57 protein-coding genes (1 of these 57 only partly in view) are annotated in these 57,234 nt (G+C 67.8%); 10 read left to right on the plus strand and 47 right to left on the minus strand.

The window, feature by feature from the left end; translation table 11 throughout:
* The 7 genes from A5707_RS08105 to A5707_RS08135 form a co-directional block, all read right to left on the minus strand.
* Positions 1–385, minus strand: a 385-nt coding sequence (locus A5707_RS08105) for a deaminase (protein WP_197495287.1), incomplete at its 3' end; no start/stop codon positions are given.
* Positions 382–1,071 carry a ribulose-phosphate 3-epimerase gene (gene rpe, locus A5707_RS08110; protein ID WP_065013990.1) on the minus strand — a complete coding sequence of 230 codons (690 nt, stop codon included), beginning with the start codon at positions 1,069–1,071 and terminating at the stop codon, positions 382–384. The genes A5707_RS08105 and rpe, both read right to left, overlap by 4 nt.
* 10 nt (positions 1,072–1,081) lie before the next feature.
* Positions 1,082–2,494 carry an RsmB/NOP family class I SAM-dependent RNA methyltransferase gene (locus A5707_RS08115; RefSeq protein ID WP_065013991.1) on the minus strand — a complete coding sequence of 471 codons (1,413 nt, stop codon included), beginning with the start codon at positions 2,492–2,494 and terminating at the stop codon, positions 1,082–1,084.
* Positions 2,491–3,423 carry a methionyl-tRNA formyltransferase gene (gene fmt / locus A5707_RS08120; RefSeq protein ID WP_065013992.1) on the minus strand — a complete coding sequence of 311 codons (933 nt, stop codon included), beginning with the start codon at positions 3,421–3,423 and terminating at the stop codon, positions 2,491–2,493. The genes A5707_RS08115 and fmt overlap by 4 nt, the downstream gene beginning before the upstream one ends.
* 96 nt (positions 3,424–3,519) lie before the next feature.
* Positions 3,520–5,475 (minus strand): aconitate hydratase, encoded by a 1,956-nt coding sequence (locus tag A5707_RS08125; protein WP_065013993.1) that lies wholly within the window; start codon positions 5,473–5,475, stop codon positions 3,520–3,522.
* Positions 5,476–5,548: 73 nt separating this feature from the next.
* Positions 5,549–7,567: a primosomal protein N' gene (locus tag A5707_RS08130; protein ID WP_197495288.1), complete on the minus strand. Its 2,019-nt coding sequence runs from the start codon at positions 7,565–7,567 to the stop codon at positions 5,549–5,551.
* Positions 7,568–7,573: 6 nt separating this feature from the next.
* Positions 7,574–8,296: a lysoplasmalogenase gene (locus A5707_RS08135; RefSeq protein ID WP_065013994.1), complete on the minus strand. Its 723-nt coding sequence runs from the start codon at positions 8,294–8,296 to the stop codon at positions 7,574–7,576.
* On the opposite strand from A5707_RS08135, the gene A5707_RS08140 reads away from it, so the two are divergent.
* The 4 genes from A5707_RS08140 to A5707_RS08155 all read left to right on the plus strand — a co-directional run bounded on the left by A5707_RS08140 (position 8,295) and on the right by A5707_RS08155 (position 12,134).
* The gene (locus A5707_RS08140; protein WP_065013995.1) at positions 8,295–9,233 is read left to right on the plus strand and encodes an alpha/beta hydrolase; all 939 of its coding nucleotides are present in this window, start codon (positions 8,295–8,297) and stop codon (positions 9,231–9,233) included. The two genes, A5707_RS08135 and A5707_RS08140, sit on opposite strands and share 2 nt — an antisense overlap.
* A complete protein-coding gene (locus A5707_RS08145; RefSeq protein WP_082969341.1) occupies positions 9,230–10,171 on the plus strand; it encodes an alpha/beta hydrolase in 942 nt (313 codons plus the stop codon). The genes A5707_RS08140 and A5707_RS08145 overlap by 4 nt, the downstream gene beginning before the upstream one ends.
* Before the next feature lie 96 nt (positions 10,172–10,267).
* Positions 10,268–10,549 carry a hypothetical protein gene (locus A5707_RS08150; protein WP_065013996.1) on the plus strand — a complete coding sequence of 94 codons (282 nt, stop codon included), beginning with the start codon at positions 10,268–10,270 and terminating at the stop codon, positions 10,547–10,549.
* A gap of 94 nt (positions 10,550–10,643) precedes the next feature.
* A complete protein-coding gene (locus tag A5707_RS08155) occupies positions 10,644–12,134 on the plus strand; it encodes a flavin-containing monooxygenase (RefSeq protein ID WP_065013997.1) in 1,491 nt (496 codons plus the stop codon).
* A 117-nt stretch (positions 12,135–12,251) separates the two neighbouring features.
* Here the strand turns inward: A5707_RS08155 and metK are convergent, their stop codons facing one another.
* From metK to mihF, 5 genes are all read right to left on the minus strand, one after another.
* Positions 12,252–13,463, minus strand: coding sequence for a methionine adenosyltransferase (metK, locus tag A5707_RS08160; protein WP_065013998.1), 1,212 nt, complete (start codon positions 13,461–13,463; stop codon positions 12,252–12,254).
* A 100-nt stretch (positions 13,464–13,563) separates the two neighbouring features.
* On the minus strand, positions 13,564–14,805 hold the full coding sequence (gene coaBC / locus A5707_RS08165; protein WP_065013999.1) for a bifunctional phosphopantothenoylcysteine decarboxylase/phosphopantothenate--cysteine ligase CoaBC: 1,242 nt from the start codon (positions 14,803–14,805) through the stop codon (positions 13,564–13,566).
* A 39-nt stretch (positions 14,806–14,844) separates the two neighbouring features.
* The gene (gene rpoZ / locus A5707_RS08170; RefSeq protein ID WP_065014000.1) at positions 14,845–15,174 is read right to left on the minus strand and encodes a DNA-directed RNA polymerase subunit omega; all 330 of its coding nucleotides are present in this window, start codon (positions 15,172–15,174) and stop codon (positions 14,845–14,847) included.
* A 68-nt stretch (positions 15,175–15,242) separates the two neighbouring features.
* Positions 15,243–15,869, minus strand: a complete 627-nt coding sequence (gene gmk, locus A5707_RS08175; protein ID WP_082969342.1) for a guanylate kinase — start codon at positions 15,867–15,869, stop codon at positions 15,243–15,245.
* Between the two features lie 63 nt (positions 15,870–15,932).
* Complete coding sequence (gene mihF / locus A5707_RS08180; RefSeq protein ID WP_003932123.1) at positions 15,933–16,250, minus strand: integration host factor, actinobacterial type; 318 nt, start codon at positions 16,248–16,250, stop codon at positions 15,933–15,935.
* Between the two features lie 605 nt (positions 16,251–16,855).
* On the opposite strand from mihF, the gene A5707_RS08185 reads away from it, so the two are divergent.
* Both A5707_RS08185 and A5707_RS08190 read left to right on the plus strand, forming a co-directional pair.
* Entirely contained in the window at positions 16,856–17,263 is a 408-nt protein-coding gene (locus A5707_RS08185; protein ID WP_156657689.1) for a TOBE domain-containing protein, read from the plus strand.
* Between the two features lie 205 nt (positions 17,264–17,468).
* Positions 17,469–17,732, plus strand: a complete 264-nt coding sequence (locus tag A5707_RS08190; RefSeq protein ID WP_065014002.1) for a hypothetical protein — start codon at positions 17,469–17,471, stop codon at positions 17,730–17,732.
* 68 nt (positions 17,733–17,800) lie between these two features.
* Here A5707_RS08190 and pyrF read toward each other — a convergent pair whose 3' ends face one another.
* From pyrF to pyrR, 7 genes are all read right to left on the minus strand, one after another.
* Positions 17,801–18,619, minus strand: coding sequence for an orotidine-5'-phosphate decarboxylase (gene pyrF / locus A5707_RS08195; RefSeq protein WP_065014003.1), 819 nt, complete (start codon positions 18,617–18,619; stop codon positions 17,801–17,803).
* Positions 18,616–21,963 carry a carbamoyl-phosphate synthase large subunit gene (gene carB, locus A5707_RS08200; protein ID WP_065014004.1) on the minus strand — a complete coding sequence of 1,116 codons (3,348 nt, stop codon included), beginning with the start codon at positions 21,961–21,963 and terminating at the stop codon, positions 18,616–18,618. The genes pyrF and carB overlap by 4 nt, the downstream gene beginning before the upstream one ends.
* Before the next feature lie 97 nt (positions 21,964–22,060).
* Positions 22,061–23,179 (minus strand): glutamine-hydrolyzing carbamoyl-phosphate synthase small subunit, encoded by a 1,119-nt coding sequence (gene carA, locus A5707_RS08205; protein WP_065014005.1) that lies wholly within the window; start codon positions 23,177–23,179, stop codon positions 22,061–22,063.
* Positions 23,172–23,684 carry a transporter gene (locus A5707_RS08210; RefSeq protein ID WP_065014006.1) on the minus strand — a complete coding sequence of 171 codons (513 nt, stop codon included), beginning with the start codon at positions 23,682–23,684 and terminating at the stop codon, positions 23,172–23,174. The genes carA and A5707_RS08210 overlap by 8 nt, the downstream gene beginning before the upstream one ends.
* Entirely contained in the window at positions 23,681–24,973 is a 1,293-nt protein-coding gene (locus A5707_RS08215) for a dihydroorotase (protein WP_065014007.1), read from the minus strand. The genes A5707_RS08210 and A5707_RS08215 overlap by 4 nt, the downstream gene beginning before the upstream one ends.
* Positions 24,970–25,917 (minus strand): aspartate carbamoyltransferase catalytic subunit, encoded by a 948-nt coding sequence (locus tag A5707_RS08220; protein WP_065014008.1) that lies wholly within the window; start codon positions 25,915–25,917, stop codon positions 24,970–24,972. The genes A5707_RS08215 and A5707_RS08220 overlap by 4 nt, the downstream gene beginning before the upstream one ends.
* Complete coding sequence (gene pyrR, locus A5707_RS08225; RefSeq protein WP_065014009.1) at positions 25,914–26,477, minus strand: bifunctional pyr operon transcriptional regulator/uracil phosphoribosyltransferase PyrR; 564 nt, start codon at positions 26,475–26,477, stop codon at positions 25,914–25,916. The genes A5707_RS08220 and pyrR overlap by 4 nt, the downstream gene beginning before the upstream one ends.
* Positions 26,478–26,649: 172 nt before the next feature.
* Here pyrR and A5707_RS08230 point away from each other — a divergent pair, with 172 nt between their 5' ends.
* Positions 26,650–27,306 (plus strand): class I SAM-dependent methyltransferase, encoded by a 657-nt coding sequence (locus A5707_RS08230; RefSeq protein ID WP_065014010.1) that lies wholly within the window; start codon positions 26,650–26,652, stop codon positions 27,304–27,306.
* Entirely contained in the window at positions 27,303–28,508 is a 1,206-nt protein-coding gene (locus A5707_RS08235; protein WP_065014011.1) for a serine hydrolase domain-containing protein, read from the plus strand. The genes A5707_RS08230 and A5707_RS08235 overlap by 4 nt, the downstream gene beginning before the upstream one ends.
* A 79-nt stretch (positions 28,509–28,587) precedes the next feature.
* Here A5707_RS08235 and A5707_RS08240 read toward each other — a convergent pair whose 3' ends face one another.
* The 19 genes from A5707_RS08240 to A5707_RS08325 form a co-directional block, all read right to left on the minus strand.
* Positions 28,588–29,739 (minus strand): acyl-CoA dehydrogenase, encoded by a 1,152-nt coding sequence (locus A5707_RS08240; RefSeq protein WP_065014012.1) that lies wholly within the window; start codon positions 29,737–29,739, stop codon positions 28,588–28,590.
* Positions 29,740–29,820: 81 nt separating this feature from the next.
* Positions 29,821–30,387 carry a TetR/AcrR family transcriptional regulator gene (locus A5707_RS08245; protein ID WP_065014013.1) on the minus strand — a complete coding sequence of 189 codons (567 nt, stop codon included), beginning with the start codon at positions 30,385–30,387 and terminating at the stop codon, positions 29,821–29,823.
* A 99-nt stretch (positions 30,388–30,486) separates the two neighbouring features.
* Positions 30,487–33,174, minus strand: coding sequence for a fumarate reductase/succinate dehydrogenase flavoprotein subunit (locus A5707_RS08250; RefSeq protein ID WP_065014014.1), 2,688 nt, complete (start codon positions 33,172–33,174; stop codon positions 30,487–30,489).
* Positions 33,171–33,911: an ABC transporter ATP-binding protein gene (locus A5707_RS08255; protein ID WP_065014015.1), complete on the minus strand. Its 741-nt coding sequence runs from the start codon at positions 33,909–33,911 to the stop codon at positions 33,171–33,173. Before A5707_RS08255 ends, A5707_RS08250 begins: the two co-directional genes overlap by 4 nt.
* Entirely contained in the window at positions 33,908–34,756 is an 849-nt protein-coding gene (locus A5707_RS08260) for an ABC transporter permease (protein ID WP_065014016.1), read from the minus strand. The genes A5707_RS08255 and A5707_RS08260 overlap by 4 nt, the downstream gene beginning before the upstream one ends.
* Positions 34,753–36,093: an ABC transporter substrate-binding protein gene (locus tag A5707_RS08265; protein ID WP_065014017.1), complete on the minus strand. Its 1,341-nt coding sequence runs from the start codon at positions 36,091–36,093 to the stop codon at positions 34,753–34,755. Before A5707_RS08265 ends, A5707_RS08260 begins: the two co-directional genes overlap by 4 nt.
* 23 nt (positions 36,094–36,116) lie before the next feature.
* Complete coding sequence (locus A5707_RS08270; RefSeq protein WP_065014018.1) at positions 36,117–36,344, minus strand: 4Fe-4S dicluster domain-containing protein; 228 nt, start codon at positions 36,342–36,344, stop codon at positions 36,117–36,119.
* Positions 36,341–37,078, minus strand: a complete 738-nt coding sequence (locus A5707_RS08275) for a GntR family transcriptional regulator (protein ID WP_065014019.1) — start codon at positions 37,076–37,078, stop codon at positions 36,341–36,343. Before A5707_RS08275 ends, A5707_RS08270 begins: the two co-directional genes overlap by 4 nt.
* A 397-nt stretch (positions 37,079–37,475) precedes the next feature.
* Positions 37,476–38,516 carry a site-2 protease family protein gene (locus A5707_RS08280; RefSeq protein WP_232000670.1) on the minus strand — a complete coding sequence of 347 codons (1,041 nt, stop codon included), beginning with the start codon at positions 38,514–38,516 and terminating at the stop codon, positions 37,476–37,478.
* A complete protein-coding gene (locus tag A5707_RS24410) occupies positions 38,513–39,274 on the minus strand; it encodes a DUF5994 family protein (RefSeq protein ID WP_331713127.1) in 762 nt (253 codons plus the stop codon). The genes A5707_RS08280 and A5707_RS24410 overlap by 4 nt, the downstream gene beginning before the upstream one ends.
* A 105-nt stretch (positions 39,275–39,379) precedes the next feature.
* A complete protein-coding gene (locus A5707_RS08285) occupies positions 39,380–40,552 on the minus strand; it encodes a hypothetical protein (RefSeq protein ID WP_065014020.1) in 1,173 nt (390 codons plus the stop codon).
* A 75-nt stretch (positions 40,553–40,627) separates the two neighbouring features.
* Positions 40,628–41,098, minus strand: coding sequence for an STAS domain-containing protein (locus A5707_RS08290; protein ID WP_156657692.1), 471 nt, complete (start codon positions 41,096–41,098; stop codon positions 40,628–40,630).
* A 402-nt stretch (positions 41,099–41,500) separates the two neighbouring features.
* Positions 41,501–44,302 carry an aminotransferase class I/II-fold pyridoxal phosphate-dependent enzyme gene (locus tag A5707_RS08295; protein ID WP_065014022.1) on the minus strand — a complete coding sequence of 934 codons (2,802 nt, stop codon included), beginning with the start codon at positions 44,300–44,302 and terminating at the stop codon, positions 41,501–41,503.
* A gap of 59 nt (positions 44,303–44,361) precedes the next feature.
* Entirely contained in the window at positions 44,362–44,721 is a 360-nt protein-coding gene (locus A5707_RS08300) for an antitermination protein NusB (RefSeq protein WP_065014023.1), read from the minus strand.
* Positions 44,718–45,206 (minus strand): transcription antitermination factor NusB, encoded by a 489-nt coding sequence (gene nusB, locus A5707_RS08305; protein WP_065014024.1) that lies wholly within the window; start codon positions 45,204–45,206, stop codon positions 44,718–44,720. Before nusB ends, A5707_RS08300 begins: the two co-directional genes overlap by 4 nt.
* A gap of 2 nt (positions 45,207–45,208) precedes the next feature.
* Positions 45,209–45,766 (minus strand): elongation factor P, encoded by a 558-nt coding sequence (efp, locus tag A5707_RS08310; RefSeq protein WP_065014025.1) that lies wholly within the window; start codon positions 45,764–45,766, stop codon positions 45,209–45,211.
* Between the two features lie 143 nt (positions 45,767–45,909).
* Positions 45,910–46,182 carry a hypothetical protein gene (locus tag A5707_RS08315; RefSeq protein ID WP_065014026.1) on the minus strand — a complete coding sequence of 91 codons (273 nt, stop codon included), beginning with the start codon at positions 46,180–46,182 and terminating at the stop codon, positions 45,910–45,912.
* Positions 46,167–46,868 (minus strand): hypothetical protein, encoded by a 702-nt coding sequence (locus A5707_RS08320; protein WP_065014027.1) that lies wholly within the window; start codon positions 46,866–46,868, stop codon positions 46,167–46,169. The genes A5707_RS08315 and A5707_RS08320 overlap by 16 nt, the downstream gene beginning before the upstream one ends.
* A 162-nt stretch (positions 46,869–47,030) precedes the next feature.
* On the minus strand, positions 47,031–48,116 hold the full coding sequence (locus tag A5707_RS08325) for a M24 family metallopeptidase (protein ID WP_065014028.1): 1,086 nt from the start codon (positions 48,114–48,116) through the stop codon (positions 47,031–47,033).
* A 34-nt stretch (positions 48,117–48,150) separates the two neighbouring features.
* Between A5707_RS08325 and A5707_RS08330 the strand changes: the two genes are divergently transcribed.
* Positions 48,151–48,858: a B-4DMT family transporter gene (locus A5707_RS08330; protein WP_065014029.1), complete on the plus strand. Its 708-nt coding sequence runs from the start codon at positions 48,151–48,153 to the stop codon at positions 48,856–48,858.
* Here A5707_RS08330 and aroQ read toward each other — a convergent pair.
* From aroQ to aroC, 4 genes are all read right to left on the minus strand, one after another.
* Positions 48,855–49,283, minus strand: a complete 429-nt coding sequence (gene aroQ / locus A5707_RS08335; RefSeq protein WP_065014030.1) for a type II 3-dehydroquinate dehydratase — start codon at positions 49,281–49,283, stop codon at positions 48,855–48,857. The two genes, A5707_RS08330 and aroQ, sit on opposite strands and share 4 nt — an antisense overlap.
* 67 nt (positions 49,284–49,350) lie before the next feature.
* Positions 49,351–50,439, minus strand: coding sequence for a 3-dehydroquinate synthase (aroB, locus tag A5707_RS08340; protein WP_065014031.1), 1,089 nt, complete (start codon positions 50,437–50,439; stop codon positions 49,351–49,353).
* The gene (locus A5707_RS08345) at positions 50,436–51,101 is read right to left on the minus strand and encodes a shikimate kinase (RefSeq protein WP_065014032.1); all 666 of its coding nucleotides are present in this window, start codon (positions 51,099–51,101) and stop codon (positions 50,436–50,438) included. The genes aroB and A5707_RS08345 overlap by 4 nt, the downstream gene beginning before the upstream one ends.
* Entirely contained in the window at positions 51,101–52,306 is a 1,206-nt protein-coding gene (gene aroC, locus A5707_RS08350) for a chorismate synthase (RefSeq protein ID WP_065014073.1), read from the minus strand. Before aroC ends, A5707_RS08345 begins: the two co-directional genes overlap by 1 nt.
* A 220-nt stretch (positions 52,307–52,526) precedes the next feature.
* Here aroC and A5707_RS08355 point away from each other — a divergent pair, with 220 nt between their 5' ends.
* On the plus strand, positions 52,527–53,594 hold the full coding sequence (locus A5707_RS08355) for a hypothetical protein (RefSeq protein WP_065014033.1): 1,068 nt from the start codon (positions 52,527–52,529) through the stop codon (positions 53,592–53,594).
* Between the two features lie 92 nt (positions 53,595–53,686).
* Here A5707_RS08355 and A5707_RS08360 read toward each other — a convergent pair whose 3' ends face one another.
* The 5 genes from A5707_RS08360 to ruvX form a co-directional block, all read right to left on the minus strand.
* Positions 53,687–54,403: an Abi family protein gene (locus tag A5707_RS08360; protein ID WP_065014034.1), complete on the minus strand. Its 717-nt coding sequence runs from the start codon at positions 54,401–54,403 to the stop codon at positions 53,687–53,689.
* Positions 54,404–54,651: 248 nt separating this feature from the next.
* On the minus strand, positions 54,652–55,041 hold the full coding sequence (locus A5707_RS08365; protein WP_065014074.1) for a prepilin peptidase: 390 nt from the start codon (positions 55,039–55,041) through the stop codon (positions 54,652–54,654).
* 33 nt (positions 55,042–55,074) lie between these two features.
* Entirely contained in the window at positions 55,075–55,869 is a 795-nt protein-coding gene (locus A5707_RS08370; RefSeq protein ID WP_065014035.1) for a shikimate dehydrogenase, read from the minus strand.
* The gene (locus A5707_RS08375) at positions 55,866–57,044 is read right to left on the minus strand and encodes an endolytic transglycosylase MltG (RefSeq protein ID WP_419866401.1); all 1,179 of its coding nucleotides are present in this window, start codon (positions 57,042–57,044) and stop codon (positions 55,866–55,868) included. The genes A5707_RS08370 and A5707_RS08375 overlap by 4 nt, the downstream gene beginning before the upstream one ends.
* 61 nt (positions 57,045–57,105) lie before the next feature.
* Positions 57,106–57,234, minus strand: the final stretch of a protein-coding gene (ruvX, locus tag A5707_RS08380) for a Holliday junction resolvase RuvX (protein ID WP_065014037.1). It continues 372 nt past the right edge of the window; only the last 129 of its 501 coding nucleotides appear in the window; its start codon lies off the right edge, out of view — the gene reads right to left on this strand; it ends in the stop codon at positions 57,106–57,108.

The raw sequence follows: 57,234 nt of genomic DNA on the forward strand, positions 1-57,234 counted from the left end.
CGACGTGCACGCCGGCCGCCGACAGCCGCGCCGCACCGCCGGCCGCGATCGGATTCGGGTCCGCGACCGCATACACCACCGACGCGATACCGGCGTCGAGCAGTGCGTCCACACACGGCGGCGTTTTGCCGTGGTGATTGCACGGCTCCAGGGTGACCACCGCCGTACCGCCGGCAGCCAGACTGCCGGCCCGCCGCAGCGCCACGACCTCGGCGTGCGCGCTGCCCGTCGGGCCGGTGCCGCCCACTCCGACGACCCGGCCCTCACGGTCCAGGATCACCGCGCCGACCGGCGGGTTCGGATAGGTGGCGCCCTTGACCAGGTCAGCATGGTCGACCGCGAGGCGCATGGCGGCTTCGTGGTCGATGGCCGCCGCGGTACTCATCGGCGCAGATGCGGTGACGCGGCGCCGGCCCGTCGCCGCAGCGCCTCGACCGCCTCACCCGGGTCGTCGGCGTTGTAGACGGCTGATCCGGCGACGAAGCAGTCGACGCCGGCCTCGGCGGCCTGCTCGATGGTGTCGGCATTGATGCCGCCGTCGATCTCCACCAGGATGGTCAGTTCACCGGAGTCGACCATTTTGCGCACGGTGCGCACTTTGCTCAACACCTCGGGGATGAACTCCTGGCCACCGAAGCCAGGTTCAACCGACATCACCAGGAAGGTGTCGAAGTCTTTGAGGATCTCCAGATACGGCTCCAACGGGGTGCCGGGTTTGATGCTCAACCCTGCCTTGGCGCCGGCGGCCCGGATGTCGCGGGCCACGCCGACGGGGTTGTCGGTGGCCTCCGCATGGAAGGTGACGTTGTGGGCGCCGGCCTCGGCGTAGGGCGGTGCCCACCGGTCGGGGTTCTCGATCATCAAATGGCAATCCATCGGGATGTCGCTGGCTTGCAGGAGGCTTTCCACCACCGGCAGGCCGATGGTCAGGTTCGGCACGAAATGCGCGTCCATCACGTCGACATGCAGCCAGTCGGCGCCGGCGACCACAGCGGCTTCGTCGGCAAGGCGGGCGAAATCGGCGGCCAGGATCGACGGCGCGATCAGGGGTCGATCGGTGTTGGCGGACATGGGGATGAGCCTACTGGGGGTCTACTTGCAGGGCGGCGGCGAACATGGCGTCGGTGCCGTGTCGGTGCGGCCACAGCTGAACATAGGGCCCCTCCCCCAGCTCGTCGACCGGCTCGAACAACGGCCTGGTGTCCAGCGCGTGCACCGGCTGACGGCGCAGCGCATCGGCGACGACACCGACGGTCTCGGACAGGTGCGGAGAGCAGGTGGCATACAGCACCACCCCGCCGGGCCGGGTCAATCCGATTGCCGCCGTGAGCAATTCACGTTGCAGCCGCGTCAGCGCCGGAATGTCGCTGGGCTGACGCCGCCAGCGGGACTCGGGTCGGCGGCGCAGCGCGCCCAGCCCGGTACAGGGCACGTCGACCAGCACCCGGTCGAAGCCCGGGTCCAGGCCGGTTTCGCGCCCGTCAGCCTGCAGCACGTCGACTGGTAGACCGCGGGTGTTCGCCGCTACCAGGTCGGCACGGTGCGCCGCGGGCTCGACCGCAGTGACCCGGGCCCCGCGGCCGGCGCCCACCGCGGCCAGCAGCGCGGTCTTGCCGCCGGGCCCCGCGCACAGGTCCAACCAGCGGCCGGTGTCGTCGGCCACCGGTGCCAACGTCAACGCGCGGGCCACCAACTGGCTGCCTTCGTCTTGCACCAGCGCTTGGCCGTCACGCACCGCGGGCAACTCCCCTGGGTCACCGGCCGGCAGGTACACCGCATACGGCGAATACCGGCCGACGGTGCCGTCCACCGCGTCGGCCAGCTCGGCGGCCGTCAGACTCCCAGGCCGCGCCGCCAAATGCACCTGCGGGCGCTCGTCGTCGCTGGCCAACACGGCGTCGAGCTCGCCGGCGGCCGCGCCCAACGCGTCGGCAAACGCCTGGGCGATCCAGCGCGGGTGGGCATGGACCAAGGCGGCATGCCCGACGGGATCGGTCGCCGGGTCGGGCGCCAGCTCCTCGACCCAGGACCGCTCGTCGCGGGTGCTGACGGTTCTCAGCACACCGTTGACGAAACCCGCACGCGCCGAGTCGAATTCGATCGCCGCCTGCTCGACGGTGGTGGACACCGCGGCGTGCGCTTCGACCCTGGTGCGCAGCAGCTGGTACGTGCCGAGCCGCAGCAGGTCGAGCAGCACCGGGTCGATCGCGTCGGGTGACCGTCCGGCCGCCGCGCCGATGATCGCGTCGAGCAGACCGCGGGTGCGGCTGGTGCCGTAGGTGAGTTCGGTGGCGAAAGCGGCGTCACGCCCAGTGATCTGACGTTCACGCAGCAGCGCTGGCAACGCCAGGTTGGGGTAGGCGTCGCGCTCGGTGACGGCGCGCAGCACGTCGAACGCGGCCCGCCGGGCGGGGTCCAGCGGCCGGCGCCGGGGTGGCCGGGGCCGGGACGGTCGCCGGCCTGGTTGGCTGCGGCGCGGCTTGTCCGGCGTCATGAGGCGTGCGCCGCGGAGTCCAGCCGGGCGCCGCGTGCCCAGTCGACGGCATTCATGAACTTCTTTCCCGGCGGCTGGATTTCACCGAGCTGCACCGGCTGCGAGCCGGTGCCGACCTGCACCATGTGGCGACTGACTTGAATCTTCCCGGGCTGCAGGGTATTTGATGCCGCGGCGTCGACGCGGACCGGTCCGAGCTTGACCCGCACGTCGCCGATCAGCGTCCACGCGCCGGGATGGGGTGTGACGGCGCGGATGCGACGCTCGACGACCTGGGCCGGCAGATCCCAGCGCACCCGCGCGTCGTCGACAGTGATCTTGGGTGCGACGCTGACCCCGTCTTGTGATTGCGGCACCGGTGTCAGCGCCCCGTCGGCGATGCCGTCCAGCGTCGTCTCCAGCAGAGCGGCTCCCGAAACGGCCAACCGGTCAAGCAGATCTCCGGCGGTGTCGCCCGGCTGGATCGTCTCGGTGACAACGCCGTAGACCGGTCCGGAATCCAGGCTGGGCTCGATCTGGAACGTGGTCGCGCCGGTGATCGGGTCGCCCGCCGCCAGGGCGGCCTGCACCGGGGCGGCGCCGCGCCAGGCGGGCAGCAGCGAAAAGTGCAGATTGACCCAGCCGTGTGGCGGCACCGCCAGCAACTCGTCACGCAGCAGCGCGCCGTAGGCCACCACCGGGCAGCAGTCCGGCGCCAACTGCGCCAACTCCGCGACGAACTCGGGGCTGTTCGGCCGCGCCGGCCGCAGTACCGGAATGCTGCGCTCGAGCGCCAGCCGGGCCACCGGTGACGGTTGCAGATGGCCCCGCCGGCCCGACGCGGCATCGGGCCGGGTGAGCACCGCGACCACCTCGTGGTGGGGCGAGTCGATGAGCCGGCACAGTGCGGGCAAGGCGGGTTCGGGGGTGCCGGCGAAAACGAGGCGCATTGGCCCATCCTATTGGCGTTGACTCTGCGGCTACCGGGCAGAAGTGCGAGTAGCCCACTTGGTCAGCGCAGACTCAACGCAGTGGCGGGGCCAGCGTCATTGTTCTTCTTCCGCCAAGCGTGGAATCAGCCCGCCCGCCAACACATCTTTGACCTGCCGCGGCGAAAGTCGATGCCGCACAGTGAAAGACTTGTCCTTGGTGACGTTGTTCACCTCGATGGTGTCGCCGTCGGCCAGGGCGTCGCGGACATCTTTGAGGCGCAAGGTGTCGTCCTGGTCGATCGCGTCGTAGTCGTCGGCGTTGTCGAACTCGAGTGCCAGCACACCGTAGTTGGCGAGGTTTTGCCAATGGATGCGTGCGAACGACTTCGCGATGACGGCCCGCAGACCCAGATAACGCGGGGCGATCGCGGCGTGCTCCCGGGACGAACCCTGACCGTAATTCTCGCCGCCGACCACGATATGCCCGTCCTCGCCGGCCTCCTGGGCCCGCTCCGGATAGGACTCGTCGATCTGGGTGAAACTGAACATCGCCAGTTTGGGGATATTGGAGCGAAACGGCAGTGCCCGCGCGCCAGCCGGGGAGATTTCGTCGGTGGAGATGTTGTCGTCGACCTTGAGCAGAACCGGGGCCTCGATTTCGTCAGGTAGCGGCGACAGTTCCGGGAGGCTGGAAATATTGGGCCCTTTCACCGGTTCGACCTTTTGGGCTTCGTCCTCGGGCAATGGTTCCACCAACATCGCGGTGTTGACCGAACTCTGCTCGGGCAGATCGAGTTTGGGGTAGTCCATCTTCACCTCGCGCGCCCAGTCCCGCGGGTCGGTGATGACACCGGTCAACGCGGACGCAGCGGCGGTCTCCGGCGAGCACAGCCAGACCGAATCCTCCTTCGTCCCCGAACGACCGGGGAAGTTGCGCGGCATCGTGCGCAGCGAGTTACGGCCGACGGCCGGCGCTTGACCCATGCCGATGCACCCCATGCATCCGCTCTGGTGGATACGCGCCCCGCCGATCACCAGCTCGGCCGTCGCGCCCATTTTCGTCAAATCGGCCAGGATCTGCCGCGACGTCGGGTTGACGTCGAAGCTGACTTGCGGCGCTGTTTGGCGTCCGGCCACCATTGCGGCGGCGATCGCGAAATCGCGCAGCCCGGGGTTGGCGCTCGAGCCGATGACCACCTGCGCAATCTCCTCGCCGGCGACCTCGCGCACCGGCACCACGTTGCCCGGTGACGAGGGTTTGGCGATCAGCGGTTCGATCTTTGACAAGTCGATGCTGTCCTCGACGTCGTAGCCGGCGTCGTCGTCGGCGAGCAGCTCTACCCAGTCATCCTCGCGCTCTTCTGCGCGCAAGAACTCGCGGACGGCGTCGTCGCTGGGGAAAACTGTTGTGGTGGCGCCGAGTTCGGCACCCATGTTGGCAATCACGTGGCGGTCCATGGCCGTCAGACTGGCCAGCCCCGGCCCGTGGTATTCGATGATCCGGTTCACCCCGCCCTTGACGTCATGTCGGCGCAGCATCTCCAGGATGACGTCTTTGGCCGAACACCATTCCGGGAGTTCACCTTCCAGCCGGATACCCCACACTTCGGGCATGCGGATGTGCAGCGGTCGGCCGGTGATCGCCAACGCGACCTCCAGCCCGCCCACCCCGATCGCCAGCATGCCCAGCGAACCTGCAGCCGGCGTGTGGGAATCCGACCCCACCATTGTCTTGCCCGGAATCCCGAACCGCTGCATATGTGTTGGATGCGAGACGCCGTTGCCGGGCTTGGAGAACCACAGCCCGAACCGCTGCGCGGCGGTGCGCAGATACTCGTGATCTTCGGCATTCTTCTCGTCGGTCTGCAGCAGATTGTGGTCGACGTATTGGACGCTGACCTCGGTACGCGCCCGATCGAGATCCAGTGCCTCGAGTTCCTGCATCACCAGCGTGCCGGTGGCGTCCTGGGTCAACGTCTGATCGATATGGATGGCGATCTCTTCGCCCGGCGTCATCTCACCCGATACGAGGTGGGAGTCGATCAACTTCTGCGTGACGTTCAGTGACATACCGGCTCCTTATCTGGTGGCGATACTCGCACATACCTGGGTAGCGAGTACCCAGTTGAGCCCGTGGATCCGCTCAGCCGATATGCAAGGGGTCAACCTGCACCCGCACCGGCTCGTGATCTTGTCGGGCGCTGAGCATCGCGACGGCCCGTCGCAGCGCCGCTGCCAGCGCCAAACCCTGCTCACGGGGCACCCGCACCAACATCCGGGCCACCGGCAGATCCGCGGCGGTGCCCGCCGGGCGGCGCGCGCCCGACGGCAGATCCACCGGGCCAAGCAGCTCGGCGCCCTCCGGCAGTTGGGTGTGGTCCAACAGCGCAGCGACCGCGGCGGTGCTGCCGTCGAGCGCAGCGATGTGCACACTGGGCGGCAGGCCCACCTCGGCGCGGGCGGCGGACTCGACTTCGGCGTGCCCGACCGGATCCCACCGGATGAGCGACTGCACCGTCGGGATCGCCGATTCGGCGACAACCGCCACGACCCCGCCGTCGCCGCGGGCACGCACCAGCGCCGCGGCGGCCAGCCAGCGCCGCAGCGTGTCCTCGGCCGCGCGCAGATCCTGCCGGCCCAGCAGCGCCCAGCTGTCCAGTAGCAGCGCCGCACCGTAGCCGCCGGCTGCTCGCGGTTCGGCGCCCGGGGTGGCCACCACCAGGGCCGCGCGGTCGGCGACTTCCGACACCACCGCCTCACCACCGGAGGTGATCACCGTCGTCTGGGGAAACGCCCGGCCGAGCTCCTCGGCGGTGCGCCGAGCGCCGACGACCACGGCCCGCACCGCATTCGAGCCGCAACGCGGGCATCGCAGCGAAGCGTCGACGCGACCGCACCAGCGGCAGACCGCGGCACCGGTATCGGGCAGCGACAGCGGGCCGGTGCAGTGCCGGCATCGCGCGATCGCGCGACACCGTCCGCACGCCAGCGACGGCACATACCCCCGGCGCGGCACCTGGACCAGTACCGGCGCGTCGGCGTCCAACGCGGACCGCGCGGCCCGCAAAGCAACCGAGGGCAACCGCGCGCTGCGCGCCGCCGGGTCGCGTTCGTCGGCGTAGCCGCCGTCCTCGAGTGCGACCACCCGCGGAGTGCGAACCCGCACTACCGGCCGGGCCGCGACGACATCGTGGGCCCACCCGCTGCGCACCAGCGCGTGCGCTTCGGCGGTACGGGCGTAGCCGCCGATCAGCGCCGCGCAGCGGGTCTGATGCGCACGCAGCATCGCCACCTCGCGAGCGTGCGGATACGGAGCTCGCGGTTCGGCCAGGGTGTCGTCGCCGTCGTCCCACACCATGATCAGACCCAGGTCGGTCACCGGCGCGAACACCGCGCTGCGGGTGCCGATGACCAGTCGCGCGTTGCCGCGCAGCGCCGCCAGCCAGCGGCGATAGCGGGCGGCGGGGCCCAGTCCGGCCGACAACGCCACGACCATGGCCGCGTCGAGCCGCGCCATCGCCGACTGCCACAGTTCGTCCACGTCGCGCTGATCGGGCACCACCGCCAACACTCCCCGCCCGGTGTGCACGGTCTGCGCGGCCGCCTCGGCGAATCGGTCGGTCCAGCGCTCACCGGGCAGCGCCTGCCAGACCGCGCGCGCAGCCCGCGACTCGGCCAGCGCCGTCAAAAACTGGCCGCCGCGACCGTAGCCCTGCCAGCCGGCCGGATCGACCGGCTTGACCACGGGTTGGCTTGGCGGCGTGACGGTTTCGCGTTCCACCCGGGCGTGTCGCGCCGGGATCGCCAGCCGAAGCACGTCGGCGCGGGTGCCGGCGTAGCGTGCCGCGACGGCGTCGACGAGTCGACGGGTCTCCCCGGTGAGCACCACTTCGGGCGAGACGACGCGGTCCAGCCAGGCCAGCTTGCCGACGTGATCGGTGTCGGTGCGGCGTTCCAAGACAAATCCGTCGACCAGTCGGCCGTGGAATCGCACCCGCACCCGTACCCCGGGGTGTGCGTCGTCGGACTGGTCTGCGGCTACCAGGTAGTCGAATTCGCGGTCCAGATGCGGCACCGACAACAGGGGCAGCACCCGGGCGATCGGCTCATGCTCGGCGGGCTGCCGCCTCCCCCCGCGAGCGTGCGTGTCCCCGGCCGACACGCCGCGCTAATCCCCGGGTTTGCGCACGCTCGCGGGAGCCCGGCCGAAGAAGAATCCGGCCGTGATCAAGATCTGCGCCGCCGCGTAGGTCCACCAGACCGGCACCGCCAACGCTTCGTTGCCCAGCACGAACCGGCCGATGCCGATCAGCGCGTCCGATACGGCAAAGCACACCGCGCCCACCGCAGTCCAGGCCGTGGGCAACCGCGCCAGCAGCGCAGCACAGACCATCGCGCCCAGCACCACGATGTAGACGACCACCGGCAGCGTGAGGTTTTCCCGAGCCAGCCCCGGCCAGAACCACACCAGCAGCGCCACGCACGCCGCGCACGTCGCCGCGACGGCCAGCAGACGGGGACGGGATCGGGCCGCCAGCGGGACCAGCGCACCCAGATAACACAGATGCGCCAGCAGGAACGACCCGAGCCCCAGCACGAACGACAGCGTCCACCACGGGATGGCCAGCAGCACATCGCCGATCGCCGAGAACACCAGCGCCGCCATCAGCCAGCGGCGCTCGCGGATGATCGGATGCACAACCGCCGCGCCGGCCAGCAGCAGCGCCATCGACGCTTTGAATATCGGCTGGCCCGCGAACCGCCCGGTCAGTTCGTCGCCCGGCAGCGAACGAAGCGCCGTCATGGTCAGAAATAGCCCGTAACCGATCGCTGCCCAGCCGGCAAGCACCCAGCCGCCGCTCACTAACCGCGGTGCGTACGGTGTCTGCATGTCCGACGACACCGGTTCCGCCATCGACCCCATTCTGCTGAAGGTACTGGATAAGGTGCCGTTCCGGTTATCGCTCGACGACGGGCTCGAGGCGGCCCGGAAACGGATGCGCGACCTGCCGCGGCGTTCGGTGCATCCGAAGCTGCGCGTCGACAACCGCACGATCGACGGCCCGGGCGGGCCGATTAACGTCAGAATCTATTGGCCCCCAACGGATGCCGTATCGCCGGTGCTGATGTATTTCCACGGGGGCGGCTTCGTCGTCGGCGACCTGGACACCCACGACGGCACCTGCCGCCAGCACGCTGTCGGCGCCGACGCGGTGGTGGTGTCGGTGGACTACCGGCTGGCACCCGAGCATCCCTATCCCGCTGCTATCGACGACGCTTGGGCCGCAACACAATGGGTCGCCGAGCACGGCGACGAGCTTGGTGCCGACGCCACCCGGTTGGCAGTAGCCGGGGATTCTGCGGGCGGCACGATCGCTGCGGTGATCGCACAGCGCGCTCGCGACAACGGCGGCCCGCCGATCGCCTTTCAGCTGTTGTGGTATCCGTCCACGCTGTGGGATTCGTCGTTGCCGTCGTTCACCGAAAACGCCGCGGCGCCGGTCCTGGACCGCGACGCCGTCGCCACGTTCTCTCGTTGGTACGCAGGCGAAGTCGACCTGCGCGAACCGCCGGCGGGGATGGCGCCGGGGCGGGCGAAGAACCTGGCGGACTTGGCACCGGCGTACATCGCCGTCGCCGGACACGACCCGCTGCGCGACGACGGGCTGCGCTACGGTGAGCTGCTCGACGCGGCCGGGGTCTCTGTCGAGGTGCATAACGCCGCGACACTGGTACACGGGTATGTCGGCTACGCCGGGGTGGTGCCCGCCGCTACCGAGGCCACCGACCGCGGACTGACCGCGCTGCGGAAAGAGCTCCACAGATGACCGCCCGCCTCGAGATCGACCCCGCCCTCAAGGCGCTGCTGGACGCGGTATCGCTGACGTTCACCGCCGCCGACGGTGTGGAGGTCGCGCGGGCAAAGCTTCGCCAGCTGCAGGCGCCCCCGAAGATGTTGCCGCAGTTGCGAATCGAGGAACGCACAATCGGGGCAGGCGTCCCGGTGCGCATTTACTGGCCGCCGGTCGCCGAGCACACCGATTTGCCCGTCGTCGTCTTCTACCACGGCGGCGGGTGGTCGATCGGCGACCTGAACACCCACGACGGGGTCGCCCGCGCGCATGCCGTGGGCGCCGAGGCCGTCGTGGTGTCGGTCGACTACCGGCTCGCGCCCGAGCACCCGTTCCCGGCCGGGGTCGACGACTGCTGGGCGGCCCTGCAGTGGGTCGGTGAGCATGCCGGCGAGCTGGGCGGTGACCCGAAGCGGATCGCCGTGGCCGGCGACTCCGCCGGCGGGAACCTGTCGGCGGTGATGGCGCAGCTGGCCCGCGACCACGGCGGTCCGGCGTTGGCGTTCCAGCTGCTGTGGTACCCGTCGCTGATCGGCGACCTGTCGCTGCCGTCGTTCACCGAAAATGCCGATGCGCCGATCCTGGACCGCGACGTCATCGACGCCTTCTTGCAGTGGTATGTACCCGACGTCGACCTCAGCGACCCGACTGGCTTGCCCGCCACGTTGGTGCCGGCCAACGCCGCCGATTTGTCCGGTCTGGCGCCGGCGTACATCAGCACCGCCGAGCACGATCCGCTGCGCGACGACGGCGCCCGCTACGCAGAGTTGCTCACGGCCGCCGGTGTGCCCACCGAGCTGAGCAACGAGCCGACGCTGGTGCACGGCTTCGTCAGCTTCGCGCTGTTCGTCCCCGCCGCGGCCGAGGCGACCAACCGTGGGCTGGCCGCGCTGAAGAACGCGTTGCACGGGTAGCGCATTGCCCGTCCTGGCCTGGACCGATGCGAGCGCATCTATCCGCCACTACAGTGGGCGGCTTCCGTGACACGAACGTCGAACAGGAGCCGATTCATGCTGGTACTGACGCCCGCGGCCGCTGAGGTCGTCAAGGCCGTGACCGCCGCACCAAACGCCCCCGAGGATGCCGGGCTGCGGATCGCGTCGAGCGCGGATGAACAGAACGCCTTGCAGCTCAGCGCAACAGAGGGGCCGGGTGACGGCGATCAGGTCGTGGAGGGCGACGGCGCCCGGGTGTTCCTTGAACCGAAAGTCGCCGAGTTTTTGGACGACAAGGTGTTGGACGCGCAGGTGGACGACCAGGGCGCTCACTTTGTGTTGCTCGACCAAGCGTGAGTTGATCGCGCAGGTCCATTCCGGACCGGCGGCATAGCTCATAGAGTTGCTGCATGACCACGGCATGGGGTGCGCAGCGACGGGCGAGGCGGGTATGACGACGAGTACGCAGCCCGACTACCACACCCTTGTCGTCGGCGCCGGATTCTCCGGGATCGGCGCCGCCATCAAACTCGACGAAGCCGGACTCGGTGACTACCTGGTGATCGAAGCCGGCGACGGCGTCGGTGGCACCTGGCACTGGAACACGTATCCCGGTATCGCCGTGGATATTCCGTCGTTTTCCTACCAGTTTTCGTTCGAGCAGCGGCCCGACTGGTCGCGGACTTATGCACCGGGCAAGGAACTGAAAGCCTACGCCGAACACTGCGCCGACAAATACCGCATTCGGCCCAAGATCCGATTCAACACCAAGGTGTTGGCCGCGGACTTCGACGACGAGCAGACGCTGTGGCAGGTGCACACCGATCCCGGCGGGGTGATCACCGCGCGGTTCTTGATCAACGCCAGCGGTGTGCTCACGGTGCCCAAACTGCCGGACATCGACGGCGTCGACTCCTTCGACGGCATCACGATGCATACCGCGCGCTGGGACCACCAGCAGGACTTGAGCGGTAAGCGGGTCGGCATCATCGGCACCGGCGCATCAGCCGTTCAGGTGATTCCCGAGATCGCGCCGATCGTCAAGCAGCTCACCGTTTTTCAGCGCACACCGATCTGGTGCTTCCCGAAGTTCGACGTGCCACTGCCGCGGCTGGCGCGCTGGGCGATGCGGGTGCCGGGCGGCAAAGCGGCCCAGCGGTGGGCCAGCCAGGCCTATGTCGAGGCGACGTTCCCGATCCCGGCGCAGTACTTCACGGTGTTCCCGATGGCGCGGTGGATGGAACGAGCCGGGCGGACCTATCTGCGCCAACAGGTCAAGGATCCGCAGGTACGCGACCAGCTCACCCCGCGTTATGCCGTGGGCTGCAAACGGCCCGGCTTCCACAACAGCTATCTGTCGACGTTCAACCGCGACAACGTCCGGCTGGTGACCGAGCCGATCGACAAGATCACGCCGTCGGCGGTGGCCACCGCAGACGGCGACAGCCACGAGATCGACGTGCTGGTGCTGGCGACCGGTTTCAAGGTGATGGACACCGACAGCGTGCCGACGTTCGCGGTCACCGGCACCAAAGGCCGCTCGCTGAGCCAGTTTTGGGACGAGCAGCGGTTGCAGGCCTACGAAGGGGTCAGCATTCCCGGCTTCCCGAACCTGTTCAGTGTGTTCGGTCCCTACGGGTATGTCGGGTCATCGTATTTCGCTTTGATCGAAGCGCAGACACACCACATCGTGCGCTGCCTGAAGCGGGCGCATAGCGATGGCGCGTCACGAGTCGAGGTCACCGAGCAGGCCAACGACCGGTACTTCGCCGAGATGATGCGCCGCCGGCACCGCCAAGTGTTCTGGCAGGAGAGTTGCCGGCAGGCCAACAGCTACTACTTCGACAAGAACGGCGACGTGCCGCTGCGGCCCACGACGACGGTCGAGGCCTATTGGCGCAGCCGTCGTTTCGACCTCGACGACTACCGGTTCAGCGCCTAGACCGCCGAGAGTGAAGCTGCGTTCACGTTGACCGCCGAGAGTGAACTTACGTTCACGCTCGGCGGGAAAGGCGGCGGGAAAGGCGGCGGGAAAGGCGGCGGGAAGGCGCCAGGGAGACTAGACGGCGCGCTTGAGGTCGTCGACCTTGTTGAGTTGCTCCCACGGCAACTCGACGTCGGTGCGGCCGAAGTGGCCGTAGGCGGCGGTCTGGGCGTAGATCGGCCGCAGCAGGTCCAGGTCGCGGATGATCGCGCCGGGCCGCAGGTCGAACACCTCGCCGATGGCCTTCTCGATCTTGACCGGGTCGACGGCCTCGGTGCCGAACGTCTCGACGAACAACCCCACCGGGGCGGCCTTGCCGATCGCGTAGGCGACCTGCACCTCCGCCCGCTCGGCCAGGCCGGCAGCGACCACGTTCTTGGCCACCCAGCGCATCGCGTAGGCCGCCGAACGGTCCACCTTCGACGGGTCCTTGCCCGAGAATGCGCCGCCGCCGTGGCGGGCCCACCCGCCGTAGGTGTCGACGATGATCTTGCGGCCGGTCAGCCCGGCATCGCCCATCGGTCCGCCGAGCACGAACTTGCCGGTCGGGTTGATCAGCAGCCGGTAGTCCGAGGTGTCCATGGTGTCGTGCCCAAGGTCGGACAGGACCGTGTTGACGACCTTCTCCCGGATGTCGGGGGTGAGAGTGGCTTCCAGGTCGATGCCGTCGGCGTGCTGGGTGGACAGCACCACGGTGTCCAGCCGCACCGGGATGGCGCCGTCGTACTGGACGGTGACCTGCGTCTTGCCGTCCGGCCGCAGGTAGTCGAGCACGCCGTTCTTGCGGACCTCGGTGAGCCGGCGCGACAGCCGGTGCGCCAACGCGATCGGCAGCGGCATGTACTCGGGGGTGTCTTTGATCGCATAGCCGAACATCAGGCCCTGGTCGCCGGCGCCCTGCGCGTCCAGCGGGTCACCCGCGCCCTCGACGCGGGTCTCATGGGCGGTGTCGACGCCCTGGGCGATGTCGGGCGACTGGGCGCCGATGCCGATGTTGACACCGCAGGTGGTCCCGTCGAAGCCCTTGTCCGACGAGTCGTATCCGATGTCGAGGATGCGGCTGCGCACGGTGTTGGTGATCTCGGCGAACGCTTCCTTCGCCGTCGTCGTCACCTCCCCGACCACGTGCACCTGGCCGGTGGTGACCAGCGTCTCGACCGCCACCCGCGACCTCGGATCGTCGGCCAGCAGCGCGTCGAGCACCGAGTCGCTGATCGCGTCACAGATTTTGTCGGGATGGCCCTCGGTGACCGACTCGCTGGTGAACAGCCGACCCTTTTCGCTCACACCCAGATCCTTCCCGTTCTCAACAAAATGTTAGTTAGGCGAAGTATATCGCCATGTCCGTCGCCCGACCTGCCGGGGCGGGCGTCACACGATAACGCGCCTACCCGTTGCCGCCCTGCAGAAAGGTGGCGATTGCGTCCACGATACGACTGGCCATCAGTGTCTTGGAGCCGTGCTGCAGGGCGGTCTCCGTGCCGTCGGAGCTCAGCAGCCACCCGTCGTTACTGTCCACCTCGAAGGCCTTACCCTCGCCGACGGCGTTGACCACCAGCAGGTCGCAGCCCTTGCGGCGCAACTTAGCCCGGGCGTGGAACAACACGTCGCCGTTCTCGTCACCGGTCTCGGCGGCGAACCCGACGATGGCCCGCATGTTGGGCAGTTGGCCGTCGGCGCGGGACCGCACAGCGGTGGCCAGCACGTCATCGTTGCGGACGAGCTCGATGACCGGGGGCGCCTCGGCGCCTTTTTTGATCTTGGCGGTCGCAACCTGCGACGGACGGAAGTCGGCGACGGCCGCGGCCATCGCCAGCACGTGGGCGTCGGGCGCGTGCTTGGAGACCGCGTCACGCAGCTGTTGCGCCGAGCTGACGTGCACCACGTCGACACCGGCGGGGTCGATCAGCCCGGCGGTGTGTCCGGCGATCAGCGTCACCTCGGCGCCGCGCTGGGCGGCCACCCGCGCCAGCGCATAGCCCTGCTTTCCCGAGCTGCGGTTGCCGATGAAGCGCACCGGATCGATCGGCTCACGGGTGCCGCCGGCGGTCACCAGCAGCCGGCAGCCGGCCATGTCGTAGGGCAGCGCGTCGTGCCGCTCCAGGAGCAACTGGACCAGTGTGGTGATCTCCTCGGCCTCGGGCAGCCGGCCGGCGCCGCTGTCGGCGCCGGTGAGCCGACCGGATGCAGGTTCCAGCACCACTGCCCCGCGACGGCGCAGCACCGCGACGTTGTCGACGGTGGCCGGATGGAGCCACATCTCGGTGTGCATGGCGGGCGCGAACAGGACCGGACACCGCGCGGTGAGCAGGGTCGCGGTGAGCAGGTCGTCGGCCCGGCCGGCGACGGCCCGGGCCAGCAGGTCGGCGGTGGCGGGTGCGACGACGACCAAGTCGGCCTGCTGGCCGATTGCGACGTGCGGCACCGCCGGGACATCGTCGAAGACGCCGGTATGTACCGGCTGGCCGGAGAGCGCCTCGAAGGTCGCGGCCCCGACGAAGCGAAGGGCGGATTCCGTGGGGATGACCCGGACCTGGTGGCCGGCTTCGGTGAGCTGGCGCACCACGGTGCACGCCTTGTAGGCGGCGATGCCGCCCGACACGCCGACGACGATCCGTTTGCGGTCCATCACTCCCGCTCTTCGATCATGCCGTGGCGCCTGACCGTCTTATTCGCCTTCGGTGTGCTCAAGCAGGTCGGCGTGGATCTCGCGCAGCGCGATCGACAACGGCTTTTCCTGCAGCCCCGGCTCGACCAGCGGCCCGACATACTCGAGGATGCCTTCCCCGAGCTGGTTGTAGTAGTCGTTGATCTGCCGAGCGCGCTTGGCCGCGTAGATCACCAGCGCGTACTTGCTCGACACCCGGTCCAGCAGCTCGTCGATGGGTGGGTTGGTGATGCCCAGCGGGGTGTCATAGCCGACCGCGCCGGATGCCGGATCCAGTTGATCCATGGTGGAGACGGCGGCAAGTTGCGCGTCGGATTGCGGAGTGCTCACGTAAGTCTTTCTCCTGGCGGCGTAGAGCGGCGGACAATCTGTGTGGTGAATCGGCTCTAGATGGCGGATCACGCCGTATCCGGCGCGGTGCCCACCAGCAAGGATACCAACTCCGAGCAGGCAGTTTCCAATCGACTGTTCACCACGATCTCGTCGAAATCACCCTGAGCTGCCATTTCGGTCCGGGCAGTGGCAAGCCGACGTTGGATTACCTCGGCGGTCTCGGTGCCGCGACCGACCAATCTGGCCTCCAGCACCTCCCAGCTCGGCGGCGCCAAAAAGACACTGATCGCCTCCGGCAGCGCCTGCTTGACCGCGCGCGCCCCGGCCAGATCCACCTCGATGAGCACCGGATAGCCGGATGCGGTGGCCTCCCGCACCGGCTGGGCCAATGTGCCGGACCGGTGTAGCCCGCCATGGATGTCGGCCCACTCCAGCAGCGCGCCCTCGTCGATCAACTGCTGAAATTGCGCCGCGGTCACGAAGTGGTAGTCGACGCCGTCGACCTCGCCCGGCCTGGGCGCCCGAGTCGTCGCCGACACGCTGAAATGCAAGTCGGGGATGCGCTCACGCAGGCACCGGACCAACGTCGATTTGCCGACCGCGGAGGGACCGGACAACACGACAACACGTCCTGCGGCTTGCGGCCGCAACCGTTCGTCGCGCTCGCCGTCCGGTCCTCCGTCGGCGCTCACCGACTCCCCTCAACTAACTTGCCCGACTGGCGCTCAGGCCCTCCGGCCTGCATCGTCGTCGGGTTAGGAGAAGTCGAACTTTTCCAGCAGTGCCTTGCGCTGACGATCGCCGAGCCCACGCAGACGGCGGGTCGGTGCGATTTCGAGCTCGGTCATGATTTCCTGCGCCTTGACCTTGCCCACCTTCGGCAACGCCTCGAGCAGCGCAGATACCTTCATCTTGCCCAAAACCTCGTCGGTCTCAGCGTCCTTGAGCACCTGCTTCAGGTTGGTGCCGCCGCGCTTGAGCCGGTCCTTGAGCTCGGCACGCGCTCGACGCGCGGCAGCAGCCTTCTCCAACGCGGCCGCGCGCTGCTCGTCGGTCAACTGGGGAAGGGCCACGATTCCTCCGTCTCATCGATCTTTGGTTTATCTCAGCCGGGTACTCCAGCCAGCGGAGACGACCGTACTCACGGTGCCAGACGAAATCTAACCCGCCCCCCTGGTTAGAGCTACAAAGGCCCAGCGTGCGGGGTGGTGTGGCGGTGGTTCGGCAGGATGCGCGACGGCTTGGCCGGGCATCGTCTCGACGAGCTACCACTGCCTGAGCGGGTTCCGGATCCAACTGTCTAGCAGCGGTTTTGAGGCGTCGCCCCGGCCTGGCACCGATCGGGGCAGGCCGGCCGGGACGGCCTCAAACGGTGCTGATAACCCGGAAATCGAACAATTACGCACGTCACGGCGTGTCGCGCGTGTCGCGCGGCGGGTCGCACCGGGTTCGACAGCGTGGACCCGGGCGATTTCGGGGCGCTCGGCGGCCGGATGCGGGTTGATGGAACCAGCCGACCCGTCTACTACCGTGTGTAGTAAGTGGTCGGTTTGGGCTTGGCGTGCCATGCCAGCCGCTCCCCCGGGTGGGCCCGATCTGCGGTTATAGCGACGTGCCCATCTCCGCACACGCGTACGTAAGCGCCGTCGCCAGCGATTACACAGGATAGGATCGGTTCGTGCCGACGATGCGGATCCGTGAGGCCGCCGAGTTGCTGGGGGTCAGCGACGACACCGTTCGGCGGTGGATCGACCAGGGCACCCTGTCGGTCAGCCACGACCAATCCGGCCGCAAGGTGATCGCCGGCGACGTCTTGGCGGAATTCGCACGGACCAACGCGCCGCTACAGCCGCCAAACCCGCTCGGCGTCGGCAGCTCGGCACGCAACCGCTTCGTCGGCTTGGTCACCAAAGTGGAGACCGACAAGGTGATGGCCCGGGTCGAGATGCAATGCGGACCCTTTACGGTCGTATCCCTGATGAGCGCCGAGGCCGCTCGCGAGTTGGAGCTGGAGCCCGGCAGCGTCGCGGTGGCCGTGGTCAAGGCCACCACCGTCATCGTCGAAACACCCGGCCAGTCCGCCTAACCGGTCGAGGCGCCAGGATACGTCACCTCACTGCACAGCGACGTCGCTATCGTCGGCTGGCAGCGAAATCACAACGACCCGTACGCATTTCCCCTACTTGTTATCAGCCCGTCCACAACGACGATTCAGTAGGACAACGGTTTTGCCGGTTAACGTCGGGGCGTAGGACGAAAACACATCTGCAATGAGCAAAGGAGTAGTTCCTATGGACGCCAAACGAATTCTGTGCGCCTCTGCGATCGCTACCGGCGTCGGCGTGGCTGGACTTTTCGGCAGCGGGATCGCGATGGCGAACGCCGCTCCCGCACCGGGTATTTCACCGGTCGCAACCAGCAAGGGCGCACCCGCCCCGGCCCCCAATCCCAGTATCAAGCTCGACCATCACGACCGGAAAAAGGTTGTCAAGCAAGACAAGAAGCAGCTCAAGCACCACCCCGCCCAGATCACGCCAACCTCGGGGCAGCGCTGAGAATCCGCCCCGAAGGAAAGGCGGACCACCACCGAGTGGTCCGCCATTCCTTCGACTGGTCACCGGCGCTATCCCGCAGTCAGGTATGCCACCGCGTCGCGCATCTGCTCACCGGCCGCGCGCAGCGCGCCGACATCCGGTCCGGCCCGCAGCACGTCGCGGGACACCGCGGGCCACAACTGGCTGCAACTCGCTCCGCCCAGCCGCGATAACGCGTCGGGCCGGCCGCCCTGGGCGCCGATGCCAGGCAGCAGCACCGGCCCATCGAGGTCGCTGAGATCGGGCACCTCGGCCAGCGTGGCGCCGACGACCACGCCCACCGAGGCGGGCTGGCGCGTCCGGTTCCATGCGGCGACGTCGTCGACCACCGCCTGTGCGACGGTGCGACCGCCGCTCATCGCCCGCTGCACGCCGGCGCCCTCCGGGTTGGAAGTCGCGGCCAGGACGAACACTCCCCGCCCCTGGCTGGCCGCGGTATCCAGCAGTGGCTGCAGAGAACCGAAACCCAGATAGGGCGAGGCTGTCACCGCGTCGGCGGCCAGCGGCGACTCCCCCAGCCACGCGTCGGCGTAGGCGGCCATCGTCGACCCGATGTCACCCCGTTTGGCATCGGCCAGCACCAGCACACCAACGGCACGCAGGGCACCGATCGTGTGCTCCAGCACCTGGTATCCGGCCGCACCATAGGCCTCGAAAAACGCCACCTGCGGTTTGACCATGGCGAATTGCGCGAACGCCTGCACACAGGTGTCGCAGAACGCGGCCAACCCGTCGGCTGTCAGCGGCAGATCCCAGCTGCGCAACAGTTCAGGATGCGGGTCGATCCCGAGACATAACGGTCCGCGCCGCGATCTGGCCTCGGCCAGTTTGACGCCGAATCCGGTCATGCTCGATGGTCGCCGATGGCGCTGTGCAGCTCTTGCAGCGAGCGAACGCCGATGTCTCCGCGGATGCCTGCTTCGATGCCCTGGACGGCGGCCGAGGCGCCCTGCACGGTCGTCACGCAGGGGATGTTCATTCCGACTGCCGCCGAACGGATCTCGTAGCCGTCGATGCGTGGGCCGGAGTTGCCGTAGGGCGTGTTGATTACCATGTCGACCTCGCCGGCGCGGATCGCGTCGACGGCCGACAGCGGCGGGCGGTCCGGTTGCGGCGGCTCAAAGTGTTTGCGCACCTCGTCGCATGGAATACCGTTGCGCCGCAGCATCTCCGCGGTGCCTTCGGTGGCCAGCACCCGAAAGCCCAAGTCGGCCAGGCGCTTGACCGGGAACACCAGCGACCGCTTGTCGCGGTTAGCCACCGACACGAACACCGTGCCCTGCGCCGGCAACGAGCCGTATGCCGCGGTTTGGCTTTTCGCAAATGCGCTGCCGAAGTCGCGGTCGATACCCATCACCTCGCCGGTCGATTTCATCTCAGGCCCCAGCAGCGAGTCGATTCCGGACCCGTCGACGGTGCGGAACCGGTGGAACGGCAACACCGCCTCCTTGACCGCGATGGGAGCGTGTGGCTCCGCGCTGGCACCGTCGCCGGAGGCCGCCAGCAGCTTCTCGGAGCGCAGCTGGGCGATCGTGGCGCCCAGCATGATTCGCGCACACGCCTTGGCCAGCGGTATCGCCGTCGCCTTCGAGACGAACGGCACCGTGCGGCTGGCGCGGGGGTTGGCCTCCAGCACGTAGAGCACGTCGTCCTTCAGCGCGAATTGCACATTGAGCAGCCCCACCACGCCGATGCCGTGGGCGATCGCCTCGGTAGCCCGTCGCACCTTGTCGATATCGGTGCGCCCCAGTGTGACCGGGGGCAGTGCGCACGCGGAGTCCCCGGAGTGGATGCCGGCCTCTTCGATGTGCTCCATGATGCCGCCGATATAGACCTCGCTGCCGTCGCACAGTGCGTCGACGTCGATTTCGATGGCGTCCTCGAGGAAGCGGTCGACCAGCACCGGGTGCTCGGGGGACAACTCGGTGGCGCGGGCGATGTAGCCCTGCAACGTCTCGTCGTCGTAGACGATCTCCATGCCCCGACCGCCCAGCACATACGACGGCCGCACCAGCACCGGGTAGCCGATCTCGGCGGCGATCCGGCGGGCCTGCTCGAAGGTGGTCGCGGTGCCGAAGCGCGGCGCCGGTAGCCCGGCCGCGTTGAGTACGTCGCCGAAGGCGCCGCGGTCTTCGGCCAAATCGATGGCTTCCGGCGGCGTCCCGACAATCGGCACGCCGGCGTCGGCAAGCCGTTGCGCCAGGCCGAGCGGGGTCTGGCCGCCGAGTTGCACGATGACACCGGCCACCCCCGGACCGCCGATGCCCGACTGGGATTCGGCGTAGAACACCTCCAGCACGTCTTCGAAGGTCAGCGGCTCGAAGTACAGCCGGTCGGCGGTGTCGTAGTCGGTGGAGACGGTTTCCGGGTTGCAGTTGACCATCACCGTTTCAAAACCGGCCCGCGACAACGTGGTTGCCGCGTGCACACAGCTGTAGTCGAACTCGATGCCTTGCCCGATGCGGTTGGGTCCCGACCCGAGGATGAGCACTTTGGGTTTCTCGGTCTGCGGTGCCACTTCGGTTTCGGCGGCGGGGTCGAGCTCGTAGCTGCTGTAGTGGTACGGCGTCTTGGCCTCGAATTCCGCCGCGCAGGTGTCCACCGTCTTGTACACCGGGTGGATGCCCAGCCGTCCCCGCAATGACCGCACGCCGTCCTCGCCGGCCAATTCCGGTCGCAGCGCCGCGATCTGGCGATCCGACAGCCCGTTGTGCTTGGCACGCTGCAGCAGGTCGACGTCGAGCACCGCGGCGTCGGCCAACTCGCGCCGCAGCACCACCAGCTCGGCGATCTGTGCGACGAACCACGGGTCGACACCGGAGGCGTCCGATACCGCTTCGACCGAGGCGCCCAGCCGCAGCGCCAACTCGATGTCGTAGAGCCGGCCCTCGGTCGGGTTGCGCAGTCGCTCCAGGGTGGCCTCGACGTCAGTGTCGGCGTCCGGCTTGGTCCAGAACCCGGCGCGGCTGGTCTCCAGCGACCGCATCACCTTGCCGAGCGCTTCGACGAAGTTGCGGCCCAACGACATTGCCTCGCCGACGGACTTCATTGTGGTGGTCAGTGTCGGATCGGCGCCGACGAACTTCTCGAAGGCGAACCGCGGCGCCTTGACCACGACGTAGTCCAGCGTGGGTTCGAAACAGGCCGGGGTTTCTTTGGTGATGTCGTTGAGGATCTCGTCGAGGGTGTAGCCGATGGCCAGTTTGGCGGCGATCTTGGCGATCGGGAACCCGGTGGCCTTGGACGCCAGTGCGGACGAGCGCGACACCCGCGGGTTCATCTCGATGACGATCAGCCGACCGTCGCGCGGGTTGACCGCGAACTGGATGTTGCAGCCGCCGGTGTCCACGCCGACCTCACGCAGGATCGCGATGCCCAGATCCCGCATCCGCTGGTATTCCCGGTCGGTCAGCGTCATCGCCGGCGCGACGGTCACCGAGTCACCGGTGTGCACACCCATCGGGTCGACGTTTTCGATCGAGCACACCACCACGACGTTGTCGTTGCCGTCGCGCATGAGCTCGAGCTCGAATTCCTTCCAGCCGTAGATGGATTCCTCGATCAGCACGTTGGCGCTCGGTGAGGCGGCCAGGCCGGCGCCGGCCATTCGCTCGACTTCCTCGGCGCTGTGCGCCATTCCCGAGCCGAGACCGCCCATGGTGAAGCTCGGCCGCACCACCACCGGCAGCCCCAGCTCGTCGACGGTCTCGCGGACCTCGTCCATCGTGAAACACACGCGGCTGCGCGCGGATTCGCCGCCGACCTTGGCGACGATGTCCTTGAACCGCTGGCGGTCCTCGCCGCGCTGGATGGCGTCGAAGTCAGCGCCGATCAGCTCGACATCGTAGCGCTCCAACACCCCGTTCTCGTAGAGCGCGACCGCGGTGTTGAGCGCGGTTTGGCCGCCCAGGGTGGCCAGCAGCGCGTCGATCTTGTTGCCGCGTTCGGCCTGCTGGGCGATGACTCGTTCGACGAAGGACGGGGTGATCGGCTCCACGTAGGTGTGGTCGGCATACTCCGGGTCGGTCATGATGGTGGCCGGGTTGGAGTTGACCAGGCTCACCTGCAGACCCTCGGCGCGCAGCACCCGGCAGGCCTGGGTGCCCGAATAGTCGAACTCGCAGGCCTGCCCGATGACGATCGGCCCGGACCCGATCACCAGGACATGGTTGAGGTCGGTGCGACGCGCCATCAGCGCCCCCCTCCCGTTCGGCCGCGAGGGTGCACAGATGTACGCCATTTACGGCGTGTCGGCATACAAACACGCACGCTCGCGGGGGTGGTGGCCCTCATCGCCGGGCCTCCATCAGGTCGACGAACTGGTCGAACAGGTATTCCGCGTCATGCGGGCCCGCCGCGGACTCCGGATGGTATTGCACCGAGAAGGCCCGCCCGTCAACAAGTTTGACTCCCTCCACGACGCCGTCGTTGGCGCAGGTATGGCTGACGACCGCCGGGCCGAATGGTGTGTCGAACCGCTGGCCCGCCTCGCCTTCCAGAGCGAAGCCGTGGTTCTGTGCGGTCACCGCAACCCGGCCGGTGGCATGGTCGATCACCGGGATGTTGATCCCGCGGTGGCCGAACACCATCTTGTATGTCGACAGACCCAACGCCCGGCCCAGAATCTGGTTGCCGAAACAGATGCCGAACAACGGGATTCCGGCGCCGAGCACCTCGCGGGTCACCTCGACGACATGCTCGGCGGTGGCCGGGTCGCCGGGGCCATTGGACAGGAAGACGCCGTCGGGTTTGATCTCGGCGATCTGCTCGAATGTCGTCGACGACGGCAGCACGTGGCTGCGGATGCCGCGGCGGGCGAAGTTGCGCGGCGTGTTGGTCTTGATTCCGAGGTCGAGCGCGGCCACGGTAAACCGTTGCGGCCCTTCGGGATCGACGATATAGCTGCCGTCGGTGCTGACCTGGCCGGCCAGGTCGGCGCCCAGCATCGCCTGCTGACCGCGCACCCGCTGGATCAGCTCGTCGGGGTCGGCGAGCGCGTCGCCGGAGAACACGCCCGCCTTCATCGAACCGCGGCTGCGCAGATGCCGCACCACCGCGCGGGTGTCGATGCCGGCGATCCCGACGATCTGTTGGCGCGCCAGTTCGTCTTCGAGCGTGGTAGTGGCGCGCCAGTTCGACGGGCGCGGTGAGGGATCCCGCACGGCGTAGCCGGCGACCCAGATCCGATCGCCGCGGCTCTCGGCGTCCTCGTCGTTCCACCCGGTGTTACCGATCTGCGGAGCAGTCGCTATCACGATCTGACGGTGGTAGCTGGGGTCGGTCAGCGTCTCCTGATAGCCCGACATCCCCGTGGAAAACACCGCTTCGCCGAGCGTTTGACCGACCGCCCCGAACGGAGTCCCGGTGAAGACCCGGCCGTCCTCGAGGACCAGCACTGCTTTACTCATGAGAACCGCTTTCCCCCGGCACCCAGCGGGCGTAGTCATCACGGTTGTCGCCGCAGAAGCCGGTGTCGATCTCAGCGCCGGACGGCAGCCGCCAGCGGATGGCCAGAATCCCGTTGCGCGGGGTTACCTTGCCGACAATGCCGCGTTCGGTGCGGACGGCGCTGATCGACTCCTGCGGAATCCAGATCGGCCGGGCACCGCTGCGTTGCACCATGATCCCCTCCGGATAGCGGGTCAGCACCGCCTTGGTGCGGTAGCCCAGATCCCCGACCGCGACCCGGTCGTGCCAGCTGGGCACCAGCGTGCAGCCGACATAGATGCCGCGGGTCGGCGCGACGGTGGGCGCGCCCACCGTGTCGGGCACCGGCGGCAGCGTGCCGATCAGCGCGGCCTGCCGCTCGCCGCGGCGGCGCCAACCGCGGATCATCAGCTGGATCACAAACGTGATCCCGACCACCACGACGGCGGCGAAGATCAGCGAGATCACCAGCGTCCCGGAGTTCATGCCGGGCTCTTCCCGTCGCGGGCGGTGACCTTGCCGCGCAGCAGCGTCGCGGTCACCGCCGCCGGCAGCGTCATCGATTCGTAGGGCGTGTTTGCCGATCGGCTGGCCAACTCCGCGCCGGCCACCGTCCAGCTGGCGTCGGGGTCCACCACGGTCAGGTTGGCCGGTTCGCCGACTTCCAGCGGGCGGCCCTGGTCGGGCAGCCCGCCGATGCGGGCGGGGTTTTCGCTCATCACTCGCGCCACGCCCCGCCACGTGAGCAGGCCCGGACCCACCATCGTCTGCACCACCACCGACAGCGCGGTCTGCAACCCGAGCATGCCCGGCAGCGCCGTGGCGAACTCGACGCACTTCTCGTGCTCGGCGTGGGGTGCGTGATCGGTGGCCACACAGTCGATTACCCCGTCTGCCAAGGCTTGACGCAGCGCGATCGCGTCGGCGGCCTCGCGCAGCGGCGGATTGACCCGGTTGGTTCCGTCGTAGCTGGCGAGCCGGCTGTCGTCGAGTAGCAGGTGATGCGGTGTCACTTCGGCGGTGATCGAAATGCCTTGCTGCTTAGCCCATTTCAGAAGCTCGACAGTGCCGGCGGTGGAGGCGTGGCAGATGTGTACCCGGGCATCGGCGTCGCGCGCCAAGAGCGCGTCGCGGGCGACGATGGACTCTTCAGCAGCCCGGGGCCATCCCGACAGGCCCAGCCGCGCCGCGTTGGGGCCCTCGTGGGCGACGGCTCCGGCCGTCAGCCGGGGCTCCTCGGCGTGCTGGGCGATCAGCACACCCAGGCCCCTCGCATACTCCAGGGCACGGCGCATCACCAGCGGGTCGTAGACGCACTTACCGTCGTCGGAAAACATCCGCACCTGTGCGGCGCCGGCGGCCATCATGCCCATCTCGGTGAGCTGGGTGCCGGCCAGGCCGACAGTGACCGCTCCCACCGGGTGGACGTCGACCAGGCCGACCTGCTGGCCGCGATGCCACACGTGGTCGGTGACCACCGGGCTGTCGGCGACGGGATTGGTGTTGGCCATCGCGAACACCGCGGTGTAGCCGCCGAGTGCGGCTGCGGCCGAACCGGTTTCGATGTCCTCGGCGTATTCGCGGCCCGGTTCACGCAGATGGGTGTGCAGATCGACGAATCCCGGCAGCAGCACCTGACCGGTGGCGTCGATCACGTCGGCGGAATCGGGAATCGCCAGTCCCGCACCGATCTCGGCGATCTGACCGTCGTCGACCAACACGTCGACCCGGTCCCCCTCGCCGTACAGACGCACACCACGGATCAGCACACTCACGCTGCGATGTCCTCCGCCCCGACCAGCAGGTGGAACAGCACCGCCATTCGCACATGCACCCCGTTGGAAACCTGCTGCAGCACCGCAGATTGCGAAGAGTCGGCCACCGAGAACGCGATCTCCATGCCGCGCAGCATCGGGCCCGGATGCAGTACCACGGCGTGGCCAGGCAGCATGGCCTGCCGCCGGTCGGAGAGTCCGTAGAGCACCGAGTATTCGCGCGCCGTCGGGAAAAAGCCGCCGTTCATCCGCTCGGCCTGCACGCGCAGCATCAGCACCGCGTCGGCGGCGGGTAGTTCGGCGTCCAGGTTGTAGGAGACGGTGACCGGCCAGTCGGCGACCCCGACCGGCAGCAGGGTGGGCGGTGCTACCAGCACCACTTCGGCACCCAAGGTCGCCAGCAGCATCACGTTGGACCGGGCAACGCGGCTGTGCAGGATGTCCCCGACGATGACGACGCGGCGGCCCTCGATACCGCCGAGTCGCTGGCGGATGGTCAGCGCGTCCAGCAGCGCCTGGGTCGGATGCTCGTGGGTGCCGTCGCCGGCATTGATCACCGACGGCCCACCGGATTCGGTGGCCGTCCAGTCGGCGAGCCGATGCGCCGCACCCGAGGCCGGATGGCGGATCACCAAGGCGTCGGCGCCGGCCGCGCGCAAGGTCAGCGCGGTATCGCGCAGCGACTCCCCTTTGGCCACTGAGGATCCCGTCGAACTGACGTTGATCACGTCGGCGCTCATCCACTTGCCGGCCACCTCGAACGAGACCCGGGTACGGGTGGAGTTCTCGTAGAACATCGTGATCACGGTGCGGCCCCGCAGCGTGGGCAGCTTGCGCACCTCGCGGCCGACCAGGGCCTCGGCGAACCGGTCGGCGTCGTCGAGGATCGCGGTGGCGTCGTCGCGGGACAGGTCACCGGCGGCCAACAGATGCCTCGGGCTCATCGAGAGATCACCACCCCGTCGCGGTCGTCGTGTTCGACGAGCAGCACATGCACGCTCTCGCTGCGCGCGGTCGGCACGTTCTTGCCCACGTAGTCGGCGCGCACCGGCAGCTCGCGGTGGCCGCGGTCGACCAGCACGGCCAACTGCACAGCCCGCGGCCGGCCCTGGTCGCGCAGCGCGTCGAGCGCCGAGCGCACCGAACGTCCGGAATAGAGCACGTCGTCGACGAGGATCACCAGCGCGTCGTCGATGCCGCCAACCGGGATCGAGGTGGCCTCCAGCGGGCGCGGCGGCTTTTGCATCAGATCGTCGCGGTACAAGGTGATGTCCAAAGCACCGTGCGCGACCTCGACGCCGGCGAATTCGGCGATGTGGGCGGCCAGCCGCTCAGCCAGCGCCACCCCGCGGGTCGGGATGCCCAACAACACCACCCGCGGCGCGTCGGGGCCGTCCAGCGCGGTCTTTTCGATGATCTGGTGCGCAATACGGGAAATGGTGCGACTCACGTCGGCCGCCGACATCAATTCGCGGCCGGTGCCGGTGTCACCCGCAGCACCCATGCGAGACCTTGACCTCCTTCTCCGCCTCACCGGACGGATCGTTAAAGGATGTCGACTGCCCGGCAGCCTAGCACTGCGCCCGGCGACGATGCAGGACGACCCGCGTCCTGAGGTGGGGGTCCCCCGCGTGCGGGGGCGAGCCGGGCAATTGGCAGGGGCTACCCTGGCGAAAATGACAGGCACCGAATCGGGTGGCTTTCCCGGGATCGATTTCGACGCCCTCTACCGCGGGGAAAGCCCGGGCGGGGGCCGGCCGGCGGTGACGACACCACCGTGGGACACCAAGGCGCCCAAGGACAACGTCATCGCCTGGCAGGAGCAGGGCCTGGTGCACGGCGAGGTCCTCGACGTCGGCTGCGGTCTCGGTGACAACGCCGTCTATCTGGCCGGGCACGGTTTCCGCGTCACCGGGCTGGACATCTCGCCGACCGCGTTGATCACCGCCGAGCGCCGCGCCAACGACGCGGGAGTTAACGTGACGTTCACGGTGGGCGACGCGACCACCCTGGCCGGCTACACCGACGCCTTCGACACCGTCATCGACAGCGGCATGTTCCACTGCCTCGACGAGGATGGCAAACGCAGCTACGCCCGCGCGGTGCACCGCGCCACTCGGACCGGCGCGACCCTGTTGCTCAGCTGCTTCTCCGACGCCAACCCGCCAGACGACGAGTGGCCCCGGCCCGCGGTGTCTGAGCAGACGCTGCGCGACGTGCTCGGCGATGCGGGCTGGGACATCGCGTCGCTGGACGCGGCGGCGGTGTACCGCGAAGGGTGGGGCGGGGAGATGACGTTCTGGTATGTCCAGGCGCAACGGCGGGCCGAGTGAATCTCGAGGGAAATCAGGCCTCCATCCGCGAGGCCTGCGATGCCGGCCTGCTCGCCGGCGCAGTGACGATGGTTTGGCAGCGCGGAAAAGTGCTGCAGGTCAACGAGATCGGTTACCGCGACCTTAATGCCGGGCTGCCGATGCAGCGCGACACGCTGTTTCGCATCGCGTCGATGACCAAGCCGGTGACCGTCGCCGCCGCGATGAGTCTGGTCGACGAGGGCAAGCTTGCGCTGCGCGCGCCGATCTCGCGGTGGCTGCCCGAGTTCGCCGACATGTACGTGCTCGACGACCCGACCGGCCCACTGGATCGGACACATCCGGCGCAGCGGGCGATCCTGGTCGAAGACCTGCTCACCCATACCAGCGGCCTGGCCTACGGATTCTCGGTGGGCGGTCCGATCTCGCGGGCATATGTTCGGTTGCCGTTCAGCCACGGTCCGGACACCTGGCTGGCCGCGCTGGCTGATCTGCCGCTGGTCCACCAACCCGGTGACCGGGTTACCTACAGTCACGCCATCGACGTGGTCGGCGTGCTGGTCTCGCGGATCGAGGGCAAGCCGTTCCACCAGGTTCTCGACGAACGGATTCTGCAGCCGCTGGGCATGACCGACACCGGGTTCTGCGTCTCGGTCGAGGGGCGCCGACGCGCCGCGACGATGTACCGGCTCGACGAGAACGACCGACTGCGCGACGACGCGATGGGGCCGCCGCACCTGACGATGCCGGATTTCTGTAACGCCGGTGGCGGGCTGTGGTCGACCGCCGACGATTATCTGCGATTCGGCGAAATGCTGCTGGGTGACGGGACTCTCGACGGGATACGGGTGCTCTCCGAAGAGTCGACACGCACGATGCGCACCGACTGGCTCACTGCCGACCAGAAGCGGCATTCCTTCCTGGGGGCACCGTTCTGGATCGGCCGCGGGTTCGGGCTGAACCTGTCGGTGGTGACCGATCCGGCCAAGTCCGCGCCGCTGTTCGGGCCGGGCGGGCTGGGAACGTTCAGTTGGCCAGGCGCCTACGGGACGTGGTGGCAAGCCGATCCGGCCGCCGACCTGATCCTGCTGTACCTGGTTCAGAATCTGCCCACGCTCTCCTCGAATGCCGCCGCCGCGGTCGGCGGCAACACGTCGCAGGCCAAACTGCAAGCCGTGCAACCGAAGTTCGTGCGTCGCACCTACCGCGCGTTGGGACTTTAGGGTTTCGCGCCGAGATCGACGCTAGAGTCAATCCAGTGCCAAAAATGGGCTCTAACGTCGATCTCGGCGCAATGCTGTGTCAGATCATCGCGATCGGTGAGACTTTCACACCGATCTCCAGCGCGCCGGCCAGCTCGCGGCTGACGTCGTAGTCGAACACCACATGCCCGGAGATGACGTCGACGTCCCGCTTGGCCCGCTGCAACGGGTTGTCCAGAAATTGCGCGCTGGCTCCGGAGGCTTCCAGCAGATCGGCAATCACGGCACGTGATTCGTGCACGATATGCGCGGCGGCCACCCGGGCGTTCGCACGGGCGGCACGGCTGACCCGCTGCCCGCTACCGACGGCGTCCTGGATCCGGCTCGCGGTGTCGTCGAGTAACGCGCGCAGCGCCCGCAGCCGTACCCGCGCCTGGCCGAGTCGCAGTTGTGCGGCCGGTTGGTCCTTTTGCGCCACACCGGAATACGCGAGCACCCGCTCGCCGAGTCGCCGCGCATAGGTGTCGGCGACCATCTCCGCCGAACCCAGCGCGGGCATCGCGGCGGTCAGGGCCAGGGCAGGCACCATCGGCCAGCGGTAGGTCGCGGCGTCGTGCAACTGCGCCCCCGGCGTGGTGCCTGCGTAGATGTCGGTCACCTTGACCAGGCGGTGGCCGGGGACCCAGACGTCGTCGACGATGACGTCGTTGGAACCGGTCGCGCACATGCCGGCGGTATGCCAGACGTCTTCGACGTGGACGTCGGCGGCCGGCAACAGCACCAGCGCCGGGTCCGGGTCGCAGAACGCGCCGACCAATACCCAGTCGGCATCCATTACGCCGGTGGCCCATGACCACCGCCCGGTCAGCCGAAAACCGCCGTCGACCGGTGTCCCCCGTCCCGTCGGCGCCAGCGGCGCCGGACACAGCACCGGCCCGTCGGCGAACACTTCGTCCTGAGCCTGCTCGCTCAGCAGCGCCAGCATCCAGTTGTGCAGCGTGTAGAAGCCCAGCGTCCATGCACTCGACGCGCAACCGTGGGCCATCCGCCGTACCGCATCGAAGATCTCGGGAAACTCCGCCTGCTGCCCGCCGTAGCGCGCCGGTTGGAGCAGCCGCGCCAGTCCGCAAGCGCGGTAGTCGTCAATGGTGGCCTGCGGCAGTCGGCGCAGCTTCTCCGCCTCGCCGGCGCGTTCGGCCAACCGGGCCACGAACTCGTCGGTGATTCCCGGCGCAGCCACGGGTGACGTCATGCCAGGCACCGTACCATACCTTTTGGTATGGTACGGGTCAGCCGCGGTCCCGCAGGCGTTTTCGGGTGTGATCGCGCGCCGTCAATGCCGCAGCATCACCTCGAGGAACGCCTCGCGACGCCCGGCGGCCTGTGGGCTCGGTCGCGAACCGGACAGGTGCAGGAACCCGATCCCAGCGGCAAACGTGGCGTTGGCCCGCATATCGGCCTGATCGGTGTCGAAGCCGTCGTCGACGAAGGCTTGCCGCACGGCAGCGACGACCCGTTGGTCGGAGGCGCGCACCGCATGAGCGACCGCCGTCTCCGAGCGCGCCCATTCCCGCATCGCGCGCTCCAGCATCCAGTGCCGCGGACCGACCAGCGCGGTCATCATCCGCGAGAGCCGCTGGCGGGGCGGGTCAGCCGCCAATTCGTCGAAATACCAGCGATCCTCGTCGCGGACGGCCGCCCAGGCGTCGATCAGCGCCTTGCGGTAGGTCTTCATGTCGCTGAAGTGCCAGTAGAAGCTGCCCTTGGTGACCCCGAGCCGACGGCAGAGCCGGTCGAGAGTCAGGGCTTTGATGCCGTCCTCGGCGAGTACCCGAAAACCTTCCTGCACCCAGTCGTCTACGGAGAGCCGGGAATTGGCTGAATCACCCGAAGTCGCCACGCTCGCCAAGCCTAGCCATCCGGGCCGATGCTGATTGCCGAAATTCGCCGCTTTGACCGGCGGCCACCTGCGGGCCGCACGGCGGTGCTGGTCAACGGGCTATGCGGAGTCGGCGGCCAATGCTCGTCGGGCGTAGGCGCGGACGTCGGCGTCGTTGTCTTTGAGCGCGACGCTCAGCGCGTCGCGGACCGCGGCTTCGCCGCCCCACCGGGTCAGGCTCAGCACCGCCGCCTTGCGGACGTCGAGGTGCTCATCGCCCAGCGCCTGCACGAGCAGCGGAACTGCCGGCTCTGCCGGCGCCCCCGACAGGGCGCGCGCCGCGCCCTCCCGTAGTTGCCAGGCCGGTGACCGTAGTGCCTGCTCGACAGTGGTCAGATCCTCAGCGTGGCAGCCTAATTCGCCGACCGCCGCAAGTGCTGCGGCACGGACCAGTGGATCGGGGTCGGCGAGCAGCGTGCGGACGGCGTCGGCGCCGGCGCGCAGTGTGGCCAGGCCGTTGGCCGCGGTGATGCGGACCTCCCGGTTGCCGTCGTCGGCGGCCGCGCCGACGCCGGCCGCATCGTCGACCGAGACCAGCGCGCGCACCGCCTCGATGCGCACCCGGTGGTCGATGTCGCCGAGCGCATGCCGGTATTCCGCGGCGTCGCCGACGCGTCGACTAGCCAGCAGGTAGACCGCAACAGCCCGGACCACCGCGTCGGCCGAGGACAGAAACCTGCGCCCATCTTCGGGTTGCGGCAGCACTTCGACGAGTTCGCGCACACCGGCGGCGGCGGTGCCGCGCACCGCGGCGTCGACGTCGTCCAGCGCGTCCAGCAGCGCCGCGGCGTAGCCGTCGGGCATGTGCTCGGTCAGCGTGGTCACCGCTGTCCGGCGAACCCCGGCGTCTGCGTCGGTCAGGAAAGCGGCTAGCTCCGCGACGGTCGGTTCGTCTAGCGCGAGCACCCCGGCGATGCGCGGCGACGGCGGCTCAGCCGACGGCGCGGCGCCGACCCGGGTTTGCCCGCCGGGCGGGGCTTTACCGCCGACCAGCTCCGGCTGCTGCACGGTCCGCACAGTTTGGTCGGCCGGTGGCAGGACATCCAGTCCGGGCACCGGCACGAAATACGGTGCCACCGGCCGCTTCAGGAACTGCATCGATCCGTCAGCGGCCTTGCCCACATTGAGGTGGTAGCCCCACTGCTGATCGTCGCGGGCGGGCAGGTCGGCGCGTTGGTGATAGAGGCCCCAGCGCGACTCGGTGCGAGTCAGCGACGAGCGGGCGGCCAACTCGGCGCAGTCACGGATGAACGACACCTCCGCCGCGCGCATCAGCTCATGCGGCGTGCGAGCGCCCATCCCGGCGATCTCGTCGCGCATCCGCTCGAAGGTCCGCACCGCGATCGACAGCTTGGCGGCTGTCTTCGGCGGTGCCACATAGTCGTTGACGAATCGCCGCAGTTTGTATTCGACCTGAGGTTGCGGCGGTCCGTCGGGGTGACGCAGCGGGCGGTAGATCAGTTCGTGCGCGTCGACCAGCTGGTCTGGCGGAAGCTGTCGAGGCGCGACCACGTCAGCCAGCGTCGACGCGGCGTGTGCGCCGGCGAGGTCGCCGAACACGAACGCACCGATCATGTAATTGTGCGGAACGCAGGCCAGATCACCAGCGGCGTATAGACCTGGCACCGTGGTGCGGGCCTGCTCGTCGACCCATACCCCGGACGCGGAATGCCCGCTGCACAAGCCGATTTCGGAGATGTGCATTTCCACGTCGTGGGTGCGGTAGTCGTGCCCGCGGTTGGCGTGGAAGGTGCCGCGAGTCGGTCGCTCAGTGGTGTGCAAGATGTTTTCCAGCGCGCTCAGCGTCTCATCCGGCAGATGCGACACCTTCAGGTAGATCGGCCCGCGCGCGGACTCGATTTCACTACGGACCTCGGCCATCATCTGGCCCGACCAGTAGTCCGAGTCGACGAACCGCTCCCCCAATGCGTTGACCTGGTAGCCGCCGAACGGGTTGGCCACGTACGCGCAGGCCGGCCCGTTGTAATCCTTGATCAACGGGTTCACCTGAAAGCACTCGATACCGGAAAGCTCCGCGCCGGCGTGGTAGGCCATGGAATACCCGTCACCGGCGTTGGCCGGGTTCTCGTAGGTGCCGTAGAGATATCCCGAGGCGGGCAGGCCGAGCCGACCGCAGGCGCCGGTGGCCAGTACCACCGCCTTGGCACCGATGGCGACGAATTCGCCAGTGCGCGTGTGCAATGCGGCGGCGCCGACCGCGCGGCCCTCGGAAACCAGCACCCGTACCGGCATCAGCCGGTTCTCGATGCGGACCTTCTCACGCATCGATCGCTGACGCAGCACCCGGTACAGCGCCTTTTTGACGTCCTTGCCTTCGGGCATCGGCAGCACGTAGGAGCCTGACCGGTGCACCCGGCGCACCGCATATTCGCCGTGCTCGTCCTTCTCGAATTTGACTCCGTAGCGTTCCAAACGCTGCACCATCGCAAACCCGCGGGTCGCGGTCTGATAGATGGTGTGCTGGTTGACGATTCCGTCATTAGCGCGGGTGATCTCGGCGACGTAATCCTCGGGGTTAGCCTTGCCCGGGATGACGGCGTTGTTGACGCCGTCCATGCCCATCGCCAACGCACCGGAATGCCGGACGTGTGCCTTCTCCAGCAGCAGCACCTGGGCGCCGCGCTCGGCGGCGGTGAGCGCGGCCATGGTGCCGGCGGTGCCGCCACCGATGACCAGCACATCACAGTCCAGCCGCAGCGGAGTGGCCGGATCGGGGATCTGCGTCATGCGGCTACCGGGTATTCCAGTGCGGCAATGATTTCGGCCCGTAAGGCGGGCCTGGCTTCCGCGGTGCGGGGCGAGGACACGTCGACCAGCGCGCGCAGCGGTTCTCCGGCGCGGCCCAGCACCGCGACCCGGTCACCCAGGGCGAGCGCTTCGTCGACGTCGTGGGTGACGAACACGATCGTCGTCGGATGGGCGCGCCAGGAGTCGATGAGCAGTCGTTGCATCGCGGCGCGGGTTTGGGTGTCCAGCGCGCCGAACGGCTCGTCCATCATCACCGCGCGCGGTGCCCCGGCCAGTCCGCGTGCCAACTGAACGCGTTGGCGCATTCCGCCGGACAGGTTCTTGGGCAGGTAATCACCGAAACGGGTCAGCCCGAGCTCGGCGATCCAACGATTGGCTTGGGCACGCCGAGAGGTTCGGGGCTGGCCGCGCAACCGCAACGCCAACTCGATGTTGGACCGCACGCTACGCCACGGCAGCAGCGCGTTGTCCTGGAACACCACCCCGCGCTCGCCCGACGTCGCACCGACTTCGGCTCCGTCGGCGAGCACGCGGCCGGTGTCGGGCCGCAGCAGCCCAGCCAGCGCGCGCAGCACCGTCGTCTTGCCGCAACCCGACGGCCCGGTCAGCACTAAGATCTCACCGGGCCGCACTGCCAGGCTCAGGCCCTCGATGACCGTCGTCCCGTTGTAGGACAGTCGGATCCGGTCCAGTGCCAGGCTCATTCCGGCCGTCATCGCGCGTTCTCCTCGCCGCGGGGTAGCCAACGGGTCACGCGGCGGCCCACTAACTCCACTGCCGCGGCAGTGGCGAATCCGAGCACGCCGATGGTGATGATGCCGACGAAGACGTCGGGATACGCCAGCACGGTGTAGGCCTGCCAGGTTCGGTAGCCCACCCCCAGCCGCCCGGAAATCATCTCCGCGGAGATCACACAGATCCACGCCACGCCCATGCCCACCGACAGTCCGCCGAACACGCCCGGCAGAATGCCCGGCAATACCACCTGGGTCAGCACATCCCATCGATTGCCGCCCAGGGTGCGCACCGAGTCCTCCCAGAGCGTGGGCAGCGCCCGCACCGCATGACGGGTGCTGACCATGATCGGGAAATACGCCGCGAGGAACGTGATGAACACAATGCCGGCCTCGTCGGTGGGAAAGAGCACGATCGCCACCGGCACCACCGCGATGGCCGGGATCGGGCGGGCCAGTTCGGTCAGCGGGCCCAGTAGGTCGCTGCATACAGGTGAGCGGGCCAGCAGGATGCCGGTCGCGACGCCGATGACAGCGGCCAGCCCGAAGCCGGTCAGAATGCGAATCAGCGACTGCCCCAAGTCAAGCCAGTACTCATCGGTGTGCAGCCGCCGGGTCAGCGCGGTCACGATCTCGGTGACGGTGGGCAGCGTGTCGAATCGCAGCCACGGCCGCACGTGACCGGCGGTGAGCAGCTGCCACAAGCCGATCGCGGCCGCCACCGACGTGAGCCGCAGCAGCCGCAGCCGCCACAGTGAGCGTTGCGGGCGCGCCGGCAAGGCGACCGGCGCAGCGGCCACGGGGGCGCTGATACTGACGGCGGTCATGCCACGCCCTCCAGCGCCTGCTGATAATCGAGTGCGACGCTGCCGCGGTGCCCGGCGATATAGCGCTGTGCAGCCGCCGTGGTGTCGAACGGCAGATACTGTTCGCCGTCGCGCACCCACACTGATTTGTCGGCGAACCAGCGGGTGCCCAGTTCGGCGTCGCGCACATAGGCTGCCCGGACGCGGCCGCCGCGGGCCGTCGCCTCCCGGATCTCCTTGAGCAGGACGGTCGGATCCGCCACCTGCCGGGTGGCCGCTGAATCCGCCAGCCAGAGTTCGCCGCCGGGCGCCGCTGGGGTCACCGTCGTGCCGTAGTCCAGCTTTCGGGCCGCGAAGGCCGCCCGCAGCGGCCCGTCCTGCACGAAGCCGTCGATATCGAGGTCGGCGAAATCGCCGATTGACTTCAGGTACGGCACATCGCCTTTCAGCGCATCGATAAGCGGCGGCTTGAGGGTCGTGTCGAACGTGGTGCCGCCCGGGCCGTTGTAGAGGTAGACGACTTCCTGCGGCAATCCGCTGGCATCGGCGACGATGTGTGCGGCCTCGAGTGGAGTGTGGTTGAGGAAATCGGTGGCGTCGAGTTGGGCCTGCAAGAACGCGTCGAGCACTTCCGGGTGGGCGGCGGCATACGCTCGACGCACCACGACACCGTGCAGCGTCGGGTAGTTCAGCTCGCCGCCGTCGTAGAGAAGCTTGGCCTTGCCTTGGTAGACCAGCAGGCCCGGCCAGGCAACGAACTGTGAGAGTGCTTGCACCTGACCCGATTCCAGCGCAGACGCGCCGACCTGTGGTTGCTGATTGAAGACTTCGACGTCGGCGGGGTTGATGCCGGCGCTGGACAGCGCCCGCACCAGCGTGCCGTGACCGGCCGACCCGATGCTGGTCGAGACCTTCGTGCCGGCCAACCCGGTCAAGGCTGTCGCCGTTGAGTTCGGCGGTACCACGACCATGTTCAACGCGCCTTTGGCGTTGTAACCGGTGACCGAGACGATCTGCGTCCGGGCGCGGTCGTTGGCTTGGGTTCTGGAGCCGTTGATCAGCATCGGGTAATCGCCCATCGAGCCGATGTCGATCTTCTCGGCGACCATCTGCGCGGTGATCGGCGCGCCGGTGTCGTAGTCCTGCCACACCACCCGGTATCGGGTGCCGGTGCGACGGCCTACCTCGGCGAGTCGGCGCTCGAGGTAGCCCTGCGCACGCAGCAACGTGCCGGCGGTCACCGTGTTGATGGTCTTGGACTGATAGCCGACGACGACGTTGACACTGTCGGTGGAGTCCAGTGAGCAACCCGTTGCGATCAGCGCCATCGACGCCAGCATGGCGGTAAGTGTTCTCATGAGATGTCCTGGGACGACCGCAATCAGCGAATGAGGTAGGGCATGTTGACAGTCACCGCGCCGGTCGGGCAGCGGGCCGCGCAGGGGCCGCAGTACCAGCATTCGTCGACGTGCATGAAGGCCTTCCCGGTCTCGGGGTTGATGGCAAGCGAATCCAGCGGGCAGATATCGACGCACAACGTGCAACCGTCGATGCACAGCGACTCGTCGATGGTCACCGGGACATCACCGCGCTGATTGACCAGTGTCACGAGGTGCTCCTTGTCAGGTTGCCGCGCATAGTGATTCGATCACCACGCATCCGGATGTATTCCAAGTCAACGGGTCTGCCGTCGTCGAGGCTGGTGAGCCGCTCCAGCATGAGCAGCGGCGCACCGTCGGGCACTTGCAGAGTGGCAGCGGAGTGGGCGTCGGCGGGGATGGCCTCCAGGGCCAGGGTCGCCGAGCCGAGGCGATGCCGCCGTTCGATCAGCGCGAACACGTCGTTGGTTTCCAGCGGCTGAGTCAGGATTTCGGCCCCGATGTCGGGCGTCAAGTAGGTCAGATCCAGGCTCAGCGGCAGCCCGCCCAGGTAGCGCAGCCGTTCGATGAACACCACCGGCTGGCCCGGGGCCAACTGCAGCCGCTGCGCCACCGACGGCGGAGCAGGGAGGTTCATCGCGGCGCGGACCTCATTGCGGACCTCGCCGTGGCTTTTGAAGGTTTCCTTCAGCCCCAACAGGTGGTCGAGCCCATGGTCGTATTTACGTTGTGCCACATGGGTTCCGACTTTCGGTCCGCGGTCGATCAGACCCTCGTTCTTCAACGCCGCGAGGGCCGCGCGAATCGTGTTGCGGGACACTGCGAATTCTTCGGCTAAGTCGTGTTCGGCGGGCAGGCTGTCGTCGTAGCCGCCAGTGTGGATTTGGAAGCGCAGCACGTCGGCGACCTGGCGGGCGCGATCTGCGCGGGGCCGGCGAATCGGCAGCGGGACGACGAGGGCCACGCCGTCACGCTAATGCCGCCCGCGGGAGCGTCTCGACCAGCTGAAACGTTGGCAGCGCCACCACCTAGTGCATTGCGCCGCTTCCGGACTCGGGGCTACCAGGCGAAAGCGAGACGTTTGGCGGTCATTGCGCCACCTCGCCCGTGCGGTCGGGGCTTCAACTCCCGGTGAGCGAAATCCACGATCCAGCCGGGCGGCGGCACCGACACCCGACGGTCATGGGGTTTGAATTTTGTCGATGGCCATCAGAGTCGAACCCGCAACGCGTGCCGAAGGCTAGTTCACCCCGGAGGGGGTTTCGGCCATGTCGGCGCCGCTGGTTCCCGTCCGCACGCCCAGCCCGTGTAGCGCCGCCGCGCGGCTGATGTCGCTAGGCGAGACGATGCCAACCACGTCGTCATCGCGGAATACGAGCGCCCTGCCATCTGCGCACCCTTTGAGCCGGGAGAGCAAACCAGACAGCGGTTCGTCGGGCCGGGCCCGCGGGATCTCCTCCGGGGGGCAGGCCACTTCGCGCAGCAGCGTGGTCGGCCGGAACGGCGCGGATCCGGTTAAGGGTGACGAGGCCTTGCAGCCGTCCGGCGGGGTCGAGTAACGGGAATGCGGAGTGCCGACGCAACAGCGCGACGTCGCGCAGGAACTCGGCGATGCTGGAGTTGCCGTCCGCCGTTTCGGGGTGCTCGGTCATGACGTCGCGAACCCGGACTCCGGCCAGCGCCGCGCTTGTCCGGGCATGGTGCTCCTCGGCGCTGGCCATGGTGACTACGAACAAGCCGAGCAGGATCCACCACAGGCCGTTTCCGAGGCCACCACCGATAGTTTGCAGGATGCCCAATGCGATCAGGGTGAAGCCGAAAATCCGGCCCGCCCTTGCGGCTACCACCGTCGCGGTGAGCCGATCGCCTCGCCACGCCCATACCGCGGCGCGCAGGATCCGCCCGCCATCCAATGGCGCCGCCGGGATGGTATTGAAGACGGCCAGCACCACATTGATCACGGCCAAATAGCCGGGCACCGCCACCATCAGGGCGTTCATGTCGGCCAGATTGCCCAACCAGGCCAGTGCGCCGAATACGCCTGCGATCAGCAGACTAGTGAGGGGGCCGATCGCAGAAATGCGGAAATCAGCACCAGGCGTGGGCGCCTCGCCGCGCAGCCGGGCGACCCCACCGAGCAGCCACAGCGTGATGCCCTCCACTTCCACGCCGTTGCGTTGCGCCACGATCGCATGAGCCAGTTCGTGGGCCAGCAATGACACCACGAACAGCACAGCGGCCACCACCGCCGCCAGCGGATATACGCCTGACGGGAACCCTGCGGCGAGCCGCGAAAAACGCACCGACAGACCGCCGATCAGCAGCACCACGATGGCCAATACGCTCCAGTGCACACCGACGGTCACACCGGCTACCCGCCCCAGCCTCACGGTCGAATTCATCGTCGCCCCTTCGCTTCTGATCTCGCGCCGGCGGCCGCTGTGGCCCCAGCGGAGAATTTCTGGTCCGGCTCAACGATGTACGGCCGCGATCGTGCGGGCAGGTCCCGCTGAGCTCCTCCCTCAGATTCCCAGCGGTTCAGCGCTATTAAGGCTTGTTGGCGATCCTTGGCGCGGCGCTCGCTGATTCCGAGTAGCCGGTCGGGGGTGGAAACATTCCCGGCGCTGGCCGCGGTTGTCATCGCCGTGTACGCATCGCTGGCTTCGGTGTATGGCGGAACCAGCAGGAGGGCCAATTTCCCAACCCGCTTCCCGAAAACTGTTACGACGTTCGGTGTGTCTTGGCTGGTGTCGAGAATGACATCGCCACCTTTGTGGTCGACGCTCGGCGGTGTTGATGACCAATCAGTTTGGTGATACCGCACTCGGTCAATCGGCCCGAACCGTAACGAGAGTGCGTCGAGCAGTCCGGGAAGCTCGGCGGTAAGCCTCGTCGATCGCGGCCACCATGCTCCCTGCACGAAGCCACACGATCGGTGTGCGGGCTTCAACCGCAATCGCATTGTCCCGATTGCCGGCCGGCGCGCTGCTACCGCACCAACGCGTTCAGTGTTTGCTGACATGTGCTGCCCTCCGACCGTGTTGTTCAAGGTTTCGCGCAACGCGTGTTCGGTGCGCAACGCTGGCGCGTCGCCTCCTTCGCGGTCGATGCGGTTGCGCCGACCATCACCGACGTCTGAACTCTGGTAGACACGCTCCATGGTGGTACGGATTCCGATGACTGCCTTGGCATGGTGCGACAACGCGAACGTCTGCTTTTGTCACTTCGCCACAGCGCCACCCGTCGAAGCAGGGCCTACCGGGCCTTACCAGCGCAGCAGCGCGGCCACACCCGCGGTGTCTCTCAGCGCCCCATCGGCCGCGCCCTCGACGGGACTAATTCGGGCCCCAGTATTGAGTGCTCGCTCGACGAGCCTTTCGGTCAATCGAGGTTCCGGCGTTCCCGCTTGTCCGTCGGGGCCGACTTCCTCGCCGGCGTACAACGCCCCGTCGGCGCCCACCGTCCCGGTGTAGCGGACCTGCGGGTCATACACCAAGTGCGCGACTCGCCCAGCGTTCAGCGCGGCAGCTACCTCGGACAACCCCAGGGCGGCGACGCCTGACCCCGCGGCATCGCGGACCTCTTCCAGGAGTTGCTGTTCCCGTTCGCCGTGCTGCCCATGAACCCACTCCGTGACGGCCGTTGCGAGCGCACCGTCATCCAGCCCGTTGAGAACCCGAGCGTCGGCAAATACGTTGCCGCGAAGCGTGTGGGGCAGCCTCGCGACGGTCGGTTCGGTCCAGCGCTCCCCGCCGCTGATGAGGATCCGCTCCCAGCCGCGATCATCGGCCAGCTTCGCAGCGGCCTTGGTCACCTGGTCTAAGAAGCGTTCGATCCGGTCGCGGTCGCGAGCTTGGCGCTGTTCGCGGACCGGTGTGTGAAACTGCCCTTCCGGGCCGCCGCCGACTTGCCCGGCACGCTCGTGCGGCGCCTCAACATACGGCTGCGCCATCTCACTCAGCATCCGAAGCGACCCGGCTCGCCACTCGAGCAGCCGGGCCTCCTCGGCCGATACCAGGACGACGCCAGCTGTCCGACCTTCGTCGAGCAATTCCAGCAGCGGGTGGATGAATGGTCCCTCGTCGAACACCACCCGATTGGCCACTGGCATGGCGCTCTCAAATCGCAGGACCCAGTCGCTATTTAACGCGGCGAAGGCGATGCGGCCGCGTCCCGATGCTGTCGGGCTTGCCAGGCTCTCTATCTGCGGCCAGAGTCGCTCGAGCGCGGCAGCCACGCGGCGCTGATCAGGACCGCCATCCTCGGAAATGCGACGCTGCAACTCCCGAAAGCGGTTTCTCAGGTCGATCGCGACCCCTTGCAGGTTCGGGCCTTGGCTGGGATCTGCGCTCAGGTAGACGGACAACACCCCGAGCTTGTCGGTTCGCTGGGATATTTCCCGCAGATCGTTCTCATCGAGCCGCTCGATCGCGCTCATAGTTCGCCACCTTGTTCCTCTCGCCGGTCCTTCAAGCCGTGTGCCACGCAATGCGCTAGTCCCGCTGGCTCTGGCTCATCTGACCGCCGCTGGGTGACGCGATACCGTCGGCGCCCATGTCTGGTGATAAAGCGCCAGCAGCCGCCGAGCGTCCTTTAGGTCGGCTGCTATGGGCAATCGGTCGGTGCTGTCCATTGCGCGCAGCAGGCGGCTCACCGCGGCGTTGGCTACCAGAGCCCATTGCACGCCTATCTGCTGGCAGTGTTGGGCGAATCTAATCATGGCTTGGAAGCCTTGACCGCCAACGAAATCCACACTGGAGAGGTCGATGATGAGAGGTCGCCCCGGATTAGCCAACTCAATGACGTAATCGCTCAGCCGGGCGGCGCCGCAAGCGTCGAGCACGCCCCGTACCTCGACAGCGGTGATATCCGATTGGAAATGTGTACTCAGCGACATGCCGTGCCGAGCAGTTGCCGCACAACCACTTCGGGCACGCTGGCGTGCGCGGGGCTTCGGGCCAAAAGGATTGTTAGCGATAGACACTGGGCCTCCTGATTGTCTACTTCGCGGCAGCTTCTAACGCTTTAGGGAACGGTGTTGTCGATGATGTGACCGCCGTCATGTCACGCAAACTCATTCGGTCGCAGTCATTTTGGGTCATATTCTTCTGTATCTACGGCCATCAAGACCCATTGTCGGCGACGTTGGCATCGCAGCGCTTGCCACAACGCGACAAGCCCGCCGTGCGCTGTTGTCGCTTTCCGACAAGACCGCCGCTTAGGGCTGGCTGCTGTGCCCGTCGCCGTCATGGACGGAGCGTCGATCGCGCGCTCCCGCCAACCTCAACGCACCCTTCCCTATGGCGGGCCAGTCGCGAACGTGCGCAGATCCGGTTATCCACGCGGCGTGTCGGCCGGGGACACGCACGCTCGCGCAAAAAGGGGGTTACCCGAGCACAGCGCGGGTTGATGCCACCGCCACCTGCGCGGCGTTGCCGTTGCCGCTTGCCTCGGCCACCGCGCGACGCGCCGCGCTCATCCGTTGCAACGCGTCCTCGGTGAACACCGACAGTCCCAACTCCGGGTTGTAACCGTGGATTTCCTTGACGTCGAGCTCGGCAAGGAAATACAAGATCTCCTTGGAGACCACCTGGCCCGGCACCAGCACCGGGAAACCGGGCGGATAGGGCACCACAAAAGTGGTGGACACCAACGGCTTTCCCTCGGCCAGCCGGCGCCCCGCTGCGCCGAGCTGGACGTGTTCGCGGTCGGCGTCCTCGTATCCGGCGTAGAACGCCGACCGCATGTCGCCGAACAAACAGACCTTCTCGGGGCGGAATGCGTCGTCGAACTCGCTGAAGTCGGGCAGCGGCGGCAGGTCCTCGGTAATCTCCTCGACCCGGCGCTGTTGCAGGGCACGGTCATCCTTGCTGGCCGCGCATTGGCTCCGTTCGAGATCGCCGGCCACCCGGCGCAGCGCGTCGAGCAGATAGTGCACGCTCGACCAGGTGACGCCGATCGTGAAGATCAACAACACACTGTTGATCGAGGTCTTGTTGATCTGAATCCCGAACCGGTCCATCAGGATCTTCTCGCGGAAGTCGTAGCCGTTCATTCCAGTCTTGCCGATGAACAACGTCACGCGGGTCGGGTCCAACACGAACTGATCGGAGCGCCAGGCCTCGTTCCACTCCGCCAACGCGCCCTGCCGCACCTGACGGTAGGAACTGACCGTCGACGCCCGAAACTCGTCGGGCACCAGGTCGGACTCGTCGAGGATGCGAAACCACTTGCCGATCAACCGGTCTTTGCGCACCCGGTGACGAAAGACCAGCGCCATGTCGTAGACGTAGCGCACCATCTGGAAACCCTCGATGTCGACCTGGCGGCGCGCCAAATCCAACGACGCGAGCAGCTGCTGATTGGGCGACGTCGAGGTGTGGGTCAAAAACGCCTCCCCGAACGCGTCCCGGCTCAGCGCCTTGAAGTCCTGGTCGCGAATGTGGATCATCGAGGCCTGCCGCAGCGCCGACAGCGACTTATGCGTCGAATGCGTCGCATACACTCGGATCCGCGCCCGGTCGGGGTCGGGCAGCAGCCGCCGGGTCCGCCACTGTTCGCGGTCGACCCCCTGCATCGACGCCTGCCATTCGCGGTACTGCTCGGCGTATGAGGCCGACGACAGCATCGACTCCAGTTGCTCGGCGGCAATCATCGCGGTGCGCTGGCGCGCCCAGGGCACCGCGGTGGCAAACGCGTACCAGGCCTCGTCCCACAAAAAGCAGATGTCGGGTTTGATGGCCAGCACTTCTTCCATCACCCGGCGCGGGTTGTAGACGACGCCGTCGAAGGTGCAGTTGGTGAGCAGCAGCATCCGTACCCGGTCCAGCTGCCCGGCCGCTTCAAGATCCAGCAGCGCGTTTTTGATGGTGTCCAGCGACACCGCGCCATAGATGGCGAACGGCTTGAGCTCGTAGGCATCCAGATACAGCGGGTAGGCCCCGGCCAGCACCAGGCCGTAGTGGTGTGACTTATGGCAGTTGCGGTCGATCAACACGATGTCGCCGGGCCGGGTCAGCGCCTGCACGACGATCTTGTTGGCGGTCGACGTGCCATTGGTGACGAAGTAGGTGTTGTTGGCGTTCCAGGTCAACGCGGCCTTGTCCATCGCCGCCCGGATCGTGCCGTGTGGGTCCAGCAGCGAATCCAGCCCGCCCGACGTCGACGACGTCTCGGCCATGAAGATATTGCGGCCGTAGAACTCCCCCATGTCCTGCAGCGACTTTGAATTGAAGATGCTGGCGCCGCGCGCGACCGGAAGCGCATGAAACTGGCCGGCCGGTCGGGCCGCATAGGCCCGCAGCGCGTCGAAAAACGGTGTGGCGAAACGATTCCGGATGCCGGCAAGCACGGTGCTGTGCAAGTCGGTGACATCGTTGAGCCGATAGAACGTGCGGTCGTAGATGTCTGGTTCGTCCTCGGTGTCGGCGGCGATCGACTCGTCGGTGAGCAGGTACAGGTCGATGTGTGGCCGCAGTTCGCGGATCCATTCGCCGCACTCCACCCAGTCGTGGGTGCGGTCGGTGGCGACCGCGTCGTCGTTGCCGCCAAGCAAGGTGGTCATCAGCGGCACCCGGTCGCGGGACCGCAGTGGCAGGTCGTGGCGGATGATCGCGGCCTGAATTTCGCCGTTCAACGCGACCGCGGTGATGGCGTCTTCGACGCTGGTCACCACCAGCAGCTCGAACTGCACGTCGTCGGAGGGATCGCGCAGCGCGCGCAGGCATTCGGCCAGGCTCTCCGGGGCCGTCTCCGGGGCATCGTCGCCGAGCAGCACGGTGTAGAACTGCTGTTCTTTGGCCCGGGCCACCAGCTCCTGGTCGGCCAGCGACGCCGAGGTGTCGAACAACGCTGCGCGATCGCCGTATTCGGACAGCAGCCGCACCGCGAGCGACACCCCATCGGAGAGGCTGACCGTCGCGAGGTTGTCGAGATAGCGGCGGAAGGTGGCGAGGTTCTCCGCGCCGGGGTAAAGCCAATACCGCTCGTAGGCGCCGAGGCGATTCAGCAGACGCTTGACGCGAGCCGCTTCGTGGGTGGTGTCCAACCCGGCACGGTTGACCACCGCGAGCTGATGGCAGGCGTCGTCGAGCAGGTTCCAGGTATCCATCCGCGAATACGACGGGTTGGCTACCGCCGCCAGCGCGGAAACACGAAGTCGTCTCGGGCGCTCGCCGTTTCGATCCATGAGGCCAGTGTGTCTCGCCGGTGATCAGGATGAGGCGGTTTCGTCGACGTGGGCCGCCGTCAGCGCTCCAGTTCGTCGTCCGGGGAACCACGGCTGATGGCCATCCACCGCCATCCCCGCGCCGGCACCTCGGTGACGTCGGACAGCGAGCGCACCACGGCCTGGGTCAGCCCCATGATGGCGGCCATCACCGGAAGCAGCGGCGACAGCGGCTTGGCCACCGAGCGAACGGTGTTGATGCGCCGGGCCACCACGTAACGCTCGACCGAGTGATACAGCCACGCCCCGACGCCCAGCGCGTAGATCGCCAGCGCCGCCGCGATCGCCGCCTGTCCGTAGGCCGCGCACACGACGGCGCCCAGCACCACCGTCGCGGCCAGCACGCCCGCGATGACCACCCGCAACTCCAGCCGGGTCACAACGGGTGGTTCCCTCCCCGCAGGGCTTGCGAGGCAGCGCGGATCTGTGGTGTCACCAGCATCACTTGCCCGAGCACACCGTTGACGAATCCGGGCGAGTCGTCGGTGGACAGCTCCTTGGCCAACTGCACCGCCTCGTCCACGGCCACCGGCTCCGGCACGTCGTCGGCGTGCAGCAACTCCCACACCGCGACCCGCAGGATGGCCCGGTCCACCGCCGGCAGTCGTTCCAGGGTCCAGCCCTGCAGGTGCGACGCGATCAGCTCGTCGATATGGGCGGTGTGCTCGGCGACCCCGCGGACCACGGTCTCGGTGTACGGATGCAGCGGCGCGACGTCGGGTTTCGCCGCTGCCAGCGCGGACCGGGCATCGGCGACCTCGACCGGTGTCAAACCGCGGGCCTCGGCCTCGAACAGCAGGTCGACGGCGCGTTTGCGGGCCTGATGACGTCCTTTGATCGGCCTGGCCGGCTTGGCGTCAGCCATCGTCAAGCACGGCCGAGGTAGCTGCCGTCGCGGGAGTCGACTTTGAGCTTGTCGCCGGTGTTGATGAACAGCGGCACGTTGATTTGGGCGCCGGTCTCCAGCGTCGCCGGCTTGGTGCCCGCGCTGGAGCGGTCGCCCTGCAGGCCCGGGTCGGTGTGGGTGACCTCCAGCTCGACAGTCACCGGCAGATCGATGTACAGCGCCGACCCGTTGTGGAAGGCGACCTGTACCGGCATGCCCTCCAGCAAGAAATTCGCGGCGTTGCCCACCAGCGACTCCGGTAGCGGGTGCTGCTCGTAATCCTGGCTGTCCATGAACACGAAGTCCGAGCCGTCGCGGTACAGGTAGGTGGTGTCGCGGCGGTCGACGGTAGCTGTCTCCACCTTCACCCCGGCGTTGTACGTCTTGTCGACCACCTTGCCGGAGACGACGTTCTTCAGCTTGGTGCGCACGAACGCCGGGCCCTTGCCGGGTTTGACGTGCTGGAATTCGACGATCTGCCACAGCTGGCCGTCGATCACCAGCACGAGTCCGTTCTTGAAGTCGGCAGTCGATGCCACGAGTCTCCTAGAGAATGGCCAGTTCCTTGGGGAACCGGTTTTGGTTGGTCAATGGTATTGGAGCAGAAGCGGCAGAGGATCGTTCCTGTCGGGGGTGGTCGACGGTGACGTGTCGGGTGTGGCCGCCGAGGCGCTGGTTGGCCTCACCGATAGATGGGCCACGCTTCTAGGTAGGCGTCTATCGCACGCTCGACGGCCAAGCCGTATTCGTTCGGCGTGTGCCCCGGCCCGAAGTTTTCCCTCAACGCAGGAGCGAGCACGCCTAACACAACGGCGTCGCTTTGCTCGTTGGTCGGCTTCTGTGCAGCGCGGAGTTCTGCCAGTAGCGTCGGATTGCGTTGCGTGAGTTCTGTCGTTATCAGGTAGCGCGCGTCGGCGGTCACGGCGTCGAGGACGTTGCTCACGGGTTCCTCCATCCGTTCCGGCTGTTCGCCCATGCGGTTATCACCTGTCCGTCTTTGTTAAGGATCACTGTCGCATCTTTGCCAACGTACGTATAGCTGCCGCCGTACTGGTCGGGCGCATACTGCGGCGGACCTATCGGATGCTTAACGGCGTCGCCCAGTGCGCTGTCGTTGACGCCGTGACTGTCTCGCCCGTTGATGCGCTGTGCGCCATGCTCAGTCAGGCCGGTCATGTGTTGGGGCGGTGGGAATGGCGGCGGCGCCTGTTCTGGGTGGGCCGGGGCTTCGCCCTCCACCGGCACGCCCAGTTCCGCGAGCCTGGCTTCAAGCGCGGCTTTTCGCGCGTTCAGAGCGGCGGCTTCCCGGTTGTAGGCCGCTACCGCGCCGGTGTCGTGGGGCGGTGGCGGCGACAGATTGTGCGCGCGGATGTGGCCCTTGAGCCTGTCGTAGGCTGCTCGCGCCTGCTCCGGCGTCATCCGTGACGGATCGTCGGAGTCGCCCGGGAACTGCGGCGCATCGCGGAACGTCCGGTTGTCTACGGCCTGCACGCCGCGCCGCTGATCTTCGTCCTTGTCTGGGTGCATCTGCTGGTTGATGCGGTCGGCGATCTGCTGGTCGCTTCCTGCGTAAGCGCGGGCGGCCTCGCCGATCTTCCGGGCGGTTTCGAGCGCCGCCTGTTTGACTTCTGCCAAACCCACACCGGAAGCCTAAACGCGGCGCGGCGGGCCACCTGGCACTAATCACCCCAACCGCTGGGGGTGGTGTCGTCCTCGGGCGTGGTCAGAAGCGACAGCCGCTGCGGACCTCACCCGGATGATCCTCGTCGTTGACTTGCTTTCGCAGGTCAAGCACAGCGTTGACTAGGTCAGAATGGCCAGTTCCTTGGGGAACCGGGTCAGCAATTCGGGGCGGTGTGTTCCCACGACCAACGTGTCCTCGATGCGGACGCCGCCACGGTCGGGCACATAGACACCGGGCTCCACCGTCACCACGGAGCCCGCAAGTAGTGTACCGGCGGCGCCGGCGCTGATCCCTGGCGCTTCGTGGATCTGAAGCCCGACCCCGTGGCCGAGCCCGTGCCCGAAATGATCCCCGTGTCCGGCGTCGGCGATCACGTCACGCGCCGCGCCGTCGACGTCGGCCAGGCTGGCGCCGGCTTCGAGCGCCTCACGGCCGGCTTGTTGGGCGGCAGCGACCAGTTGATAAATGTCGTGCTGCCAGTCGGCGGCCGCGCCCAGCACGAAGGTGCGCGTCATGTCGGAGTGATAACCGCCGACCAGCGCACCGAAGTCGATCTTGACGAAGTCACCGGTGGCCAGCACCGCGTCGGTGGGCCGATGATGCGGGATCGCCGAGTTTGCTCCGGCGGCCACGATCGTTTCGAAAGAGGCGCCGTCGGCGCCGTGGTCGAGCATCAGGGCCTCCAGCTCGCGACCCACCTGGCGTTCGGTTCGGCCCGGCCGCAGCCCGCCACGCCGCACCAGTTCGGTCAGCGCGGCATCGGCGGCCTCGCAGGCCAGCCGCAGCAGGGCTACCTCGCCGGCGTCTTTGACCTCGCGCAGCGCTTCGGCGGTCCCCGACGCGCGGACCAACTCGGTACCCATGGCCTCACGGGACAATGCGTCGAACCCGTCCACGGTGACAACGTGGCTCTCGAAACCCAACCGCTGCACACCGTCGGCGGCGGCCCGTCCGGTCAGGTAGCGACCGCACGCCCGCTCGATGGCCACCTCCACGTCGGGGGCCTGCTGAGCGGCCTGGGTGCGGTAGCGGCCGTCGGTGGCCAGGACCGGCGTCCGGCGGTCGGCGAACACCAGCAGCGCGGCATTCGAGCCGGTGAATCCGGAAAGATATCGCACATTGATCAGGTCGGTGATCAGCATCGCGTCCAGTCCGTTGCCGTCGATCCGGGCGCTGAGATTGTCTCGACGCTGAGAATGTGTCACGCCCGACGACGGTACTCGTCTACGCTGTGCCCTCATGACTAACTGGATGCTGCGTGGTCTGGTCTTTGCCGCCGCGATGGTCGTCGTCCGCCTGTTCCAGGGCGCATTGATCAACGCCTTTCAGACTGCGGCCGCGATGATCAGCATTGTGCTGCTGCTGCTCTTCCTCGTCGGTGTCGTGGTGTGGGGCGTGATCGACGGCCGCGCTGACGCCAGGGCGCACCCCGATCCGGACCGTCGCGACGACCTGGCGATGACCTGGCTGCTGGCCGGCTTGGTCGCCGGGATACTGAGCGGCGCGGTCGCGTGGTTGATCGGACTGCTCTACAAGGGCCTCTATGTCGGTGGGCTGATCAACGAGATCACGACGTTCGCCGCCTTCACCGCGCTGCTGGTGTTTTTGGGTGGCATCGGCGGGGCGACGGTCGGGCGTTGGCGCACCGACCGCAAGGGTGATTACGCCCCCCGCCCCGGCGCTGAGGAGGACCGGGTCGACACCGACGTGTTCGCCGCCGTCCGGCCCGACGACGCGACGGCTGCGGCCGAGGGCGGCGCGATGCGCCAGGAGCAGGCCGGTGCGGTCGCCACCGCCGAGCGCGATGAGCACACCGCGCCGCAACCGGCCTACAGCGAGTCGCCGACCGAAGAAATCAAGCTGGCCGACTACGACCAGGAGACCGCCGCGGCGGCCGAGGCGGAGCAGACCGAGCCGACTCCCAAAACCGAGAAAGATCAGCGCTAAACGCCGGCCAGGTAGCGCAGCGCCAGCAGATAACCCTCTACGCCGAGGCCGACGATCACCCCACTGGCGATCGGACTCAGGTACGAGTGACGCCGAAACTCCTCGCGGGCATACACATTGGAGATATGCACCTCGATCAACGGCGCGCGTAGCTCGGTGCACGCGTCACGCAGCGCCACCGACGTGTGGGTCAGGCCGCCGGCGTTGAGGATCACCGGCTCTCCGGCATCGGCGGCGCCATGAATCCACTCCAGCAGCTGTGCTTCATTATCGCTTTGCCGCACAACCACTTTCAGCCCAAGCTCAGTGGCCTCGCGCTCGATCATGGCGGCCAGGTCGTCGTGGGTGGTGTCGCCGTACACGTCGGGTTCCCGGCGGCCCAGCCGGCCCAGATTGGGTCCATTGATCACGTTGACGGTTGTCATAAGCGCCACTCTCCCCCGCAAGCGGGCGGTACCCCCGCGATCCCGGCGACATCGTTGTCGGCGCGCGTCACTGGGCTGCAACCTCCGCGTAGGCGGCCACCAGCAGTCCGGGGTCCGGGCCCTCCAAGCGGCCGGGCTTGGCCAGCCCGTCGAGCACCACGAACCGCAGCACGCCCGAGCGGGTTTTCTTGTCACCGGCCATGTATTCCAGTAGCTGCGGCAACGCGTCGGCGTCGTAGCTGACCGGCAACCCCAGCGACGTCAGGACTGTGCGGTGCCGGTCGGCGGTGGCGTCGTCGAGCCGCCCGGCCAGTCGGCCCAATTCGGCGGCGAACACCAGGCCCACCGACACCGCGGCGCCGTGGCGCCACTGGTAGCGTTCCCGCCGCTCGATCGCATGCCCCAAAGTGTGCCCGTAGTTGAGGATTTCGCGTAGCTGCGATTCCTTCTCGTCGGCGGCCACCACCTCGGCTTTGACCGTGACCGCGCGGCGGATCAGCTCGGGCAGCACATCGCCGGCCGGGTCCAGCGCGGCCTGCGGATCGGCTTCGATGAGGTCCAGGATCACCGGGTCGGCGATGAAACCCGCCTTGACGATTTCGGCCATACCGGCCACGATTTCGTTGCGCGGCAACGTCTCCAGGGTGGCCAGGTCGACAAGAACGGCGGCCGGCTGGTGAAACGCGCCGACCAGGTTCTTGCCGGCATCGGTGTTGATCCCGGTCTTGCCACCGACCGCCGCGTCGACCATCCCCAGCAACGTGGTGGGTATGTGCACGATGTCGACGCCGCGCAGCCAGGTCGCGGCCGCGAAGCCGGCCACGTCGGTGGCGGCCCCGCCGCCGAGGCTGACCAACGCGTCATTGCGCCCAACTCCGATGCGGCCCAACACTTCCCAGATGAAACCCACCACCGGCAGATCCTTGCCGGCTTCGGCGTCCGGGATTTCGATGCGGTGCGCGTCGACACCCTTGTCGGCCAAGCGCTTTCGGATCACCTCGGCGGTTTCGGCCAGCACCGGCTGGTGCAGGATGGCCACCCGGTGCCGGCCGGAAAGCAGTTCGTCGAGCTCTCCGAGCAGCCCGGTGCCGATCACCACCGGGTAGGGCGGGTCGACGGCCACCTGCACGGTGACCGGGGTGACGATGTCTCTCATTTGCGGGCTCCGGCGCGACGGGCGGCCAGCGCGGCGGGGGTGGCCGGGGTGGGCGGTGGCGTGGGCTTGTCGGGCGCCGTGTCGGGGCTCTCTTGCAGCGTGGCCGGGGCGGTGCGCCGCCACGGCGAGCGACGGCGAGCGCGACCCGCCGCGCCCGCGCCGTCGAGGCGCGACACGATGTAGTTGACGACGGCCCCGGGATTACGGCGGTTGGTGTTCACCCGGATGGTGGCCACGCGCCGGTACAGCGGAATCCGCTGCGACATCAGCGCACGGAATTTCTCGGCGCGGTCCGGTCCGGCCAGCAACGGGCGCACGGTGTTGCCGCCGGTGCGCCGCACCCCTTCGGCGGCGGTGATCTCCAAGAACACCACCGTGTGGCCGGCCAGCGCCTCGCGGACCCCCGGGGTGGTGACAGCGCCGCCGCCGAGCGACAGCACCCCGTCGTGGTCGGCCAGCGCCTGACGGATCACCTGCTCTTCGATGCGGCGGAATTCGGCCTCGCCGTCGGTGGCGAAGATGTCGGCGATGCTGCGCCCGGTCTGCTGCTCGATCGCGGCGTCGGTGTCGAGCAACTCGACCCCGAGCGCTCTGGCCAGCCGACGTCCGATGGTGGACTTGCCCGATCCGGGCAAACCCACCAGTACCGCCCGCGGCGCCATTACCCCGACACCCGAGCTTGGGCGGCGGGTTGCCGCTCGGCGACGGTGCGCAGGTAAGCGTCGATGTTGCGGCGGGTTTCGGTCAGTGAATCACCGCCGAACTTCTCCAGCACCGCACGGGCCAACACCAGCGCCACCATCGTCTCGACCACCACGCCGGCGGCCGGCACCGCGCACACATCGGAGCGCTGATGTATGGCGACGGCCTCGTCACCGGTGGCCATGTCGACGGTGGCCAGTGCCCGCGGCACGGTGGAAATCGGCTTCATCGCCGCACGCACCCGCAGCGGCTGACCGTTGGTCATGCCGCCTTCCAGGCCGCCGGCCCGGTTGGTCGAGCGGACGATGCCGTCGGGCCCGGGATACATCTCGTCGTGGGCGCGGCTGCCGCGGCGGCGGGCGGTGTCAAACCCGTCACCGATGCCCACGCCCTTGATCGCCTGGATGCCCATGACCGCGGCCGCGAGTTGACTGTCGAGCCGGTTGTCGCCGCTGGTGAACGATCCAAGGCCGACCGGCAGGCCCACCGCGACGGCCTCCACCACGCCGCCGAGAGTGTCGCCGTCCTTCTTGGCGGCTTCGATCTCGGCGATCATGGCTTGTTCGGCCGCCTTGTCGTAGGCCCGCACCGGACTGGCGTCGATCGCGGCGAGGTCTTCGGGCTGCGGCGGCGGGCCGTCGTAGGGCTCCGACGCGCCGATGGACACCACATGGGAGAGCACTTCGACGCCGAGGGCCTGGCGCAGGAACAGCCGGGCGACGGTGCCGGCGGCGACGCGGGCGGCGGTCTCGCGGGCGCTGGCCCGCTCCAGCACCGGGCGGGCGTCGTCGAAGCCGTACTTGAGCATGCCGGCATAGTCGGCGTGGCCGGGCCGCGGCCGGGTCAGCGGCGCGTTGCGGGCCACCTCGAGCGCGGCCGCGTCGACCGGGTCGGCAGCCATCACCTCTTCCCACTTGGGCCATTCGGTGTTGCCGATCTCGATGGCGATCGGGCCGCCCAACGTGCTGCCGTGGCGCACTCCGGCCAAGACGGTGACCTGGTCGCGTTCGAACTTCATCCGGGCGCCGCGGCCGTAGCCGAGGCGGCGGCGGGCCAGTTGGTCGGCGATGTCCTCGGTGGTGACGGTGACTCCGGCGACCATGCCCTCGACCACGGCCACCAGCGCACGGCCGTGGGATTCACCAGCTGTGGTCCAACGCAACACGTGTCCCATCCTCCCACGCCGGGTTCTCACCACCCAAAAGCCGGCGCCAACGCCCAACGTGAAACCGTTGCGAAAAATGCGCCCGAATCTCGCAGTGGCTTCACGTTCGACGAGCCATACGGTCTAGGCAATACCTTCCCAGCCGAACCATGCCTGAGCGCAGTCCGGCCAGCGTAGCGTTCTTGACGCTCAGCAACCGCCATTCAGGAGCGGACTCGATATGGGACAGCAGTATCGGATAGCACATGTCGGCACCGGCTACACCGGCTCCATCGCGCTTCGACAGATCCTCAGATCGCCACGTTTCAAGCTGGTCGGCCAACTCGTTCACAGCCACGACAAGGCCGGCACAGACTCCGGCAAACTAATCAACGAGTCCCCCGTTGGTGTGGTGGCCACTGACAGCTTTGACGATCTGCTTGCACTGGACGCCGACTGCGTTAGCTACTTCGCAGCTGTATCCGGCCGCGAAGCTAGCGAGATCGCTGACCAGATATCCGCAATACTCGCCAGCGGAAAAAATGTCGTGACACCGTCATATCACGCGTTATTTCACCCACCTTCTCTTGACGACGCCTTGAGAGAAAAGCTGGAAGCGGCATGCCGGCGAGGGAACAGCTCCCTGCTGGCAACCGGTATCGCGCCGGGCTTCGCCACCGACATCCTTGCCGTGCACGCGGCGAGTATGTGTGAACTGCCCGCAAAGGTCGCGGTCGAGGAACGTATTCCGTGCGGGGCTTATCGGGTGCCCGGTTTCTTCGCGATGCTGGGCTTCGGTCGAACGGCTGAACAGGACGCGCAGATTTATCGGCCTGGATCAATGATCGCGACCGTCACCCCGCCCCTACGACTCCTGGCCCAAGGACTGGGCTTGCGACTTGACGAAGTCCGCGAGTACCGGGACGTCGCGATTGCCGATCGTCATTACCGCTTCGACGCCGGTGAGATCCCGGCCGGCACGATCGCCAGTGTGCGGATGCGCTTCGACGGCATCGTCGCTGGTCAGCCGCGGTTGCGTTATTCATCGATCTGGTCGATGCCCGATGAGGCGGTCGAAGACTGGCAGCCCGCCATTGCGTCCGGTAGCCCGACTCGACGGCTCACTCGAATTTCCGTCGAAGGCGATCCCCCGGTTCAACTCGACTCTGCGCTCAATGGCGGCGAGCTGCCCGGCTCAACTGCTACCGCGGCCCGGGTGGTGAACGCGATTCCAGCAGTGTGTGCGGCCAACCCAGGTATTCTCAGCGCGCTTGACCTCGTCGTTACCGCCCAGGCCGCGCCGAGCTAAGCCAACGGCACCGGGACGATCCCCAATCGCTGCTCCTCGAACGTGCGTTGTCGAGACACGTGAAGCTCCCGGGCCTTCGTATTGTCAGTAATTCACAGCGGAAGGTCACTCAGCTTGCCCCGCACACTGCTCGCCGCCGCGATGTAGTCGCGCAGCTCGGGTGAAATCAGGTCGGCAACCGTTAACAGATCCGCAAGCCGGTCGAGCAGATGGCGGGTCGTCAAGCTCAGTACACCTCGCCCCGTCTCGCGCCGCAGTAGCGGTTCATGGTGTGCGATCCGGTTGCGGAGCTGATGCAGTCGACCGACCGGATCGTCCACCGCTCGCCGGCTCGTGCCAGGTCGGAAAGCCTTGTGTAGATGTGGAATCCACAGCGGATGGTGGTGCGCCGTTGTGGACAGGTAGCGCCAGAACCCAAACGTCAATTCGGCGATCACCTTGCCGGGTGGCGCACCAGGACCCGCCTCCCGCACGGCTCGCTCTATCTGCTCGCGCGGAGCACGGTTCGCATCAATTCGGGTGCCATCACGCGCTGCTCGCCATCGAACCGGAAACAACCGGTATGGGTCGGTCGTCCAATGCGGCCGGCCCGCCGTTGTGCTAGCCGTGATCGCGGCGTCGTAAGCGTTGCGCAACGCCACTTCCAGGTGCGCCAGATCATGCAGAAATACGGCCGACAAGGCGGTGTTCCATTCGTAAAGTTCGAGCGCTCGTCGTCGATCCACACCGACAGCCGCCAGATAGACCGCAAACCGTGGCCTCGACAGCCAGGCCTCCAACCATGTGCCAGGCTCCTCAGTGTCGGTCATTGCCGGTAAACTTCGTCGTGCACTGCCCCGGATGACCCCTGTCCCTTACGGGTCATGTCGCCGGGGCTTTGTTCACTTCCGATGATTTTCTTCCGCTGCGGCAGCAACTGTGCGAGACAACGCGCCAGCGTCAACGGCGGCCTTGAGCCGTCGCCCACGACGACAACCGGTCTAGGTTCCGCTGGATCGGTCCCCGAGTTGGATCTGGCGTTGTCCATGTCGACCTACCTACCAGGAAGGTACGACGACTACAGCGCCGCCAACCCCACCGCCGCCAGGCTCGCCAGGCACATCGCGGGGCCGTGCGGCACGGTGCGGACACCCCGAAGCAGGGCGACCACTCCCGTCGCCGCGGTCAACAGCGGCGCGCCCAGCGCCGCCAGTACCCACACGTCGACGCCGAAGCGGCCGGTCAGCGCGCCCAGCCCGAGCGCCAGCTTCACATCGCCGGCGCCCATCGCCGAGGGCGACGCCAGATGCACCAGCAGATACACCGCGGCCAGCCCCGAGCCACCGGCCAGCGCCGGCACACCGCGACCGGCAATCACGGCGACCAGCAGAATCACCGCGGCCCCCGGCAGCGTCAACCAGTTGGGCAACCGCCGCTGCATCAGGTCATGGCCACTCAACAAGCCCATCCACAGCAACACCGCCGCCGTCACGGCGGGAGGCTAACCCAGTGCCGCGGTCATCGCCGCTCGGGGCGCGGGTTGGCCTGTGAATTGTTCGACCTGCGCGAACGCCTGGTGCAGCAGCATCTGCAGGCCGTTGATCACCCGCCCGCCGGCCGCGCCGACCGCGGCGGCCAGCGGCGTCGGCCACGGGTCGTAGACGGCGTCCAACAAGACCGGCACCCCGGCCAACGCGTCCGCGTAACGCTCGGCCACCTCCGCAGGCAAGGTATTGACCAGCACCGTCGCTTCCTCGAGCCGGGCGCTACTGTCGAGCTCGCAGAACCGGGTCGCCACGCCGATCCGCTCACCCAGCTGCACCAATCGGGCGGCTTTGTCGGGGTTGCGCGCGACGACGGTGATGCCGCTGACACCGAGTTCGGCCAGCGCCACCACCACCGCCGGTGCGGTGCCGCCGGAGCCGGACACCACCGCGTGTCCCGACGCGGTGCCGAGCGCGCCGACGACGCCGTCGACGTCGGTGTTGTCAGCCCGCCAGCCGCGGGCCGTGCGCACCAGCGTGTTGGCCGAGCCGACCAGCTCGGCGCGCGGGGTCCGCTCGTCGGCGTACGCCAGCGCGGCGAACTTTCCCGGCATCGTCACCGAGACACCAACCCATTCCGGCCCGAAAGCGCCGACGACGGCCGGCAGTTCGTCGGCGCCGCATTCGATGCGGTCGTAGGTCCAGTCCTGCAGGCCCAACGCGCGGTAGGCCGCCAGATGCAGTTGCGGGGAGCGCGAATGCGCGATCGGCGAGCCGAGGACGCCCGCCCGTCTACCGCGCGCTGCGCTCATCGCGCGGAGTCGAGGACACCGTTGTGTTTGGCCAGCTCGATATTGGCCAGATGCTGCTGGTAGTCCCGGGTGAACAGGGTGGTGCCCTGCGCGTCGATGGTGACGAAGTACAGCCAGTCACCGGGCTCGGGGTGCTCGGCGGCCGACAGGGCGTCGGTGCCGGGCGAACAGATCGGCGTGGCAGGCAGCCCCTCGGACATGTAGGTGTTCCAGGGTGTGGACTGCGCGCGGTCGGCGTCGGTGGTGGCGACTTCCCGGCGGTCCAGCGGATAGTTCACCGTCGAGTCGAATTCCAGCGTGCGATGCTCGGCGAGCCGGTTGTAGATGACTTGGGCCACCTTCGGGAAGTCCTCCGGCGTGGCCTCGCGTTGCACCAGCGACGCCACCACCAGCACCGCGTGTGGGGACAGGTTCATCGCCTTGGCGGTGTCGAGCAGCCCGGATTTCACGTAGTTGACGGCGCTGGTGCTGATCAGCGTCGACAGAATCGATTGCGGGGAGGCCGACGGGTTGACGTTGAACGTCCCCGGGGCGATCAAACCCTCGATCCGGCGATGATCAGCGCCCATCCGGGTCATCGGCTCGACGGCCCACCCGGGCACTCCCAGCTTCGCCGGCGGCGTGTCGGCAGCCGCGGTCCGCAGGTCGGTCACCGACGCGCAGTGCCGGTCCCCGTCGAGCTCCACGCAGGTGGCCCGCGAGATCAGGGTGAAAATGCCGGGCGTCGCGGCGTTGGTCTTGACGTCGGTGGTGTCGTCGAGCTGGCGGCCCTCCGGGATGACCAGCCTGCCCACCCGGCTGTCGGGGTCGGTGAGCCGCTGGACCGCCGACGATGCGGGGATCTCGGTGCGCATCCGGTAGAAGCCGGGCTGAATGGCCGAGATCGCGGAGTTGCCGTGTGCGGCGTCGATGAACGCCCGGACCGTGCGGACCACGCCGCGATCATGCAGGGTCTCGCCGATTGCGGTGGTCGAGTCGCCGGCCTGGATCTGGATGACCACATCCTGTTTGCCGCTGCCGCGGTAGTCGTTCGTCGAGCCGAAGGTGTGCCACAACTTGGAACCGACGAAGACGGCCGCGATGACTACGACGATGAGCAGGACCGCGGCGAATCCTCCGGCGATCCGCCGGCGCCGGCGGCCGCGCTCGGCGCGGATCCGTTCCGCGCGCGTCATCGTGCGGCGAGCGGGCCCAACCGCAACAGGTTGAGCCCGGGGCCGGCCGCGTCCGCCGCCGTCACGCACCGTTGACCTCCCCGGGCAGCGCGGCGCGGCGTTGGTCGAGCCACCCCTGCAGGATCGCCACCGCCGCCGCCTGATCGATCACCCCGCGCTGGCCCTTGGCCCGCACACCTGCCTCCCGCAG

Source organism: Mycobacterium kyorinense (assembly GCF_001672775.1).
Lineage (GTDB): Bacteria > Actinomycetota > Actinomycetes > Mycobacteriales > Mycobacteriaceae > Mycobacterium > Mycobacterium kyorinense_A.

Coding starts and splice junctions, on each gene's coding strand:
- A5707_RS08315 (WP_065014026.1), bottom strand. CDS start 46,182: ATGGAGGAACCCGTGAGCAACGTCCTCGACGCCGTGACCGCCGACGCG.
- pyrR (WP_065014009.1), bottom strand. CDS start 26,477: ATGGGTGCTGCGGGTGACACCGGCACCGGCCGCGAATTGATGTCGGCG.
- A5707_RS08115 (WP_065013991.1), bottom strand. CDS start 2,494: ATGACGCCGGACAAGCCGCGCCGCAGCCAACCAGGCCGGCGACCGTCC.
- carA (WP_065014005.1), bottom strand. CDS start 23,179: ATGAGTAAAGCAGTGCTGGTCCTCGAGGACGGCCGGGTCTTCACCGGG.
- pyrF (WP_065014003.1), bottom strand. CDS start 18,619: ATGACCGGATTCGGCGTCAAACTGGCCGAGGCCAGATCGCGGCGCGGA.
- A5707_RS08295 (WP_065014022.1), bottom strand. CDS start 44,302: ATGGATCGAAACGGCGAGCGCCCGAGACGACTTCGTGTTTCCGCGCTG.
- A5707_RS08370 (WP_065014035.1), bottom strand. CDS start 55,869: ATGAGCGCAGCGCGCGGTAGACGGGCGGGCGTCCTCGGCTCGCCGATC.
- rpe (WP_065013990.1), bottom strand. CDS start 1,071: ATGTCCGCCAACACCGATCGACCCCTGATCGCGCCGTCGATCCTGGCC.
- carB (WP_065014004.1), bottom strand. CDS start 21,963: ATGGCGCGTCGCACCGACCTCAACCATGTCCTGGTGATCGGGTCCGGG.
- A5707_RS08360 (WP_065014034.1), bottom strand. CDS start 54,403: ATGACCGACACTGAGGAGCCTGGCACATGGTTGGAGGCCTGGCTGTCG.
- A5707_RS08145 (WP_082969341.1), top strand. CDS start 9,230: ATGACCGCCCGCCTCGAGATCGACCCCGCCCTCAAGGCGCTGCTGGAC.
- A5707_RS08240 (WP_065014012.1), bottom strand. CDS start 29,739: ATGACGTCACCCGTGGCTGCGCCGGGAATCACCGACGAGTTCGTGGCC.
- A5707_RS08125 (WP_065013993.1), bottom strand. CDS start 5,475: ATGTCACTGAACGTCACGCAGAAGTTGATCGACTCCCACCTCGTATCG.
- A5707_RS08375 (WP_419866401.1), bottom strand. CDS start 57,044: ATGACGCGCGCGGAACGGATCCGCGCCGAGCGCGGCCGCCGGCGCCGG.
- aroQ (WP_065014030.1), bottom strand. CDS start 49,283: ATGACAACCGTCAACGTGATCAATGGACCCAATCTGGGCCGGCTGGGC.
- A5707_RS08135 (WP_065013994.1), bottom strand. CDS start 8,296: ATGCAGACACCGTACGCACCGCGGTTAGTGAGCGGCGGCTGGGTGCTT.
- A5707_RS08285 (WP_065014020.1), bottom strand. CDS start 40,552: ATGAGCGCGATCGAGCGGCTCGATGAGAACGATCTGCGGGAAATATCC.
- A5707_RS08330 (WP_065014029.1), top strand. CDS start 48,151: ATGACTAACTGGATGCTGCGTGGTCTGGTCTTTGCCGCCGCGATGGTC.
- fmt (WP_065013992.1), bottom strand. CDS start 3,423: ATGCGCCTCGTTTTCGCCGGCACCCCCGAACCCGCCTTGCCCGCACTG.
- nusB (WP_065014024.1), bottom strand. CDS start 45,206: ATGGCTGACGCCAAGCCGGCCAGGCCGATCAAAGGACGTCATCAGGCC.
- A5707_RS08260 (WP_065014016.1), bottom strand. CDS start 34,756: ATGACCGCCGTCAGTATCAGCGCCCCCGTGGCCGCTGCGCCGGTCGCC.
- aroB (WP_065014031.1), bottom strand. CDS start 50,439: ATGAGAGACATCGTCACCCCGGTCACCGTGCAGGTGGCCGTCGACCCG.
- A5707_RS08210 (WP_065014006.1), bottom strand. CDS start 23,684: ATGAACTCCGGGACGCTGGTGATCTCGCTGATCTTCGCCGCCGTCGTG.
- A5707_RS08365 (WP_065014074.1), bottom strand. CDS start 55,041: ATGGGCTTGTTGAGTGGCCATGACCTGATGCAGCGGCGGTTGCCCAAC.
- A5707_RS08355 (WP_065014033.1), top strand. CDS start 52,527: ATGGGACAGCAGTATCGGATAGCACATGTCGGCACCGGCTACACCGGC.
- A5707_RS08255 (WP_065014015.1), bottom strand. CDS start 33,911: ATGACGGCCGGAATGAGCCTGGCACTGGACCGGATCCGACTGTCCTAC.
- A5707_RS08230 (WP_065014010.1), top strand. CDS start 26,650: ATGACAGGCACCGAATCGGGTGGCTTTCCCGGGATCGATTTCGACGCC.
- A5707_RS08190 (WP_065014002.1), top strand. CDS start 17,469: ATGGACGCCAAACGAATTCTGTGCGCCTCTGCGATCGCTACCGGCGTC.
- A5707_RS08140 (WP_065013995.1), top strand. CDS start 8,295: ATGTCCGACGACACCGGTTCCGCCATCGACCCCATTCTGCTGAAGGTA.
- A5707_RS08150 (WP_065013996.1), top strand. CDS start 10,268: ATGCTGGTACTGACGCCCGCGGCCGCTGAGGTCGTCAAGGCCGTGACC.
- A5707_RS08345 (WP_065014032.1), bottom strand. CDS start 51,101: ATGGCGCCGCGGGCGGTACTGGTGGGTTTGCCCGGATCGGGCAAGTCC.
- A5707_RS08220 (WP_065014008.1), bottom strand. CDS start 25,917: ATGAGCCCGAGGCATCTGTTGGCCGCCGGTGACCTGTCCCGCGACGAC.
- coaBC (WP_065013999.1), bottom strand. CDS start 14,805: ATGGACCGCAAACGGATCGTCGTCGGCGTGTCGGGCGGCATCGCCGCC.
- A5707_RS08265 (WP_065014017.1), bottom strand. CDS start 36,093: ATGAGAACACTTACCGCCATGCTGGCGTCGATGGCGCTGATCGCAACG.
- A5707_RS08280 (WP_232000670.1), bottom strand. CDS start 38,516: ATGAATTCGACCGTGAGGCTGGGGCGGGTAGCCGGTGTGACCGTCGGT.
- A5707_RS24410 (WP_331713127.1), bottom strand. CDS start 39,274: ATGGAGCGTGTCTACCAGAGTTCAGACGTCGGTGATGGTCGGCGCAAC.
- A5707_RS08250 (WP_065014014.1), bottom strand. CDS start 33,174: ATGACGCAGATCCCCGATCCGGCCACTCCGCTGCGGCTGGACTGTGAT.
- A5707_RS08155 (WP_065013997.1), top strand. CDS start 10,644: ATGACGACGAGTACGCAGCCCGACTACCACACCCTTGTCGTCGGCGCC.